At 43.6% G+C, this 57671-nt stretch carries 66 protein-coding genes and 9 pseudogenes (2 of these 75 only partly in view); 64 read left to right on the forward strand and 11 right to left on the reverse strand.

What is annotated here, in order from left to right; all coding sequences use genetic code 11:
- Together JCM10519_RS06860 and JCM10519_RS06865 are read left to right on the forward strand one after the other, a co-directional pair.
- Positions 1–320, forward strand: partial view of a Fic family protein gene (locus JCM10519_RS06860; RefSeq protein WP_054738369.1) — the 3' portion only. 553 nt of this gene lie to the left of the window's left edge; 320 of the gene's 873 nt are visible here — the last part of the coding sequence; its start codon lies beyond the left edge, outside the window; it ends in the stop codon at positions 318–320.
- Positions 321–1230: 910 nt separating this feature from the next.
- Positions 1231–2283 carry a LacI family DNA-binding transcriptional regulator gene (locus tag JCM10519_RS06865; RefSeq protein WP_347843374.1) on the forward strand — a complete coding sequence of 351 codons (1053 nt, stop codon included), beginning with the start codon at positions 1231–1233 and terminating at the stop codon, positions 2281–2283.
- A gap of 71 nt (positions 2284–2354) precedes the next feature.
- Here JCM10519_RS06865 and JCM10519_RS06870 read toward each other — a convergent pair whose 3' ends face one another.
- On the reverse strand, positions 2355–2921 hold the full coding sequence (locus JCM10519_RS06870; protein WP_054738370.1) for a hypothetical protein: 567 nt from the start codon (positions 2919–2921) through the stop codon (positions 2355–2357).
- Positions 2922–3418: 497 nt separating this feature from the next.
- Positions 3419–3856: a cupin domain-containing protein gene (locus tag JCM10519_RS06875; RefSeq protein WP_054738371.1), complete on the reverse strand. Its 438-nt coding sequence runs from the start codon at positions 3854–3856 to the stop codon at positions 3419–3421.
- Positions 3857–4118: 262 nt separating this feature from the next.
- Between JCM10519_RS06875 and JCM10519_RS06880 the strand changes: the two genes are divergently transcribed.
- Together JCM10519_RS06880 and JCM10519_RS06885 are read left to right on the forward strand one after the other, a co-directional pair.
- Entirely contained in the window at positions 4119–5459 is a 1341-nt protein-coding gene (locus JCM10519_RS06880) for a hypothetical protein (RefSeq protein WP_347843375.1), read from the forward strand.
- Between the two features lie 204 nt (positions 5460–5663).
- Positions 5664–6425 carry an MBL fold metallo-hydrolase gene (locus JCM10519_RS06885; RefSeq protein WP_054738372.1) on the forward strand — a complete coding sequence of 254 codons (762 nt, stop codon included), beginning with the start codon at positions 5664–5666 and terminating at the stop codon, positions 6423–6425.
- Between the two features lie 798 nt (positions 6426–7223).
- Here the strand turns inward: JCM10519_RS06885 and JCM10519_RS06890 are convergent.
- Positions 7224–7682 (reverse strand): hypothetical protein, encoded by a 459-nt coding sequence (locus JCM10519_RS06890; protein ID WP_054738373.1) that lies wholly within the window; start codon positions 7680–7682, stop codon positions 7224–7226.
- Between the two features lie 228 nt (positions 7683–7910).
- Here JCM10519_RS06890 and JCM10519_RS27210 point away from each other — a divergent pair, with 228 nt between their 5' ends.
- The 9 genes from JCM10519_RS27210 to JCM10519_RS06925 all read left to right on the forward strand — a co-directional run bounded on the left by JCM10519_RS27210 (position 7911) and on the right by JCM10519_RS06925 (position 12791).
- Positions 7911–8504: an alpha/beta hydrolase gene (locus tag JCM10519_RS27210; RefSeq protein WP_347843376.1), complete on the forward strand. Its 594-nt coding sequence runs from the start codon at positions 7911–7913 to the stop codon at positions 8502–8504.
- Complete coding sequence (locus tag JCM10519_RS27215) at positions 8501–8764, forward strand: hypothetical protein (protein ID WP_347843377.1); 264 nt, start codon at positions 8501–8503, stop codon at positions 8762–8764. The genes JCM10519_RS27210 and JCM10519_RS27215 overlap by 4 nt, the downstream gene beginning before the upstream one ends.
- 134 nt (positions 8765–8898) lie before the next feature.
- A complete protein-coding gene (locus JCM10519_RS06900) occupies positions 8899–9141 on the forward strand; it encodes a hypothetical protein (protein WP_054738374.1) in 243 nt (80 codons plus the stop codon).
- Positions 9142–9284: 143 nt separating this feature from the next.
- Positions 9285–9422: a sigma factor gene (locus tag JCM10519_RS27220; protein WP_347843378.1), complete on the forward strand. Its 138-nt coding sequence runs from the start codon at positions 9285–9287 to the stop codon at positions 9420–9422.
- Positions 9423–9445: 23 nt separating this feature from the next.
- Positions 9446–10054, forward strand: coding sequence for a zf-HC2 domain-containing protein (locus JCM10519_RS27225; RefSeq protein ID WP_347843379.1), 609 nt, complete (start codon positions 9446–9448; stop codon positions 10052–10054).
- Entirely contained in the window at positions 10051–10200 is a 150-nt protein-coding gene (locus JCM10519_RS06910) for a DUF3955 domain-containing protein (RefSeq protein WP_347843380.1), read from the forward strand. The genes JCM10519_RS27225 and JCM10519_RS06910 overlap by 4 nt, the downstream gene beginning before the upstream one ends.
- Positions 10201–10406: 206 nt before the next feature.
- Complete coding sequence (locus JCM10519_RS06915) at positions 10407–10673, forward strand: hypothetical protein (RefSeq protein ID WP_054738376.1); 267 nt, start codon at positions 10407–10409, stop codon at positions 10671–10673.
- Positions 10674–10888: 215 nt separating this feature from the next.
- Positions 10889–11362, forward strand: a complete 474-nt coding sequence (locus tag JCM10519_RS06920) for a cupin domain-containing protein (RefSeq protein WP_054738377.1) — start codon at positions 10889–10891, stop codon at positions 11360–11362.
- 898 nt (positions 11363–12260) lie between these two features.
- Positions 12261–12791, forward strand: a complete 531-nt coding sequence (locus tag JCM10519_RS06925; protein WP_054738378.1) for an HD domain-containing protein — start codon at positions 12261–12263, stop codon at positions 12789–12791.
- Positions 12792–12862: 71 nt separating this feature from the next.
- On the opposite strand, the pseudogene JCM10519_RS27230 reads toward JCM10519_RS06925, so the two are convergent.
- Positions 12863–13326: pseudogene (locus JCM10519_RS27230) on the reverse strand (methylglyoxal synthase).
- Positions 13327–13389: 63 nt separating this feature from the next.
- A complete protein-coding gene (locus JCM10519_RS27235) occupies positions 13390–14133 on the reverse strand; it encodes a BTAD domain-containing putative transcriptional regulator (protein ID WP_347843381.1) in 744 nt (247 codons plus the stop codon).
- A 639-nt stretch (positions 14134–14772) separates the two neighbouring features.
- On the opposite strand from JCM10519_RS27235, the gene srtB reads away from it, so the two are divergent.
- The 17 genes and pseudogenes from srtB to JCM10519_RS07005 all read left to right on the forward strand — a co-directional run bounded on the left by srtB (position 14773) and on the right by JCM10519_RS07005 (position 28907).
- Positions 14773–15504 carry a class B sortase gene (gene srtB, locus JCM10519_RS06940; RefSeq protein WP_347843382.1) on the forward strand — a complete coding sequence of 244 codons (732 nt, stop codon included), beginning with the start codon at positions 14773–14775 and terminating at the stop codon, positions 15502–15504.
- 65 nt (positions 15505–15569) lie between these two features.
- A complete protein-coding gene (gene glmM / locus JCM10519_RS06945) occupies positions 15570–16925 on the forward strand; it encodes a phosphoglucosamine mutase (protein ID WP_054738380.1) in 1356 nt (451 codons plus the stop codon).
- Between the two features lie 158 nt (positions 16926–17083).
- Positions 17084–17968: a hypothetical protein gene (locus JCM10519_RS06950; RefSeq protein ID WP_347843383.1), complete on the forward strand. Its 885-nt coding sequence runs from the start codon at positions 17084–17086 to the stop codon at positions 17966–17968.
- 38 nt (positions 17969–18006) lie between these two features.
- The gene (locus JCM10519_RS27240) at positions 18007–18348 is read left to right on the forward strand and encodes a 5-bromo-4-chloroindolyl phosphate hydrolysis family protein (protein ID WP_347843384.1); all 342 of its coding nucleotides are present in this window, start codon (positions 18007–18009) and stop codon (positions 18346–18348) included.
- Between the two features lie 20 nt (positions 18349–18368).
- Positions 18369–19526, forward strand: coding sequence for a toxic anion resistance protein (locus tag JCM10519_RS06955; protein WP_054738381.1), 1158 nt, complete (start codon positions 18369–18371; stop codon positions 19524–19526).
- A 323-nt stretch (positions 19527–19849) separates the two neighbouring features.
- Positions 19850–21516, forward strand: a pseudogene (gene leuA, locus JCM10519_RS06960) (2-isopropylmalate synthase).
- A 154-nt stretch (positions 21517–21670) separates the two neighbouring features.
- Positions 21671–22771 carry a UDP-galactopyranose mutase gene (gene glf / locus JCM10519_RS06965; RefSeq protein ID WP_054738382.1) on the forward strand — a complete coding sequence of 367 codons (1101 nt, stop codon included), beginning with the start codon at positions 21671–21673 and terminating at the stop codon, positions 22769–22771.
- A 109-nt stretch (positions 22772–22880) separates the two neighbouring features.
- A complete protein-coding gene (locus JCM10519_RS06970) occupies positions 22881–23594 on the forward strand; it encodes a glycosyltransferase family 8 protein (protein ID WP_347843385.1) in 714 nt (237 codons plus the stop codon).
- 34 nt (positions 23595–23628) lie between these two features.
- Positions 23629–23859 (forward strand): hypothetical protein, encoded by a 231-nt coding sequence (locus tag JCM10519_RS27245; RefSeq protein WP_347843386.1) that lies wholly within the window; start codon positions 23629–23631, stop codon positions 23857–23859.
- Between the two features lie 12 nt (positions 23860–23871).
- Positions 23872–24195 carry a glycosyltransferase gene (locus tag JCM10519_RS06975; protein ID WP_054738383.1) on the forward strand — a complete coding sequence of 108 codons (324 nt, stop codon included), beginning with the start codon at positions 23872–23874 and terminating at the stop codon, positions 24193–24195.
- Positions 24165–24506 carry a hypothetical protein gene (locus tag JCM10519_RS06980; protein ID WP_054738384.1) on the forward strand — a complete coding sequence of 114 codons (342 nt, stop codon included), beginning with the start codon at positions 24165–24167 and terminating at the stop codon, positions 24504–24506. Before JCM10519_RS06975 ends, JCM10519_RS06980 begins: the two co-directional genes overlap by 31 nt.
- A gap of 292 nt (positions 24507–24798) precedes the next feature.
- Positions 24799–25032 (forward strand): glycosyltransferase, encoded by a 234-nt coding sequence (locus JCM10519_RS27250; RefSeq protein ID WP_347843387.1) that lies wholly within the window; start codon positions 24799–24801, stop codon positions 25030–25032.
- Positions 24975–25718 carry a glycosyltransferase family 2 protein gene (locus JCM10519_RS06990; RefSeq protein ID WP_347843388.1) on the forward strand — a complete coding sequence of 248 codons (744 nt, stop codon included), beginning with the start codon at positions 24975–24977 and terminating at the stop codon, positions 25716–25718. The genes JCM10519_RS27250 and JCM10519_RS06990 overlap by 58 nt, the downstream gene beginning before the upstream one ends.
- A 21-nt stretch (positions 25719–25739) precedes the next feature.
- Positions 25740–26848, forward strand: a pseudogene (locus JCM10519_RS06995) (DegT/DnrJ/EryC1/StrS family aminotransferase).
- 163 nt (positions 26849–27011) lie between these two features.
- On the forward strand, positions 27012–27389 hold the full coding sequence (locus JCM10519_RS27255; RefSeq protein WP_347843389.1) for a hypothetical protein: 378 nt from the start codon (positions 27012–27014) through the stop codon (positions 27387–27389).
- Between the two features lie 60 nt (positions 27390–27449).
- On the forward strand, positions 27450–27854 hold the full coding sequence (locus JCM10519_RS27260; protein WP_347843486.1) for an ATP-grasp domain-containing protein: 405 nt from the start codon (positions 27450–27452) through the stop codon (positions 27852–27854).
- Positions 27855–27920: 66 nt separating this feature from the next.
- Entirely contained in the window at positions 27921–28907 is a 987-nt protein-coding gene (locus tag JCM10519_RS07005; RefSeq protein ID WP_054738386.1) for a glycosyltransferase, read from the forward strand.
- 81 nt (positions 28908–28988) lie between these two features.
- Here JCM10519_RS07005 and JCM10519_RS07010 read toward each other — a convergent pair whose 3' ends face one another.
- Together JCM10519_RS07010 and JCM10519_RS27265 are read right to left on the reverse strand one after the other, a co-directional pair.
- On the reverse strand, positions 28989–29948 hold the full coding sequence (locus JCM10519_RS07010; RefSeq protein ID WP_347843390.1) for a L,D-transpeptidase family protein: 960 nt from the start codon (positions 29946–29948) through the stop codon (positions 28989–28991).
- Entirely contained in the window at positions 29903–30370 is a 468-nt protein-coding gene (locus JCM10519_RS27265) for a hypothetical protein (RefSeq protein ID WP_347843391.1), read from the reverse strand. The genes JCM10519_RS07010 and JCM10519_RS27265 overlap by 46 nt, the downstream gene beginning before the upstream one ends.
- Before the next feature lie 244 nt (positions 30371–30614).
- Here JCM10519_RS27265 and JCM10519_RS07015 point away from each other — a divergent pair.
- The 10 genes and pseudogenes from JCM10519_RS07015 (at position 30615) to JCM10519_RS27290 (ending at position 37168) form a co-directional block, all read left to right on the forward strand.
- A pseudogene (locus JCM10519_RS07015) lies at positions 30615–31684 on the forward strand (lipopolysaccharide biosynthesis protein).
- Positions 31648–31815, forward strand: coding sequence for a hypothetical protein (locus tag JCM10519_RS27270; RefSeq protein ID WP_347843392.1), 168 nt, complete (start codon positions 31648–31650; stop codon positions 31813–31815). Before JCM10519_RS07015 ends, JCM10519_RS27270 begins: the two are co-directional and overlap by 37 nt.
- 29 nt (positions 31816–31844) lie before the next feature.
- Positions 31845–32087, forward strand: coding sequence for a hypothetical protein (locus JCM10519_RS27275; RefSeq protein ID WP_347843393.1), 243 nt, complete (start codon positions 31845–31847; stop codon positions 32085–32087).
- A gap of 89 nt (positions 32088–32176) precedes the next feature.
- Positions 32177–33001 carry a hypothetical protein gene (locus tag JCM10519_RS07020; RefSeq protein WP_347843394.1) on the forward strand — a complete coding sequence of 275 codons (825 nt, stop codon included), beginning with the start codon at positions 32177–32179 and terminating at the stop codon, positions 32999–33001.
- A gap of 77 nt (positions 33002–33078) precedes the next feature.
- A complete protein-coding gene (locus JCM10519_RS27280; RefSeq protein WP_347843395.1) occupies positions 33079–33420 on the forward strand; it encodes a hypothetical protein in 342 nt (113 codons plus the stop codon).
- Positions 33420–34115 carry a glycosyltransferase gene (locus JCM10519_RS07025; RefSeq protein ID WP_054738464.1) on the forward strand — a complete coding sequence of 232 codons (696 nt, stop codon included), beginning with the start codon at positions 33420–33422 and terminating at the stop codon, positions 34113–34115. Before JCM10519_RS27280 ends, JCM10519_RS07025 begins: the two co-directional genes overlap by 1 nt.
- A gap of 18 nt (positions 34116–34133) precedes the next feature.
- Entirely contained in the window at positions 34134–34505 is a 372-nt protein-coding gene (locus tag JCM10519_RS07030; RefSeq protein WP_054738387.1) for a DUF2304 family protein, read from the forward strand.
- Positions 34486–35991: a DUF2142 domain-containing protein gene (locus tag JCM10519_RS07035; protein WP_347843396.1), complete on the forward strand. Its 1506-nt coding sequence runs from the start codon at positions 34486–34488 to the stop codon at positions 35989–35991. Before JCM10519_RS07030 ends, JCM10519_RS07035 begins: the two co-directional genes overlap by 20 nt.
- Positions 35992–36198: 207 nt before the next feature.
- Positions 36199–36795 carry a glycosyltransferase family A protein gene (locus JCM10519_RS27285; RefSeq protein ID WP_347843397.1) on the forward strand — a complete coding sequence of 199 codons (597 nt, stop codon included), beginning with the start codon at positions 36199–36201 and terminating at the stop codon, positions 36793–36795.
- 61 nt (positions 36796–36856) lie between these two features.
- A complete protein-coding gene (locus JCM10519_RS27290; protein WP_347843398.1) occupies positions 36857–37168 on the forward strand; it encodes a hypothetical protein in 312 nt (103 codons plus the stop codon).
- 267 nt (positions 37169–37435) lie between these two features.
- On the opposite strand, the gene JCM10519_RS27295 is transcribed toward JCM10519_RS27290, so the two are convergent.
- Both JCM10519_RS27295 and JCM10519_RS27300 read right to left on the reverse strand, forming a co-directional pair.
- Entirely contained in the window at positions 37436–37690 is a 255-nt protein-coding gene (locus JCM10519_RS27295) for a hypothetical protein (protein WP_347843399.1), read from the reverse strand.
- Between the two features lie 38 nt (positions 37691–37728).
- Positions 37729–38148 (reverse strand): serine hydrolase domain-containing protein, encoded by a 420-nt coding sequence (locus tag JCM10519_RS27300; RefSeq protein WP_347843400.1) that lies wholly within the window; start codon positions 38146–38148, stop codon positions 37729–37731.
- Between the two features lie 588 nt (positions 38149–38736).
- Here JCM10519_RS27300 and JCM10519_RS07050 point away from each other — a divergent pair.
- The 13 genes and pseudogenes from JCM10519_RS07050 to JCM10519_RS07075 all read left to right on the forward strand — a co-directional run bounded on the left by JCM10519_RS07050 (position 38737) and on the right by JCM10519_RS07075 (position 46860).
- Positions 38737–39618 (forward strand): substrate-binding domain-containing protein, encoded by an 882-nt coding sequence (locus JCM10519_RS07050; protein WP_347843401.1) that lies wholly within the window; start codon positions 38737–38739, stop codon positions 39616–39618.
- The gene (locus tag JCM10519_RS07055) at positions 39608–40597 is read left to right on the forward strand and encodes a HAMP domain-containing protein (protein WP_347843402.1); all 990 of its coding nucleotides are present in this window, start codon (positions 39608–39610) and stop codon (positions 40595–40597) included. The genes JCM10519_RS07050 and JCM10519_RS07055 overlap by 11 nt, the downstream gene beginning before the upstream one ends.
- Entirely contained in the window at positions 40557–41069 is a 513-nt protein-coding gene (locus tag JCM10519_RS27305; RefSeq protein WP_347843403.1) for a histidine kinase, read from the forward strand. Before JCM10519_RS07055 ends, JCM10519_RS27305 begins: the two co-directional genes overlap by 41 nt.
- Positions 41070–41096: 27 nt before the next feature.
- A complete protein-coding gene (locus JCM10519_RS27310) occupies positions 41097–41447 on the forward strand; it encodes a response regulator (protein WP_347843404.1) in 351 nt (116 codons plus the stop codon).
- Positions 41393–41983 carry a hypothetical protein gene (locus JCM10519_RS27315; RefSeq protein WP_347843405.1) on the forward strand — a complete coding sequence of 197 codons (591 nt, stop codon included), beginning with the start codon at positions 41393–41395 and terminating at the stop codon, positions 41981–41983. Before JCM10519_RS27310 ends, JCM10519_RS27315 begins: the two co-directional genes overlap by 55 nt.
- 7 nt (positions 41984–41990) lie before the next feature.
- On the forward strand, positions 41991–42512 hold the full coding sequence (locus JCM10519_RS27320) for a hypothetical protein (RefSeq protein ID WP_347843406.1): 522 nt from the start codon (positions 41991–41993) through the stop codon (positions 42510–42512).
- Positions 42494–42679, forward strand: coding sequence for a helix-turn-helix domain-containing protein (locus JCM10519_RS27325; RefSeq protein ID WP_347843407.1), 186 nt, complete (start codon positions 42494–42496; stop codon positions 42677–42679). The genes JCM10519_RS27320 and JCM10519_RS27325 overlap by 19 nt, the downstream gene beginning before the upstream one ends.
- Positions 42680–42684: 5 nt before the next feature.
- Positions 42685–43011 carry a hypothetical protein gene (locus JCM10519_RS27330; RefSeq protein WP_347843408.1) on the forward strand — a complete coding sequence of 109 codons (327 nt, stop codon included), beginning with the start codon at positions 42685–42687 and terminating at the stop codon, positions 43009–43011.
- Positions 42983–43294 carry a substrate-binding domain-containing protein gene (locus JCM10519_RS27335; RefSeq protein ID WP_347843409.1) on the forward strand — a complete coding sequence of 104 codons (312 nt, stop codon included), beginning with the start codon at positions 42983–42985 and terminating at the stop codon, positions 43292–43294. The genes JCM10519_RS27330 and JCM10519_RS27335 overlap by 29 nt, the downstream gene beginning before the upstream one ends.
- Entirely contained in the window at positions 43272–43607 is a 336-nt protein-coding gene (locus JCM10519_RS27340; protein WP_347843410.1) for a substrate-binding domain-containing protein, read from the forward strand. The genes JCM10519_RS27335 and JCM10519_RS27340 overlap by 23 nt, the downstream gene beginning before the upstream one ends.
- The gene (locus JCM10519_RS27345; protein WP_347843411.1) at positions 43591–43740 is read left to right on the forward strand and encodes a hypothetical protein; all 150 of its coding nucleotides are present in this window, start codon (positions 43591–43593) and stop codon (positions 43738–43740) included. Before JCM10519_RS27340 ends, JCM10519_RS27345 begins: the two co-directional genes overlap by 17 nt.
- A 191-nt stretch (positions 43741–43931) precedes the next feature.
- A pseudogene (locus JCM10519_RS07070) lies at positions 43932–45324 on the forward strand (tryptophanase).
- Between the two features lie 134 nt (positions 45325–45458).
- Positions 45459–46860, forward strand: a pseudogene (locus JCM10519_RS07075) (sodium-dependent transporter).
- Positions 46861–47267: 407 nt separating this feature from the next.
- On the opposite strand, the gene JCM10519_RS07085 reads toward JCM10519_RS07075, so the two are convergent.
- Both JCM10519_RS07085 and JCM10519_RS07090 read right to left on the reverse strand, forming a co-directional pair.
- Positions 47268–47693, reverse strand: coding sequence for a LysR family transcriptional regulator substrate-binding protein (locus tag JCM10519_RS07085; RefSeq protein ID WP_347843412.1), 426 nt, complete (start codon positions 47691–47693; stop codon positions 47268–47270).
- Positions 47694–47709: 16 nt separating this feature from the next.
- Entirely contained in the window at positions 47710–47970 is a 261-nt protein-coding gene (locus JCM10519_RS07090) for a LysR family transcriptional regulator (protein ID WP_054738390.1), read from the reverse strand.
- Positions 47971–48303: 333 nt separating this feature from the next.
- On the opposite strand from JCM10519_RS07090, the gene chvE reads away from it, so the two are divergent.
- The 11 genes and pseudogenes from chvE to JCM10519_RS27360 form a co-directional block, all read left to right on the forward strand.
- The gene (gene chvE, locus JCM10519_RS07095) at positions 48304–49467 is read left to right on the forward strand and encodes a multiple monosaccharide ABC transporter substrate-binding protein (RefSeq protein WP_054738391.1); all 1164 of its coding nucleotides are present in this window, start codon (positions 48304–48306) and stop codon (positions 49465–49467) included.
- 81 nt (positions 49468–49548) lie between these two features.
- Positions 49549–51137 (forward strand): annotated as a pseudogene (mmsA, locus tag JCM10519_RS07100) (multiple monosaccharide ABC transporter ATP-binding protein).
- 3 nt (positions 51138–51140) lie between these two features.
- Positions 51141–52317: pseudogene (mmsB, locus tag JCM10519_RS07105) on the forward strand (multiple monosaccharide ABC transporter permease).
- Between the two features lie 117 nt (positions 52318–52434).
- Positions 52435–52710: a nucleotidyltransferase domain-containing protein gene (locus JCM10519_RS07110; protein ID WP_347843413.1), complete on the forward strand. Its 276-nt coding sequence runs from the start codon at positions 52435–52437 to the stop codon at positions 52708–52710.
- Between the two features lie 259 nt (positions 52711–52969).
- A complete protein-coding gene (locus tag JCM10519_RS07115) occupies positions 52970–53224 on the forward strand; it encodes a hypothetical protein (protein WP_054738392.1) in 255 nt (84 codons plus the stop codon).
- Positions 53225–53598: 374 nt separating this feature from the next.
- Positions 53599–54153: a dTDP-4-dehydrorhamnose 3,5-epimerase gene (rfbC, locus tag JCM10519_RS07120; protein WP_054738393.1), complete on the forward strand. Its 555-nt coding sequence runs from the start codon at positions 53599–53601 to the stop codon at positions 54151–54153.
- 15 nt (positions 54154–54168) lie between these two features.
- Positions 54169–54983 (forward strand): annotated as a pseudogene (locus JCM10519_RS07125) (ABC transporter permease).
- Between the two features lie 92 nt (positions 54984–55075).
- Positions 55076–56422, forward strand: a complete 1347-nt coding sequence (locus JCM10519_RS07130) for a Wzt carbohydrate-binding domain-containing protein (protein WP_054738394.1) — start codon at positions 55076–55078, stop codon at positions 56420–56422.
- Positions 56423–56481: 59 nt separating this feature from the next.
- Positions 56482–56898, forward strand: coding sequence for a class I SAM-dependent methyltransferase (locus tag JCM10519_RS27350; protein ID WP_347843414.1), 417 nt, complete (start codon positions 56482–56484; stop codon positions 56896–56898).
- Positions 56888–57217: a hypothetical protein gene (locus tag JCM10519_RS27355; protein ID WP_347843415.1), complete on the forward strand. Its 330-nt coding sequence runs from the start codon at positions 56888–56890 to the stop codon at positions 57215–57217. The genes JCM10519_RS27350 and JCM10519_RS27355 overlap by 11 nt, the downstream gene beginning before the upstream one ends.
- On the forward strand, positions 57204–57671 hold the 5' portion of the coding sequence (locus JCM10519_RS27360) for a hypothetical protein (protein WP_347843416.1). Its footprint extends 15 nt past the window's final position; the window shows 468 of its 483 coding nt (coding positions 1–468); the start codon lies at positions 57204–57206; the stop codon falls past the right edge of the window. Before JCM10519_RS27355 ends, JCM10519_RS27360 begins: the two co-directional genes overlap by 14 nt.

Here is a 57671-nt window from a genome sequence, read left to right on the forward strand (position 1 = left end):
ATGCTGAGTTTCAGTATCTGGACAAGATAATGAAAGATTCCATGGTACTGGGTGAGGAAGCCTTTATTATTGATAAAATTAAAGCAGCGGGCTTTCGTCCAACTAAAACGCTGGTTCAAGGAATGAAAGATATTAATCAGGCCTTTCAAAAACTTCATTCTGTCAAAGACTTGAAGAATTATTATAATAATATAAAAAGTCTTGACAAAGATAAAGGAGAACTGGTGAGGTCTGTAGCACAGGATTTTGCTGATCAAGAGATACAAAACATAAAGGTTAAAAGTATCAATCGAGCCAAGAACATTTTTCCTGAGCCTTAGAACGTATAAAAGACTGTATAAACTATTTGAAGCTGTTTTACCATTTATGGAGCAATATTTAAAGTAAGTAGACTGTTTTAAGTCTTATATATGGTGCTTATTTTATAATAATAGATAGCGAACCCGCAGTAAAGGCTGGAAGCTTGCCTTCACAGCGTTTCCGCTATCTTAGGTTCAATTAATAAAGGCATTAAATCAGAATTAAGTCTACCACATTTACACAAAACTTTAGAAAGACTCAAAATAAGTATTGAGATACCATAAATGGATGCTATGCTTAAGACACAATTTCTAGAACATTTTTTTTGATCATTCTCATTTCGAGATAAATTTTCCAACTATATGCAATACGAAGTCGCCTGGATGAGAAAACAGAATAACCCATTGTCCTTTGTAATCAGACGGCTTTAGAGGTCCAAAAGTTGTCATAGAAGTAAAATCAGGGGCTTGCATGTCAATGCTAACACTCATAACGATTCCTTGATAAATAATTCATGTAATAATATGATTGTATAAATGATGTGTTTCAGAATTATTATCAATTATAATTATAAACAATCTCTTAGCTTTATTCCCAAATTAAGGAACCATGGTATTCTTTTTCCTGGTACCGGACTCGTAACAGGAGGCAGAACAGGACATATGAAAAGTGTTAAAGTGATATTTGCGAAAACGATTAAGTAATAATAAGGGAAATAAAGGACATTAATAAGGCAGTCATTTTAAATTAACAAAAGTTATTTAGAAAAATAAGGAACATGATTTATACGGATTGGTTGTTTTACATAAAATATGTTATTGAAATCTATATAAGTGAGATGAAGAATAAAATATATTGATTTATCTCCTGAAAAGGAGTATATTAGAGTGACGAAAACGATTAAGCAAAAGGGTGAGGCATATGATTTCTATGAAAGAACTGGCACAGTACTGCGGAGTATCCGTTGCCACAGTAAGCAAAGCACTCAATGACCAGCGCGACATCGGGGAAAGTACAAAAATAAGGATTAAAAATGCTGCAGGAAAGCTGGGGTATTATCCCAATGCAGCCGCAAGGTCCCTAAAGACAAACAGAAGTTACAACATCGGCGTTTTGTTTGTTGACAAGGCAAACAGCGGCTTGACTCACGAATATTTTGCTGCAGTACTGGAAGGCTTTAAGGTTGAAGCGGAGAAACAGGGGTACGATATAACGTTTATCAATAGTCAGATAGGAAAGAAAAAGGTCTCTTATTATGATCATTGCAAATACAGAAATTTGGACGGTGTGGTAATTGCCTGTGTAAATTTTGATAACCCGGAGGTGATCGATCTCTTGGGAGGCGATATTCCTGTGGTTACCATTGACCACATCCACGAAAACTGTTCCTCAATTTTATCCGATAACATTAAGGGGATCCAGTGCCTGATGGAATATATTTATGAAAATGGGCACAGAAGGATTGCGTATATTCATGGGCAGATGAATTCGGCCGTTACAAAGGCAAGGCTTACCAGCTTTTACCGGTTTATGGAGAGCCATAATCTGCATATACCAGACAAATATGTATTGGAAGCAGCTTATCTGGATGTCGGCCGGGCTATGGCATACACCAGAGATCTGCTGGACAGAAGGGATCCGCCCACCTGTATTCTATACCAGGATGATACGGCTTTAATAGGTGGATTAAATGAAATGCGGGTGAGGAATTTAAGGATTCCGGAGGATATTTCCATTGCCGGATATGATGGCAACCGGATCTCACAGCTATTAAATCCTAAGCTGACCACCGTACGTCAGGATACGGCTGCCATTGGCATGAAGGCCGCAAAAAAAATTAATAAACACCATCGAAAAACCCAAGACAACTTTTACAGAACAGATCATTGTGGAAGTAGAGCTGCTAAAGGGGGAATCGGTTGGAAAAGTAAATATTTAACCGAACCAAGTAGGGGCGCTGATTGCGAATATCCGCTTGACTGATACAAATAAAGTGGGGTCCGGGAACCCCACTTTATTTGTATTCTTCCTATTTACTTATCATACAGCACAGCTTAAGATTCCGTCTGATCCTCTGCCTGGATGTCTTGTATTTCCTCCTCTTCAACGCTTTCGCCCTGAGGGGTAAAGGTTCTATGAAGCTCATTGCCAATTTTGTCTTTGGCAGTGATGGTAAAATTATCCTTTTTAAGCTCAAAGGTCACGCGCCCTGTACTCCGGTCTATGGATAGGGGAGAAATAACCTGGTTGTCATCATCACAGCCGGAAATAGAAGAATAATCCACGCCTGACTGACTGTCTTCCAAGCGGAAGGAAAGAACTCCGTCTTCAAATACCTTGTCCTTAATGACTGGAGGAGTATCATCTAAAACATTCACCTGTTCATGTAAAATGGTCTTCATTTTGTTAAAGGATGTAAGCTTTATTTCAAGCCCACCGTTGTTTGTAAGGACTGTGGAATAGGTCTTAAGGCCTGTTTTCGTCAATTCAACAGGAGCACCGTCCAAAGTCACTTCCATGCCCTTTAAAGGAAGCAGGGAATTGATCTTAAGTTCCATGGTTGTGGATATATAATCGCTGCTTTCACCGATCGTAATCTCACCCTTTGGTTTTGAAGTCACCAGAAAAAGATCAGGCCATTTACAATGATGAAAGGAAGCACATAAAACAGAAGGACCGATAGAAAACCGCTTTGCCCTGCATCATTCCTGTTGCCGGAGCGCGTTTTCCTGCGGTTTGATCTGACTTGGTTGTTATATTGATTCATACTGATTCCCTTTCCTCCTGATGTTTTTATGCCTATAAGCATATCAGAAAATGATGAATCTTACAAGATTATCTATTAAATCGTAATAATTTAATTTATTCTTACAGAATGCCCGGTTCATGCGTGTTTGAATGCCATAAATTTATCATCTGCCTGCACATCTGCATATCCAAGGTGATCATAGGTATTATCAGTGATAAAATTCAGCCGGGGACAGGTGCCGGATTACATTGAATCCGGCTGGTAAGAGTATCCTGAAAAAAACATTATAAAAAAAGAAGGGCCGCAGGATTGGGGAAATCCTGCCGGCTGTAAGAAAAAAAATTAAAAAAACTGTTCTGCAAGGTAGGATCAGGAATTTCTTGTCCTCTGGACCGTATTCCATGCATGATTAGGAGGAGCATAGAAAGATGATATTTTTAATGGACTGTTGCCAATATTAATGATGTTATGAAAAATGCCGGCGGGCACTATTATAACATAATTAGGAAATGCAAGATATTGTCCGTACATTGAGAGTTTATCTTCACCCAGCTGAACTAAGCCCAGCCCATCTTCTATTCGTAAAATTTGGTCAAGATCAGGGTGGACCTCAATACCAATACTCCCATGGACAGGAATGCTCATGAGAGTAACCTGTAAATTAGTTCCTGTCCATAAAGTCGAACGGAAATTATCGTTTTGCTGGGCGGCCTTGTTGAGATCAATAATAAAGGGGTTCGGTCCATAATCATATGGAAAGGTTGGTATATTCGCATCATCATAGTTTGAGTTTTCTGAATTAGGCATGCAGTAAGTCACCTTTTATATGTTTTATACTAATATATGTTACATAAATATCACTGCTATCAAAAATCAGGAATTTCTGAAAAAGGAAAATGTGATGATCTGCCTGGATCAACATTATATTCCCCACGGGGACCAGGAAACTGGAAAAATTGGGGGATTCTGGCGGCTGTGAATATCTAATACAGAGTGGTTATCATATTAAAAAAATTTATCATATATTGTAAATAATATATGTAAGCGGAGACATAAGGTGAATTTCACTGTGAACAAGTATCTGCAGAAGTCATACATGCAACAAGCTCCATATAAACAAAGGGAGCTTGATACCAATAGAATAAGTGTACCTGTAGGTTATCAGATAGAAGTCTTTGCTCAAGGATTAAATGCACCAATTGGCATGGTTTTCACAGAAAAGGGTGATATGCTAATTGCTGATTCCGGAATGTCTACAATGAATCCACTGGTTATGCGTATGAGTAATGGAAGTTTGGATGTTATTGCCGATGGCTTTAATGTTCCCATAACTGGAATCAATTATAAAAATGGATACATTTATGTGTCCCATAGAGGAGTTGTAACTGTTCTTAATCCGAATGGTACAAGACAGGATATTATAAGCGGCTTGCCAAGCAATGGGGATTTTAGCAACAACCGGGTTGAGTTTGGTATTGATGAGAAAATATATTTTGGACAGGGAACAACAACGAATTCCGGTGTAGTAGGGCTGGATAATAGCTGGGTTCTTGAGCATCCTCATTTACACGATTATCCTGGTTCCTTTATATTTCTTAACTACCAAAACTTTGAAACTAAAAATGTGTTGATACCGGCTATGGAGACGGCTGTTACTGGAGCTTTTTGCCCCTTTGGGGTTCCAAATATCCAACAATATCAAGTGAAAGAAGGCAGACTTTTAGCTTCCGGCAGTGTATTAAGGGCAAATATGGATGGCTCTGATTTAGAACAGGTTGCATGGGGACTTCGTAATCCATTTTGTATGAAATTTGACAGCTTGAACCGGCTAATCATATCAAACCAGGGAATGGAGGCAAGAGGAAGCAGACCGATTGCAAATGCAATGGATGAATTGCATTTGCTTAATATAGATGCATGGTATGGCTGGCCAGATTACTCAGGAGGCGTTCCTGTTACAATGTCCAGGTTTACTCCAATCAGAGGCAGAAAACCAGAAGCATTACTTCATACCATTCCATCGATACCGCCGGCACCAAGTGCAGTTTTCCCGTCTGGATCCAACATCATGGGATTTGATTTTAACAGGTCATCAGATTTTGGACTGATTGGCGATATTTATATTGCGTGTTTTGGCGGAATCCAATACGAAGAGTCCAGTGATTATATACGTTCAGGGTTAGGACATAGGGTATTGAAAGTTAATGTTGTTAATGGAGATATAGCAACATTTGCAATAAATAAATCAGGATTTCCGGAAGAAAGGGGGTTGAGCAGGCCCACTGATGTTGTTTTTGGACCTGATAATTCAATGTATGTATCAGATTTGGCAATCTCTGATTTAGATATGCAAAATGTATATTTGCCTAACACAGGAGTAATATGGAGGATAAGAAAAATAGAGATGTAGATGTAATTTATAAACTAAAGCAATGAAGAAAGAAGTGTTTGAATGATTATTGAAAAGAAAATCTTTAAGATAAGCTGAGTTCTTCTTCTGGATTATTTTCATATAATGCATTTTCTACGCTTATCATTGATAGTTAGTAAGTTTGGTGATATTCTACTTATAAGAATCTTTTGATTAATTACAAAGTAAAAAGGAATGATAAAAATGAAAAACTGGTTTACAATCGATCAAATTGATGCGGACACTCACATTATCAGCGAATACCGCCATTGGGAGGAAACGCACTGTTACCTGCTTGAAGGTGAAGAACGATGTTTGCTCATTGACACCGGGCTTGGCATCTGTAACATTTCCGAAGAAGTGAAAAAGTTAACAGACAAACCAGTAACTGCCGTGGCAACACATATCCATTGGGATCATATTGGCGGGCACGAATACTACCCGGATTTCTACGCCCATGAGGCGGAATTAGACTGGCTGAACGGCAAATTCCCGCTGACAATGGATACTATCCGGAATATGGTCATAGATCGCTGCGATTTGCCGGAGGGCTATGACGTCAGCGTTTATAAGTTCTTTCAGGGAATGCCTGCACGGGTACTACAAGACGGTGATACCATCGATCTGGGTGGACGTAAGATTACTGTGCTGCATACACCGGGGCACTCTCCAGGACACCTGTGTTTTTGGGAGGCACAACGAGGATACTTATTTACCGGTGACCTTGTCTACAAAGACACGCTGTTTGCGTACTACCCATCTACCGATCCGCAGGCATATCTTGCGTCTCTTGAAAAGATAGCGGCATTGCCCGTGAGAAAAGTATTTCCGGCTCATCACAGCCTGGACATTCAACCGGAGATTCTGAGCCGTATGAGAGATGCTTTCCGCCAGTTGAAAGTTGATGGCAACCTTCATCATGGCAGCGGTACTTTTGATTATGGGGATTGGGCTGTTTGGCTTTGATATCCATTGGTTTTATGTCAACTAAATTGTGTTTGCAATTTCTCTGGAAATTTATATATTTAAAGTGAAACTGTTAAAGTATGGCATTTATCAAAGGAGGAATTTATATTAACAAAAATAATAAAAAGATTAACTAACTTTGACTTATATAAAGCATTTACTGATTTTACTTTAGATTTATATTGGTCGGAAAACAGTATTGGTGCAACAATTTCTTCTAGTGGAAAAGATGTACATGTTTATACTGATGGAACACTTGATTATTATCTTTTAATAGATGGATTGATAAAACTTAATAGCAGGCCAATTTGTATGTCTGGCGATGCAGCTATAATATGGTGATTATCTTGGAATTAATTAATTATATCTGGTCAGTTATAAATTATTCTTTATTAATAATTGTTATTGTTTTAATTATAAAATATATAAAAAATCATAAGAGTTAAAGATTAATCTTACATCTGTTAATTTTTAAACATCCATGGGCAGGGCGAAGACGAGACGCCGTAGGGCGATCCTTGATCTTCACATTCCCTATACTATCCCTGCAATACAAAGGATTAGTTGATTTTTTTCGACACCTTTTCGATTCTTGTTTCAGCCAAGAGAATACAGTTTTGTTTGCTGTACATGCCCTAACGATGTCAGTTTATCCATATACGAGCTTATGCCAGTATTTGAAAGTGGGGGAGCGAATTGCCAAACATGAAGATTGACGATAGCAAGAACCAGTTAGATTTGCTTGAACTTTTAGATAATTAAAAGAGCCATGGAAATAATACCATGGCTCAATAATAGTCACTTATTATATACGTCTTCTATTACATATTCAAATGGAATTGAAATGTCACAAGGAGCAACTGAATAATGGTGGGATTCAATTATCGGAATACCTTTCTTAATTAAAAGATTTTTATTGCTATTCCAATTGGATTTCCACCATGTCCAGAAAAAGTATTTACCCTCTGAACGGGAAGGCGATGGTTCGTCGTCACACCAAAGAGTAATCCATTCACCCTCAGGATGATCATTGGTTTTTAATTTTATGGACATGTTTACATCGACCCATAAAAGAAAACCTTCCGGTACATACGGAGCATCTCCAAGCAAAGTGGTATTTGATGGAGTTTTTGAAACTTTTGGCTCATCTGCGGTTTTAACTGGTGCAGTTTTAAGAACAGATAATTGTTCGGGATGCATTGTGAGGAACGGTGAATCATTGATATCAGTAGTTTCAAATTCATTCGGTTTACTCATAAAATTGCTCCTTTCTGACTGTAAAAAAGTTCCAATTTTATTATATACATTTAGAAAAGATTTCGCAATGTTTTAAATGTTCTAGCTATTTAAATTAGGATTTAACGTATTAGAGCACATTGGAAACTTAATATTGATAGTTGGTAACTTTAGTGATATTCTATTTAAGGAGTTTTTAAATAATAAGCGTAAAGCTGGAATTTGGAAGGAGCCTTGTAAGATGGGGATTTGGATGTAACGGCAAGGCCGTTTCAAAAAAAATATTCGGCCTTGCTGTACTATAATAATAGATTTATAGAAAAACAGGAGGCTTATATGGCTTATTTTATTTATCAAAAACAGAAGATTTACTATCAAGAGATTGGTACAGGTACTCCTTTACTAATGCTGCATGGAAATACAGCATCATCTGTCATGTTTTCCGATATTGCATCTAAGTATGCAAAGGACTATAGAGTCATCTTAATTGATTTTCTGGGTTATGGGAAATCTGATCGTGTCACAGAATTAGCAGAAGACTTATGGTATGATGAAGGAATGCAAGCGATTTGCTTTTTGGAAGAAAAGAAATACCGGAACGTAAAACTTATCGGTACAAGTGGCGGTGCTCTCGCAGCTCTAAATGTTTCGCTGGAACGCCCAGATCTTGTTAGTCACCTCATTGCTGATAGTTTTGAAGGCGAACATGCAAATCCGGATATAACTGAAGCTCTGCGACAGGGGCGTAAGGCATCTAAAGATGATTATGGTGCAAGAATGTTTTATAAAATGATGAATGGCATAGATTGGGAACGTGTCGTAGATGCGGACACACGCGCGTGATTGCTCATGCAAATCATATAAGGAACTTTTTCCATAAGTCGCTATATGAATTAAAACCGAAGGTGCTGTTTACTGGAAGTAAAAAGGATCCATTATTTCCTTGTGGTTTTTATGAAGCTTTATTTAAGAATATGCTTCATAAGATAGAACATGGACAACAGTATTTGTTTGAAAGCGGCGGGCATCCTGCAATGATGTCAAATCAAGAGGAGTTTATTGAAATTAGTAAAAACTTTTTTTTACAAGTAATGGGTAAATAAATCCATCTAAAATTGCATAATGCAAGCTAATAAAATAATTAGCAAAGAAAACTACTAACTATCATTAATTAAGTTAGTAGTTTTTTTATGCACCAATTTAATCATGTAATCTGATATTTGGAGGAGCTAATTTTATGAATTATAAAGACTATATAATTCTATTTTTAATTACATGGATGGCGACTGCCATAGTTTCAGCTTTTATATTTAAAGTCATAAGCGATTGCCCCAAAATGCCTATATTTACAAAATGGAGAGATTTCTTCTATATGGGTATTTTGACTGGATTTATACCTACCTTATTGATTGTGGTCTCATTTGGAGAACTTTCGGAACGTTTGAACAGAGTTGCTAACACCATAAAAATGTTAAATTAGGATTTAACGAATTACCGTGCATTGAAACTTAATGTTGATAGTTATTTGGATATTGGGTAATCTTTAATTACTATATCAAAGAAAAAAATAATTGTAACGAATTCGCTCCTCCGTAGTCTTATGTATGAAAGCGAGGTGAAAAAGTGGCGGACTTCAATGAAATATACAGTCTTTACTTCAAGGATGTCTATAAATATGTTTTGTCAATAAGCAGGGATGAAATGATTGCGGAAGAAATAACACAAGAGACATTTTTTAAGGCTTTAAAAAAATATCGATAAATTTGATGGGAAGTGCAAACTCTATGTGTGGTTATGTCAAATTGCAAAAAAATACATTCTTCACATACAAAAAGAAAGAAAAGTATCATGAAGACTTGACAGAGGCGGAAGATATTCTTGCTGATTCAACGTTTGAGCAGAGCCTGTTATCGAAAGAATCTGTATATAAAATTCACAAAGAGCTTCATTGCTTAGGCGAACCCTATAAGGAGGTTTTTATGCTACGAGTGTTTGGAGATTTATCCTTTTCACAGATAGGGAGCTTATTTGAAAAAAACAGAAAGCTGGGCGAGGGTCACTTACCATCGAGCAAAAATGAAATTAAAGGAGAGGATAGAATGCGAATAACCTGCGAAATAATAAAGGACTTACTCCCATTGTATCACGATAATGTATGCAGTGAGGACAGCCGCAAATTAATTGAAGAGCATTTATCAACCTGTGAAAGGTGCCGTGACGAACTGAAGGAAATTGACTTAGAGATAAAAGCGGTTAAAAATACGGAGGATGTAAAAATTATGAATAATATTGCAAAGAAATGGAAACAGGATAGATTGTCATCTTTTTTTCACAGGCACATTCCTTTTTTTCTATTATTGCCAGTGTGGGGTGCCTGGTGGCATTTAATGTGATCGGCAGTTATGTAACTGCGGAAGGATTTCTGGTGGAACCATTTGCTTTGATTCCGCTATTCTACCTGTTTGGACTGGCTGCACTGTTGTCAGGCTTTGTTCTAGGGATTCTGGCTATAAAAAGGCGCGTGTTAAATGCTAAATAATTGTTTGAAAGATCATGATCATTAAGTATAGCCAATAATATATATGGGTTAAAAAACTACTAACTATCAGTAACTTAGTTAGTAGTTTTTTAGTAATTTAGTCAAGAAAGCTGATATTTAAAGAATTATGTTACATTAAGAACTTAATATTAATAGTTAGCGGTCTTGAGAGTAATATGGTATTAAAAAGTGAAAGAAGGAATAAGATGATCACCATATTCAATCGAAAAGAGTTGATTAGTACTTACGACATGAAAAAGCAAGCAGAAGTTCGTGATTTATTGAGTCAATTTAAAATTCCTTATTCTATCAATGTAATCAATAGAAAAAGCCCATCGCCATTTGATGCAGGTTCCAGAGCAAGAACAGGGACTTTTGGAGAAAATTTGAAATTGGAATATCAATACATTATCTTTGTCAGAAAGGTTGATTATGAAAAGGCAGATGCTGTTATAAGTGGAAAAATCAAATAATGAATTATAAAACTGCCAACTATCAGTATTAAGCTGGTAGTTTTTTATTGTCAGAAACGAGGGTGGAAACGTTGTGGATGATTTTTGAGCCAGTAGAGCAGATGAGACTGGGGAATTAGAATTTTATGGATTACTGTACTTTGAAAACTTAATATTGATAGTTGGTAAGTTTGGTGGTATTCTGTTTGAGAGAATTGATAGAGGGGAGTATACAATTGGATATCAAAAACATAAATAAATTACCGGAACAATATATTTGGAATGATGCTGTGGGCTTGATTACTAATTCGTTGGGAGAGGCTGCAGGAAGTAGAAAAATTTACGTGAATATTGACTATGTTCCGCCCAAAGCATACAGTACAAAATTTCATAGTCACTCACAGCAAGAAGAGTTTTTTATGATTCTTTCTGGTATGGGAACTTTACGGTTAAACGAAGAAGAGAAAAACGTTAGCCAAGGAGATTTCTTTGCAAAGCCGGCTGGGGAAGATATTGCCCATACATTTTATAATTCCGGTGATGAAGTTTTAACCATTTTAGATGTTGGGACAATCGAAAGTGAGGATACTTGCTATTATCCTGATGAGGATATGTACATGCAGAAATCCAATGGTGTAAGAAGAATTTTTAAGGGAACGGATTTAAATTCTTCGTGGCTCCCTGAGCCGAACACTGAGAGGGAAATTTAACCCGGTCTATAAAATTAAATACAATGAAAACTACTAACTATCAGTATTGAGCTGGTAGTTTTTTTTGTACCCAAAATGGAACAGTTTAATCCAGAAAACTGATATTGGCCGAATCTCTTATCCTGGCTTGAGAATAAAGGTTTACTATCTGGATCAGTCTGGCATTTCCGTTGATCATAACGCGCCGAATCGGCGGCGTATTGAATGGTATTGCCCCGAGAAACAGGATTTTAACGGATTACTGAACATTGAAAAATCAATATTGATAGTTAATAGTGTCTTGAATAGAATAGATTAATAAAGGGGAAACAAAAAAAGGAGTAAAAATGATTGACTATGGCGTAAAAAAATAAGTTGGCATGGGAATATAATGCGTATGATTTTTGGCTGAAAAATTTGGGAACTCCTGAGGAATAGGTACAAAAGATCCTTATAAACCCTTAAAAATTAAAAAAAGCTATACAAGCAAATGAATGCATTAACATTTGTGAAATCTATACTGACAATAAGTGTTTATATTGATATTATTAAATTACATTGGCAGTATTAAAAAAATAATAAACATGAAAACGCTCAGACGCCCCTTTTTTGATACCTAAAACGACACTTATCCACAATAATGTGGAAACAATTGTGGATTAATTGTTAATATCTGAAAAATTGACACAAAACTGCAAATTTTTACAGGTCTGGAATACCAGATTTCTGGCTGCATTCTGACTGCCTTTGGATAATAATAGTTCGGGAAATCGGAAAGCCTAAAAATCACGGTTTTATCACGAATCTTAAAAGATCATCTATTAAATCGAAATAATTTGTGTTAATATATTAAAGAGGTTCGGTCCGCCTTTGGCTCACTGAACGGCTATGCCTAAGAAAGAACAAAAGGAGAGTCAGTATGGTCGAGAAAGCTGTTGCATTTGCAACCAAGTCCCATGAAGGGACCTTTCGGAAAGGGACGAAGATTCCCTATATCGTCCATCCTTTGGAGACAGCAGTCATTGTTGCGCTGATGGTAACAGATGAAGAGCTGATCTGCGCCGCGCTTCTTCATGATGTGGTGGAGGATACTGGTGTTACAGAGGAAGAGCTTAAAGAAAAATTCGGACTTCGGGTGGCTGAACTGGTAATGGAAGAAACAGAAGATAAGACGAAGTGCTGGAAGGAACGCAAATGCGCGACACTTGATCATCTGGAAAAGGCTTCCAGAGAGAGCAAGATCCTTGTCCTGGCGGACAAGCTGAGCAATTTAAGGGCGACTGCAAGAGACTATTATTTAGTGGGAGATGACATTTGGCAGCGTTTTAATGAAAAAAACAAGTCAGAGCATGCCTGGTATTACAAAGGGATTGCAAAACGCCTTACAGGCCTTGAGGAATTTCCTGCTTATCAGGAATATGTAAAGTTGTGCGAAAAGGTTTTTGAATAAAATATGGGAAGATACAGAAAAAAGGCAGGGCTAAAAAGCTCTGCCTTCTGTTGTTTAGTATGCAAGGACCCTTACAGGGTTTTTGCCCGGTCCGCAATGTTTTTGTGAAAATTGATGACCTGATGCTCGTAGGTCTCATCCATAAGCGGCGAGGTGATGATGAAATCGGCGGTTGCCTGGTGTTGGCAATGGGGATATCATAAACCTGTGCAATACGTAAAAGTGCTTTCACATCCGGGTCGTGAGGCTGTGCGGTGAGAGGGTCGGAAAAGAAGATGACCAGATCGATCCTTCCTTCCACGATCTTTGCTCCGATCTGCTGGTCCCCTCCCAGTGGGCCGCTGTTATAGCCCTTTACCGGAAGGCCTGTCTGATCAGTGATCATCCGTGCCGTTGTTCCGGTGCCGCAGAGAGTATGTTTTTCCAGAGCCGCCTTGTGCTCCTTGCACCATTCGATCAGTGCGTGCTTTTCGTTGTCATGAGCGATCAGCGCAATACTTTTTTTTCTTTTCCAGTGTGAATGTAATAAAGTCATTTGATAACATCCGTTTCCTCCTGTAAGCAGCTGCTTCCTTTATGTATCCTTAGGCCGTAAGGCTTAGTTTGGTATGATGCTCTGCAATGAATAAGTAATGGAAAGATCTTTTCTTGAATATTCTCTTTTAAAGTTCTGAATGATACGCTTTAAGACTAACTCACCGTTTTCATAGGTTGCCGTAGGTAAAAGCAAAAGGTATTGGCTTACGCTGTAGCGGCAAAAAATATCTCCCCTTCGCAGGGATTTGCGGATAGAATCTCCAAGCTCATCCATTGCCCGTGTCTGGACCGCAGGTTTCAGAAGCTCTCCCTTCAGATTGCTGATGGTCAGAAGACATAGGAAAATAGAGTCACCAGTACGCTGGATTGCTCTTGTCTCCAGCTGATAGATGTCCCGGAACACGGAGGGTTCACAGCAAAAGGCTCCGCTATTCGTACCGCCCTCTGAAAGGATCTCCTGTATGGTGCTTAAATCCATGGTAATTCCATGTTTCTTATCGCTGATAAGCTTATATAGGTCCTTAAAGCGAATGGAGGGAGTGATGGCAAATTCGTTATAGAACATGTCGGTCACATGATGGTAATGCTCCATGGCCATAAGCTGGTTTCCGCTCTGATATAATGCGTAGACCAGGTAATAATGGGCTTCCTCACAATAGGAATCAATGGCAATGGCCTGCTGGCATACATCGATGATCGTGGGATAATCCTTTCTTTTTTTCCAGTAGGAACAAAGTTTTTTTGAATCAGTTTTTGATATAGGGTGTGATAATAGGTGTGAATCGGTACAACCCAGGATTCCCACTCGGATTTTGGCAAAAAGTTCCCCTTGTACAGGGCAAAGGCTTCCAGGCAGAGGGATAAGCGGTCATCCTCGGAAAGACCGGGGGTCTCCAATCGAACACACAGGTCTTCAAACAGGTCGGTATCACAGACCGTTGTAAGATCTCTTGTCCAGCCGTAGGCTTGCGGTTCTGGAACACCAGCTCTTGTGTAGGATATTCCAATGGCTCTAAAAGTTTGCGTACACGGAACATTAAGGTTTTTAAGGCTCCTGCCGGGTTATTGCTGGTTTCATCCTTCCAAAACAGATCAATTAGTTCTTCTACAGGAATATCCCGGCCTCGAAAAGTAATAAGATATTCTAAAAGGCTCCAGGCTTTTTTGCCTGATTATTCTGATCTACGATTGTCCTGTCCCCCATGGATATGGAGAATCCTCCCAGCATATTTACATGAATGATAGCTTCTTGATTTTTCATAAATGTCTCCATATTAACATTTTCTTTTTTTTAGTATATAGAAAAAAAAGTGGAAAAGTCTAGCATTGCTTATAAAAGATTGTGATTTTTGTAAAAATAAGGTATACTTAGGAGGATTAAAAACATGAGAGAAAGCGGGAATGAGCATGAAAAGTAAAAAAAATGGCCTTTGGCGTTCTTATCATGGCAGTTATTTTTCTTGCTGTGGGTGTAGGAATGCTCTATTCTGACTTTAAGACGAGAGATCATGCCAAACAGCAGTATGAAAGTCTCGCGGAGCTTGCAAGGGAGACTACGGCCGGAGAAACAAAGGCCAGCGTCCCGGAAGCAGAAACAAGCTCTGCCTATGTTTCCCCCATTGATTTTGAGAAACTGAAAATTATCAACCCTGATATTGTGGGCTGGATCAGGATCGAGGGTACGGTAATTGACTACCCCATTGTACAAACGGATAACAATGAAACTTATCTGGATACGGATTTTGAAGGCAGGAAAAGCGTGGCTGGTGCCATTTACCTTGATTATGAAAGCGAGCCTGATTTTTCAGGAAGGCATAACATAATATACGGGCATCACATGAAAAACGGATCCATGTTTAAGGACATCATAAAGTATAAGGATGAGGCTTATTTTAAAGAACATCAGGATATTTTTATTTATACGCCGGAGAGGGAATACCATTTAAAGCCCATCACAGCCCTCTATACGGACCCCTCCCCCATCCGCCGGAAGACTGTGTTTGAAACAGAGGAAAGCTTTCAGGCATATGTGGAGGAGATGACAAAGGGCGGCCTGTTTTTGCAGAAGCCGGAAGAACCGGTAAGGCAGCTCTGGTCTTTTGTAACCTGCAGCTATGAGTTTAATGATGCAAGAACCATTCTATACGCCTGTGAAGTGCCTCAGGGTGAAAATTAGAGGGTTATAAGCATACATATTGTTCTGTATGATTTGGCAGACTGATGAAAGGAAGATATTATTATATGGGAAAATATTTTGGAACAGATGGTTTCCGCGGGGAAGCCAATGTAACGCTGACGGTGGAGGATGCCTTTAAAGTAGGCCGTTTTTTAGGCTGGTACTATGGGCAGAAGAATCCGGAAGAAGTATGCAGGATTGTCATTGGAAAAGATACAAGACGCAGCAGCTACATGTTTGAATACTCTCTGGTGGCAGGCCTTACCGCATCCGGAGCCGATGCATATCTGCTTCATGTTACTACTACTCCAAGCGTATCTTATGTTGTGCGCACCGAAGGATTTTCCTGCGGAATCATGATTTCCGCCAGCCACAATCCCTACTATGACAACGGGATCAAGGTAATTAACGAAAAGGGCGAGAAGCTGGAAGAGAGCGTGATCCTGGAAATTGAAAAGTATCTGGATGGGGAGATGGTCGAGCTGCCTTTGGCAAAACGTGATAAGATCGGCCGTACCGTAGACTTTGCCGCAGGAAGAAACCGCTACATCGGTTATTTGATTTCCATAGCTACTAGATCCTTTAAGAACAAAAAGGTGGCTCTGGACTGTGCAAACGGCAGTGCTTCCGCCATTGCCAAGAACGTATTTGACGCCCTGGGAGCTGAGACCCATGTGATCAGCAATGAGCCCAATGGCTTAAACATCAATACAGGCTGCGGCTCTACCCACATCGAACAGCTTAAGAAGTTTGTAAAAGAGGTGGGAGCTGACGTGGGCTTTGCCTATGACGGAGATGCGGACCGGTGCATTGCCGTGGATGAGAACGGAGAAGTGGTGGATGGAGATGCCATCCTGTACATTTGCGGCAAGTATATGAAGGAACAGGGTACCCTTAAGAATAACAAGGTGGTGACCACCATCATGTCTAATTTCGGTCTTTACAAAGCCTTTGAACGGGAAGGCATTGAATATGAGAAAACAGCGGTAGGCGATAAATATGTATATGAAAACATGGTGGCAAATGGAAACTGCCTGGGCGGGGAGCAGTCCGGCCATATTATTTTCAGCAAGCATGCTACTACGGGAGACGGTATCTTAACCTCCTTAAAGGTGATGGAAGTCATTCTGGAAAAGAAGGAGAGCCTTGGGAAGCTGGTTTCCGAGCTTGAAATCTATCCCCAGGTACTTAAAAATGTCCGTGTCCACGATAAGACTGCGGCTCAGGATGATGAGGCGGTAAAGGCTGAAGTGGAAAAGGTGGCGGAAAGCCTTGGAAACAGCGGAAGGATTCTTCTGCGCCAGTCCGGTACAGAGCCGGTGGTACGTGTCATGGTGGAGGCCGCTGATCTGGATACCTGTGAGAAATATGTGGATCAGGTCATAGAGGTAATGAAAGAAAAGGGACATCTGCTTTCCTAGAAGATTGTAAAAGGATAGAAAGCGATCCAAAGTCCGGAGGAGCTTCCGGTTTTGGAAGCTTTCTATTTTTTTTACAGGTATGCGTAATTGTAAATCAGGACAATTCATGATATGATTAAAGTCTGATGCAACAAATTGTTTTTGGGAGACCAGGAAATATGGATAATAAAGAATTTTCAAATTTAGGAGACCAGATCAAGGATTCGGTGCAGAATGCTATTGATTCCATGGATTTTAACCAGCTGAACAGAACCATATCCGATACAGTTAATTCTGCCTTAGAGGAAGCCAGGAGCCAGCTGATGAAGGGGGCGGATTTTGGAAAGAACACATCGTCCGGCAGCTTTAGCAGCAAAAGAACGGTAAGAACGGAATCATACCGGAAGACTGAATGGAGCGGTTCATCGGTCCAAAGGGAAAGTCATGAAGACGGGCCGGGCTACCGGGCGTTTCAGACCAGCCGGGATGTTCAGAAAAGAACCGGTGACGGGCAGGGGGAAGTGGTGCAGATAAATCAGACGGGCCGTGTAGCAGGTATTCTGTATACGGTGTTTGGAAGTATTGGCATCGGCATAATCCTGATTCTGCTTTTCGTTGTCTGGATTGTGGCTCTGGTTGTGAAGCCGGTTATCTGGACAGTTGCAGGTGCAACCGTGTTCTTACTCTTATTAGGCGGCGCCTCCGGTTTCATGCTCCGCACAGGAATCGCCATCCGGGACCGGTTGAAGAGGGCCAGGATTTATGCAAAGCAGTCAGGAAAGCGAATGTATTGCAGCATAGAGGAACTGGCGGTAAGCATTGGAAGATCCCGTGATTTTGTATTGAAGGACGTCCAAAAGATGATCAGGCTTAGAATTTTTAAGCAGGCTTATCTGGATGAACAGAAGACCTGCCTGATCTTAAGTGAATCCACTTACAGGCAGTATCTGGAATGCCAGAAGGCCCTTAAGGAGAGAGAGCTTGAAGATGCCAAAGAAAAAGAAAAGGAAGATGCTCCTTCTGAGGAAATAAAACAGATGATGCCGCCGGCCAGAATTATTTAAGGATATTAAGGGAAGCCAATGACGCCATTCCGGGAGAAGTGATTTCCCAGAAAATCTCCAATCTGGAGCATGTGATCCGCAGGATTTTTGAATCCGTTTCCAGGCATCCGGTACGGATCGGGGAGATGGAGCGCTTTATGGAATATTACCTTCCCACAACAGTAAAGCTGGTAAATGCATACCGTGATTTTGACAGCGTAGGGACCCAGGGAGCCAATATCTCTTCTGCAAAGGCGGAGATAGAGAGAACTCTTGACACGATAAACCAGGCCTTTGAGCGGTTGCTTGATGATCTTTACCAGGATGCCGCCTTAGATGTTTCCACAGATGCGTCGGTGATCCAGACTATGTTAAAAAAAGGATGGTTGGGCGGAAAGTGATTTTACAGGAGGTATGAAGAATGAGTAAGGATATTGAAGAGATGTTAAAGGAAGCGCCGGAACTGACCCTGTCTCCCCTTAGTGCTGGAGGAGTGGAAGAAACCCAACTGGTACAGACTGAAAGTGTTCTTAAAGAGGTGAAGGAAGTGCCGGCAGCCGACTTAACACCGGAAGAAGAAAGACAAGTTACTGACTTTGCGGAAAAGATCGATTTAAGGGATTCCAATCTGATTCTTCAGTATGGAGCCGGAGCCCAGAAAAAGATTGCCGACTTTTCAGAAGCAGCCCTTGATAATGTAAAGTCCAAGGATCTGGGGGAAGTGGGCCAGATCCTGTCAGAGGTGGTAGTAGAGCTTAAGAGCATTGAGGTAGAGGAAGAGGAAAAGGGTCTTTTCGGTCTTTTCAAAAAAAGCGTAAACCGGGTGGAAGGTATTAAGGCCAGGTATGCCAAGGCAGAAACCAATGTAAACCAGATCTGCAAGGTCCTTCAGAATCATCAGATCCAGCTGTTAAAGGACATCGCCCTTCTGGATAAAATGTATGACTTAAACACTACGTATTTCAAAGAACTTACCATGTATATTCTGGCGGGGAAAAAGAAGCTTGCCAAGGTGCAGCAGGAAGAACTGCCGGTCCTTTTGGAGCGGGCGGCAAAAACCGGGCTTCCGGAAGATGCCCAGGCAGCCAATGACTTATCTTCCATGCTGAACCGTTTTGAGAAGAAGCTTCATGACCTGGAGCTTACCCGCATGATATCCATTCAGATGGCTCCTCAGATCCGTCTGGTCCAGAACAATGACACCTTAATGACGGAAAAGATACAGTCCACCCTGGTGAACACCGTTCCTTTGTGGAAGAGCCAGATGGTGCTTGCCATCGGAATCAGCCATTCCGAGCAGGCGGCAAAGGCCCAGCGGGAAGTAACGGATATGACCAACGAGCTTTTAAAGAAGAATGCGGAAGTATTAAAGACTGCTACCATTCAGACCGCAAAGGAATCAGAGCGGGGAATCGTTGACATGGAGACACTTAAGAAAACCAATGAATCCCTTATAACAACTTTGGATGAAGTGGTTCGGATCCAGGCGGAGGGCAGGACAAAACGCCGGGAAGCAGAAGTGGAATTAAGCCGGATGGAAGGCGAGTTGAAATCCAAGCTCTTGCAGCTTAGCAAATAACAATGGTAAAAAGACTTACAACAGAAAATTAATTTTTCTGTTGTAAGTCTTTTTTAGTCGTGCTATAATAACATAACACTTTACCGTGACACATTGTCAGAGCATGGTATGTGATTTTAATGCAAAGGAATGATGAAAGATGGGGTTAGACCTGTAAAAGCCACGTTGTTCATTGTCAAAAGATACAGCGTGATTTATCGACTCCAAAGCCTGCGTTGATTTTTTTATGAGGCAGAACATGGACATTTTGTCCTGTTTCAGGAATTAATCCGGCAATCTGCCGGAAAAAGCAGACGATTAGATGATAATGGAGGAGATAAAATATGTTGAATTATCAAAGATATAAAAGAGTACCGGTAGTCAGCTATCCGGAAAGACAATGGCCGTGCAATGAGATTCAGAAGGCGCCGATCTGGTGCAGTGTTGATTTAAGGGATGGAAACCAGGCTCTTACGGAGCCTATGGTTGTGGAAGAGAAGATCGAGATGTTCGATCTCCTGATCCGATTGGGCTTTAAGGAGATTGAGGTCGGTTTTCCGGCAGCTTCCCAGATTGAATTTGATTTCTTAAGGCAGCTTGTGGAACGAAAACTGATTCCTGATGACGTGGTCATCCAGGTTCTGGTTCAGTGCAGGGAGCATCTGATCAAGAGGACCTTTGAAGCCTTCAGGGAGTTAAGAAGGCGATTGTACACATCTACAATTCCACTTCAACTCTTCAGCGGGATGTGGTTTTCGGCAAGGGAAGAGAAGAGATCAGGGAGATCGCCGTAAAGGGTACGGAATGGGTGAAGCAGTATATGCAGGACTTTGACGGTGAAGTGATTCTTGAATATTCACCGGAAAGCTTTACAGGAACGGAGCTGGATTTTGCTCTGGATATTTGTACAGCTGTCCAGGAAACCTGGGAAGCATCACCGGAAAAGAAAATTATCTTCAACCTTCCTTCTACTGTGGAGATGACCACTCCTAACGTTTATGCAGATCAGATCGAATGGATGAACACTCATTTCAAGAACCGTGACAGCATTATTTTAAGCGTACATCCCCACAATGACCGGGGAACCGGAATTGCAGCCACAGAGCTTGCCCTGTTAGCAGGTGCAGACCGGGTGGAGGGCACGCTTTTAGGAAACGGCGAACGAACCGGTAATGTGGATGTTCTAACAGTCGCATATAACATGTTCTCTCACGGAATCAATCCGGAACTTCATATTGAAAATATCCGTGAGATCGTTGACATCTATGAGCGTTGTACCAAGATGGAAGTGGAGCCAAGACATCCATATGCAGGAAAGCTTGTCTTTACCGCTTTTTCCGGTTCACACCAGGATGCCATCAACAAAGGCATGCAGGCCATGCGGGACAGAAAGAATGTTTACTGGGAGGTTCCTTACCTTCCCATCGATCCGTCAGACATTGGCAGGCAGTATGAGCCTATCGTGCGGATCAACAGCCAGTCCGGCAAGGGCGGCGTAGCCTTTGTCATGGATACCTTCTACGGCTTCAAGCTTCCAAAGGGTATGCATAAGGAGTTTGCAGACGTGATCCAGGCGATTTCCGAAAAGCAGGGTGAGGTTTCTCCTGAGCAGATCATGGATGAGTTTAAAAGCAACTACTCGGAGAAGAAAGAGCCCATCCATTTCCGCAAAGCCCAGATTACGGAAGCAGAAGAGGATACAGCGTTCTCCACGGCTGCAAAGGTCCGCTACACCGATCACGGCATAGAGAAAATCTTTGAAGGCGTTGGAAACGGACCTATTGATGCGGTACAAAAAGGGCTGGAAAAAGAACTTGGTATTGAGATCAGGGTTCTGGACTACTATGAGCATGCTCTTACTTCCGGATCCGGAGCACAGGCGGCCTCCTATATTCACCTCCTTGATGTGAAGACAGGAAAGGCTACCTATGGTGTGGGAATCAGTTCCAACATTACAAGAGCGTCTATCCGCGGAATCTTCAGCGCGGTCAACCGGTTATTCTATTCATAAAATAAAGGGGTCAGCCTTTGATAAAAGGCTGGCCCTGTTTTTATGTCCTGGAGGGACTTTCCATAAAACCCGGGATTTTGCAAGAAGAATTTACTTTTCCCGGTGACTTTAGTATAATGGAGACAGTTTATAACCGAGACAGGAGAATGAAGCTATGAAAAAGTATGATTATGTACTGGTAGGCAGCGGCCTTTATTCCGGTGTATTTGCATATCTGGCCGGCAAAAAAGGAAAAAGATGTCTTGTGGTAGAGAAAAGAAACCACATCGGAGGCAACATTTACTGCGAGGAAATAGAAGGGATCCACGTACACAGCTACGGAGCCCATATTTTCCATACCAGCAACAGGAAGGTCTGGCAGTTCGTAAATGAGCTGGCAGAGTTTAACCGCTATACCAACAGCCCTGTGGCAAATTTCAAGGGTGAGATGTATAACATGCCCTTTAATATGAATACCTTCAGCAAGATGTGGGGCATATCTACCCCGGCAGAGGCAAAGGCCATCATCGAGGAGCAGAAGGCATCCGTTACCGGTGAGCCTGAAAACCTGGAGGAACAGGCCATCAGCCTTGTGGGAACGGATATTTATGAAAAGCTGGTAAAGGGGTATACGGAAAAGCAGTGGGGCAGGGATTGTAAGGAACTTCCGGCTTTTATCATCAAGCGCCTTCCCGTGCGTTTTACCTATGATAATAACTATTTTAATGACTTATACCAGGGTATCCCCATCGGAGGATACAATGTGATCATGGAAAAGCTCCTTGAAGGCTGCGATGTGGAAACAGGCGTTGATTATCTGGAAAACAAGGAGTATTATGACGGGCTGGGAGAAAAGGTCGTGTATACAGGAACCATAGATGGTTACTATGGGTATCAGTATGGCAAGCTGGAATACAGGAGCCTGCGGTTTGAAACAGAGGTCGTGGATACGGATAATTACCAGGGCGTAGCTGTGGTAAATTATACGGACAGGGAAACACCTTACACTAGGATCATTGAGCATAAGCATTTTGAATTCGGGACCCAGCCAAAATCCGTAGTTACCAGGGAATATCCGGTAGACTGGAGCGAGGGCATGGAGCCATATTATCCGGTAAATAATGAAAGAAATCAGGAATTATATTTAAAATATGCCGCACTGGCTGAAAAGGAAGATCAGGTGATTTTCGGCGGACGGTTAGGGGAATATAAATACTACGATATGGACAAGGTCATTGAATCAGCCATGAGCCGGGCGGAAAAGGAATTGGGTTAATCCTGCTTACGGGCCAAGCTGTTTACTTTTTATGGCAGATATAGTACAATACTACGGAACCAGGGCTGGAACTTTAATGCCCTGAAACGTGGGTCAACTGGAGGAATCTATGAACGTTGTATACGCTTCCAACGATAATTATGCCAGGCATCTGGCCGTATCCCTTTATTCCCTTTTGGATCATAACAGGGACATGGGAGACATCCATATATATGTTTTATCCATGAGCCTTTCCGAAGGGACGAAAGAACGTCTTAAGTCCGTGGCAGGCGGGTTTGGACGTGAGCTGACGGTCGTAGAGCTGGGGAATTTAAAGGAGCGCTTTTCTTATGAGGTGGATACGGGCGGCTTTGATTTAAGTATTATGGCCCGGCTGTTCGTAGGAGAGGTTCTCCCGGAGGAAGCAGACCGGGTGCTGTATTTAGACTGTGATACCGTGGTGCTTTCCTCTTTAAGAAGGCTGTGGGAAACGGATTTAAAGTCCTTCCTTTTAGGTGCGGTGATGGAGCCTACCATATACCCTTCTATCAAGGAAGATATTGGTCTTTTGCTGTCGGAGCCTTATTATAATTCCGGCGTCCTTCTCATTGATATGAACCGTTGGAGGGAGGAAAACGCCCAGAAGCTGCTTCTGGATTTTTACTGCTCCAAGGGAGGCAAGCTGTTTGCAGGGGATCAGGACACCATTAACGGAGCACTGAAAGGGAGGATCAAGCCATTGTCTCCCAGGTATAACTTTTTTTACCAATTACCGCTATTACCGGTACAGCCATCTGGTGAGGCTGTCCCCTGTTTATGGAAAGCTTGGGTTAAAAGGGTTTAAAGAGGCAAAGAAACATCCTGCCATCCTGCATTTTATGGGGGATGAAAGACCCTGGAAACAGGGGAATTTAAACCATTACCGCAGGGCTTACGACTATTATCTCTCCCTCACCCCGTGGGCAGGAACGCCTAAGGAAAAGGGAAGCCGGCTTTATATGGCCGCCTATCATCTGATGGATTACGCCACCTTTATATGTCCGCCTGTGAGGGATTTTGTAAGTGCCAGATTTGGAATGCAGGTGATCAATTCCAGAAAGGGTTCTTAAAGAGGAGCAGATATGAATATTAGCTGTATCATTCTCAATTATAATGATGCGGAAACTACCATAAGCCTGGTAAATTCCCTGGTAAATTATGAAATCCTGGATTCCATTGTGATCGTGGACAACTGTTCCACCGATGATTCTGCCTCAAGGCTTCAGGCAATTGAGGCCGGAAAAGTTCATTTTATCTCCTCAGAAAAGAACGGGGGATACGGTTATGGCAATAATCAGGGAATCCGGTATGCCTATGGGAACCTTCACGCTACCCATGTGCTCATAGCAAATCCTGATGTAAAGGTTACGGAGGAATGCATACAGGCCATGAAGCTTCCTTTTTAAAGATAAGCCGGCTGGGAGTTGCGGCGGCAGTCACCATGGATGGGACGGGAAAGGTGGCGCTGTCAAGCTGGCGTCTTAACGGCCTTTTGGGAGATCTTTTGGATACCGGCCTTATTACCAGACGGATTTTTGCACCCTGGCTTAATGACAGGCCGGAATTAAAGGCGGATTCTAAAAAGGAGCGGTACGTTTACGTAGATGCCGTGCCAGGCTCTCTTTTTATGGCGGATATTTATGCCTCATGGAATGCGGTCTTTATGATGAAGAGGTCTTTCTATATTATGAGGAAAAGATTCTCGGATTTCAGCTGAAGAAAAAGGGGTATGGGACAGTACTGCTCCTGAATCAGTCCTATGTACACCTTCATTCCGTGTCCATTAATAAGAATGTGAAATCCATTTTAAAGAAGCAGGCCCTTCTTCATAAGAGCAAGCTTCACTATTATAAAAAAATATCTGGGAATCAACCGGTTCCAGGAATGTCTGGTAAAGGCTTTCCTGGCATTTCTCATGGCAGAAATCTGGTTTCTGACTGAGATCCTGGGATGGTCCTGGTAGGTTTTGCCCCAAAAGCGTGGGCGGGAAGAGGAAAGGGGAAAGGCTCATGGTTTCGGTGCTTCTTGCATCCTATAACGGAGAAAAATATATACGGGAGCAGCTGGACTCCATTTTAGGCCAGACGTTTTCTGATCTGTCCATCGTGATTTCTGATGACCTTTCTACAGATGGGACCCCTTCCATTATCCGGGAATATGAAGAACAATACCCTGGCCGGGTGAGGTGCTTAAAGAACAGGGAAAGGTCCGGCAGCGCCAGAATAATTTTTTTCGTCTGCTGACGTCGGTGTCTGATGAGTATGTGATGCTTTGTGACCAGGATGATGTATGGCTTCCAGATAAGGCGGAAGTCACCTTAAGGGAAATGAAGCGGCTGGAGGCGGCATGGGGAGCAGAGGTTCCTTTGCTGGTCCACGGAGACTTATCGGTTACCGATAAGACGGGCAATATTCTTCACAATTCCATGGCAGAATACCAGAAGATCGCGGTTCATGATAACCGGTTCAGTCATTATCTGGTTGAGAACAACATTACCGGGAATACGGTCATGATCAACAGGGCCTTTTTGCGGTTCTTTGCTGAGATTCCAAAGGAATGCGTCATGCATGACTGGTGGCTGGGGCTTCTGGCAAGCTGCTTTGGAAGAATATCCTATATTGACCGTCCCCTGGTTTTATACCGGCAGCATGGGGAAAACCAGATGGGGTCTAAAAGCGGTAAGGAGCAGTATGCGGAGCGGATCCTTAATCAGGACAGGATCCGGGAAAATTACAGGAAAATGTTTGTGCAGGCACAGATGTTTTTAAAGCTCTATGGAAATGAGATGTCCAGGGAGCAGAGAGAAGTTCTGGAGCATTTTACCGGACTGCCCGGAAAAAACAGAGCGGAAAAGATTTATACTATTTGGAAATACAGATTAAAGAAAAGCACCCATATGCGGACGCTGGGCCAGATGTTTTCCATCTGACCGGGAAATGGAGGATAACGCATGGACAATAAAGAGGATATATTAGTGACGAGGGCTTCCATGCCTTCCTATGAAGAATTTATAGAAGAGATACGGCCGATCTGGGAAACAGCCTGGATGACTAATATGGGGGAATTTCATGAAAAACTAATGGAGCAGTTAAAGGAGTACTTAAAGGTACAGAAGCTTCTTTTGTTTGTCAACGGGCATATGGCTCTCGAAATGGCGCTGCAGGCCATGAATCTGTCCGGCGAGGTGATCACCACCCCGTTTTCTTTTGCTTCCACCACCCATGCCATTGTAAGAAATAACTTAACTCCGGTGTTCTGCGATATCCGCGAAGAGGATTATACCATTGATCCGGATAAGATCGAAGAACTGATTACGGAAAAGACAACCGCCATTTTACCGGTTCATGTTTATGGAAATATCTGCGATGTAGATAAAATTGAAAAAATTGCGAAAAAAACATAATTTAAAGGTAATTTATGATGCTGCTCATGCTTTTGGCGTAGAGGTAAATGGGAGAGGCATCGGGACCTATGGTGACGCTTCCATGTTCAGCTTTCATGCCACAAAGGTGTATAACACCATTGAAGGCGGGGCTGTGACCTTTCAGGACCCGTCTCTGGAGATTTTGTTCAATTATTTGAAAAATTTCGGCATCACCGGAAAGGAAACCGTGGAGTACATCGGCGGCAATGCTAAAATGAATGAGTTTCAGGCAGCTATGGGTATCTGCAACCTTCGCCATGTGAATGATAACATTGAAAAGCGCAGGCTTGTGGCAGAACGGTACCGGGAGCATTTAACGGGGATTCCGGGTATCCGCCTGATAGACCCAAAAGAAGGGATCCGCCAGAATTATGCGTATTTTCCTGTTGCTTTTGACGGCTTTTCCTTAACAAGGAATGAGGTATATGAGCTGCTGGCCTCCCATCACATCTTTGCCAGAAAGTATTTTTATCCTCTGATCACTGACTTTGAATGCTACCGGGAGCAGTTTTTAGATGTACGCCTTCCTGTGGCAAAAAAAGGCGGCGGACAGTGTTTTGACCCTGCCCTTATATGCAGAACTTTCCCTGGATCAGGTTGACCGCATCTGCGCCGTAATTTTAAGTGCCAGATAGAAGAAAGGAAGCATCAATGGAGGAAATTATGAATACAGCTTTGGTGACTGCAATCGGGTCATTTTCGGCAGATATTGTTATAAAAAAAATTTAAAAAAAGGGCGGCTTCCGGGTAGTTGGCTGTGATATTTATCCGGAAGAATGGATAGCAGATTCCGGGAATGTGGCATCCTTTTACCAGGTTCCTCTTGCAACAGACGAGAAAAGATATGTGGACTCCATCCTGAAGATCTGCAGGGAGGAAGAAGTAAAGATGCTGATCGTTCTTACGGATGTGGAGGTAGATGTGTGGAACCGCCACAGGGACGAACTGTCTTTGGCTTCGGTGACATTATGTCTGTCATCGGAGGAAACCCTTCTTCTATGCAGAGATAAAAGGAAGCTTTGCCGTTTTCTTACGGAAAAAGGCATTGGCAATCCCATTCCTACCCTGGAGCTTTCTAAAGCAGATCCGGAGTGCCTTTCCTATCCGGCGGTTATCAAGCCTTTGACGGAAGGAGCAGTCAGGGGCTTCGCTACATTCATTCTCTTGACGAGATGAAAGGATTTTTGGAATGCGGAGACTCTGAAGGCTGATCGTACAGCCTTTTATCAGGGGAACATCGTTACCGTGGATGTGGTAAGGCAGGCGGAAACAGGAGAGAGCACAGCCGTGTGCCGGAAGGAGCTATTGCGGACCCCTAATGGAGCAGGAACCTCGGTCCTTGTGTTTATAGATCCCATTCTGGAAGCCTCGTGCAGGGAAATAGCCAATGCCCTTGGCATCAACGGCTGCGTAAACTTTGAGTTTATTCAGGCAGAGGACGGATCGTATCATATGCTGGAATGCAATCCCCGCTTTTCCGGCGGCGTAGAGTTTTCCTGTCTGGCAGGATATGACTGTGTTACCAATCATTTAAGATGCTTTACAGGAGAGGCCATTGAACCGTCAAAGGAAATCACGGGCATGTATATTGCAAGAAAGTATGAGGAATATATTATGGGAAGTAAAAAGCACTTGCCATAATCGGATGGACGGGGCAGAAAACGCCCCTTTTATCACAAAAGCAGATACAGGAAAGGGCGAAGAGGAATGAGCGGCAGTTCTGAATCAAAAATAATGGCCAGCATTAACTGCGTGACCTTTAACCATAAAGCTTATATCAGGCAGGCCCTGGACAGCTTTCTCATGCAAAAGACAGATTTTGAATTTGAAATTCTGGTTCATGATGACGCGTCTACCGATGGAACCGGGGATATTTTAAGAGAATATGAATCAAAATACCCGGGTAAGGTGAGGCCCCTCATACAGACAGAGAACCAGTACTCTCAGGGAATCGACAATATCAGCGGAGCGTTTAATTTCCCGCGGGCCAGAGGAAAATACATTTTCATGTGCGACGGAGACGATTACTGGACTTCACCGGATAAGATGCAAAAGCAGGTGGATTACATGGAGTCCCATCCGGACTGCACCCTTTGCATACACAGTGCTAAAATCGAACTGGTGGGAAGGGCTCTGACGGAAAGACAGATGCGTCCTTACCGGGGGAATCGGGTGATCACGCCTGAGGAGATCGTGGATAAGCCTTCCGGTTATGCCATGTCCTCCATGGCATTTCCCTCCCGCCTTATAAAGGAGCTTCCGGATTACTATGTGGATTGTCCGGTGGGAGACACTCCCCTGCAGATGATGGCGGCTGCAAAAGGGTATGGCTATTACATGGATGAACCCATGAGCGCCTACCGGGTGGGAGTAGCAGGCTCCTGGACCATGGATGGCAAAAGCGGGAATTACGCCAGCAAACAAAAGATTTACTGGGAACGGATGAAACAGGTGTACGAGGAATTTAACGCTGCAACAGAGGGCAGTTTAAGAGAAGCAGCGGACAGCGCGGCAAAACGGACTTATTATCATACCATGGTCAATACCAGGCAGTTTACGGAGATCATGAATCCGGAATACCGTAAATATTATAAGGAATTGACGCCAAGAACCAGGTTTTTTATTCAGGCCGAATACCGGGCTCCGGGAGCTTACGGGCTGTTAAGGAAGATATTCCTTGGAAAGAAAGGGTAAGAAAGCAAAAAACATGGGCAGGATCCGGTAAATCCGGTTCCTGCCCATGCGTTATATCGTTATAAAGCTGCCTGCTCCAGGTTATCTTGCAATATTGGGATCAGTAGGATCCCAGGTCTGGGTATCAGGTATGATCTGTTCAATGGCCGGTCTCTCATATGGTCCCGGAACCGGTGATTCGTAAATCGTAACGGTGGTTCCAAGAGCGCAATGGTCATATACCCATTTGGCGTCTCCAGAGAGGAGACGGACGCAGCCGGCTGACTGAGCAATGCTCATATAATTATAAGTCATCGGATCCAGCGTCATATTATTGGGTTTGCTGTATAGAATGGAATGAATTAAGAAGCCCTTCCAGATACGGGTTGCGTACTGGGTAAAGATTCCGTGGTTCATATCTCTCCAGCGGTATTTTTCCGGAGTCTGGAATGTTCCAAGAGGGGTATCCGGTCCAGTGGAGGTCAAAAAGGATTTTAACGGAATAATAAAGCCGTTGTTTCCATCTTTGGCGAAGATGGTCATGCAGTTCATGGTCTTGTTGATGCTGATGAGGAACGGTCCCTTTGCACCAATAACAGGCTCTAAGTCAGAGAGCATTCTTCCAGATTCATCGAAATAATATTTGTAGCCGTCAAGATACTGCCAGCCGGTCACCGGATAGGAATCCTGGAAATAGTAGCGCTCATTGCCTGCCCATGCCCAGCCGGTAAAGGATGTACCGTCGCCGTTAAAGTAACGGAGACCGCCGTCAATCTGCCGCATTCCGTCTGGGACAGCGGAAACCAAAGGCTTATCCGTGGAATAGGGGAATTGAGAATTCTTGGCGTAAAAGGCCATTCTCAACCCTGTTATGTAGTGGCCGGTTCCCATGGTTCCTGTGGTGGTCCCGTTCTTGGCCCAGTCCATCGTGGTTCCATCTTCCAGCTGAGCGGTGTAGTAGAGGTCGAACTGGTTATTCACATAACCGGAAAACCGCATCTGTACTGCTTCGATGTTTATGTCATTGGCATATTGGTAGTCTGCTGCCCGTTTAAGACCCATGGAGACCAGCCGGTGCTGGAAGTATAGGTCCGGTAAAGCACGTTTCCTACAATGTTTGTAAGGAAGGTAGATAATCCGTGAAAGCCCTGTCCGTTATTTGTGATCCATGCATCGTTTACAAAAGGCTGTGACCAGTTGCTGTCACCGATCATAACGGTAGTCTGGAGACGCGGGAAATTGGCCTTTAAAGCTTCCTGGGCTGCTCTGGTGGCTTCATCCACCACACCATCCTCGCCGCTGCCTTCCCCTTCTTTTCCAATGTCTATGCCGGCATTTGCCAAAGCGGTTTCTGCTTCTTCCTTCGTTACGCCCCCCTGTGTCTGGGCGTCTGTCTGGGTCTGGGCCTCAGACTCGGACTGCCCTTCGCTCTGACTGATGGGGACACCATTCTTAAATCCCGGTCCATATGCTTCTTCTGCCATGCAAGGGAAGCCTGTCCGGAAACAAGAGCAGCCGTAAGGCAGAGTACCATCAGGCTGCGTGTCAGTTTACGCATAATATATAACCTCCTGAATTCTTATAAATAAAAAGTATATTCCCTTATACTCTAACACAATCAGGTCTAAAATGCTATAGACGATTTACAATTATTGGGGAATATAGTACAATAAGGCGGAAATGTAAATTGGTAAAGCAAGGAGAAAAGCCAGTATGTACCAGGAAAATATGAAAAATAAAGTCCTTTCCGGCCTGTTCTGGAAAGTGATGGAAAACGGGGGCACCCAGGGTATTCAGTTCCTTGTATCGGTTCTGCTGGCCAGGATGCTGACGCCGGCAGAGTCCGGAGAAGTCATGCTCATCATGATATTCATTACCATTGGAAATGTGTTTGTTCAAAGCGGTGTTAATACCTCCCTGATCCAGAAACGGACGGTGGATGAGGTCGATTATTCCTCTGCATTTTATATCAGCTGGGCCATTGCTTTTGTTTTATATGTAATCCTCTTTTTCTCGGCTCCGGCCATAGCGTCCTTTTACGGACAGCCTGTTTTTACTCCTGTGCTCCGGGTCCTTGCTGTGACCCTGTTTTTGGTGCCTTTACCTCTGTGCAGTCTGCAGTGGTCGCCAGGAATATGGAGTTTCGGAAGCTTTGCCTTGCAAGCCTTTTTGCCGCTCTTTGCTCCGGTATCATCGGCGTTTTTCTGGCAGCCAGGGGGCGGGGGCTATGGGCCCTTGCCATGCAGCAGTTTTTTTACAGCTTTTTCTTAATGATCATGCTGACAATTCTGGTAAAATGGAGGCCAAGGCTCCTGTTTTCCGTTAAAAAGGCGGGAGAATTGTTTTCCTATGGCTGGAAAATACTTTGTTCCGGCCTTATTGATACGGTATTTAATAATGTTTACGGGCTAGTCATCGGGAAATTATATAATTCCGCCATGATGGGGCAATACTCAAGAGGAAACCAGTTTCCTGCCCTGATTGCGGGGAATCTTGGGGCGGCTATCCAGTCGGTCATGCTTCCGGCTTTTTCGGCCAGCCAGGAGGACAAGGAGAGGTTGAAACGCATGGTGAGAAGGTCCATAGTCACCAGCTCTTACCTGGTGTTCCCCATGATGGCCGGCTTGATCGCCGTGGCAGAGCCTATGGTAAAGCTGCTTTTGACGGACAGGTATTTACCCTGTGTGCCCATGCTCCGGATGCTGTGCGTAGCTATGGGACCTGGCCCCTTCATGTGGCAAATTTGCAGGCCATTAATGCCATGGGGAAAAGTGAGGTATTCCTCAAACTGGAAATAATAAAGAAGGCGATCGGCATGGCCGCTCTTCTCATCAGCATCCCTTTTGGGATATACACCATGGTGGCTTTAAGGGCAGTGACCGATTTTATCTGCACCTTTATCAATGCGTATCCCAATAAAAGCTTTTAAACTACAGCTTTTTTGAACAGTGGAAGGATGTGCTTCCTTCTCTTCTTCTGTCAGCGGTGATGTGCCTCATTTCATACGGAATGCAGTATGTAATAGAAGGAACCCTTTTAACCCTGATTGTCCAGATTCTTGTGGGAGTCGCTGTTTATGCAGGGCTTTCCTGGCTGTTCCGGCTGGAGGCTTTTTTTGTACCTGTGCCGCATTTCAGGAATCATAAAACAGTAGGCAGGGTGGTTTTAAGTTTACTTTTCAGGCCGGATATTGTAGAATAAAGGGACATTGTGAGGAAGTACCCGGTTGGGATACCATTATGCCAAATACTGTTGGTAATTAAGGGGAAAATAAATGGAACGAAAAAAATGTGGCCTGGAATATGATCGGAAGCCTGGTTTATGCCGGTTCCAGCATGGTCCTTACGGCCCTTGTCAACCATCTCATAGGAACGGAACAGGGAGGAATCTTTGGTTTTGCCTTCAGTACCTTTGGGCAGCAGATGTTTTTGGTAGCCTATTTTGGCATGAGGCCTTTGCAGAGCACGGATACAAGCAAAAGCTATACGTTTTCCGAATACCGTCTGGCCCGGCTGGTTACCTGCTCCATGGCTGTCCTTTTTGGAATGGGTTATATTATTTTTAACACCCTGTCCCCGTCGGCAGGCTATACGGCTCAAAAGGCACTGGTGGTATTTTTGATGGTGCTGTATAAGGTGCTTGACGGGTTTGCAGATGTATATGAATCGGAATTTCAGAGAAATGGACGGCTGTACCTTACAGGACAGGCCATGGCTTTCCGCACCCTGCTTTCCGTGTTCTGCTTTTTAGGAACCCTGGCTGTAACAAAGGAGCTTATATTTTCCTGTGTGGTTGCGGTTTTGTCTCAGGGAGCGGGAATTTTGCTGTTTGATAAAAGAGCGGCAAAGCGTGTGCCTGGAATTGTGTTTACCAGGACACCCGGCAGGCAGTGGCGGCTTTTGCAGGATGGATTTTTGCTGTTTTTGTCCGTTTTTTTTGGACGGGCTCATTTTTGCCATGGCAAAATATGCGGTGGATGCCCGGATGACTGCTACGGACAACGCTGTTTTTGTGGCAATTTTTATGCCGACCTCGGTCATCAATCTGGCGGCCAACTTTGTGATACGTCCCTTTTTGACCAGTATGTCTTATCAGTGGGAGGAAAGGAATTTTAAGGAATTCAAGTCTGGCTTAAAAAAAAGCTTTCCGGTATTATATTCCTTCTTACGGTGATTGCCCTGGCAGGTGCTGGGTGCTTGGCGTTCCAGTGCTTGGAGCAATTTCCAATGTGGAACTTAAACCCTACAAATCCGGGCTTCTATTTATCGTGCTGGGCGGCGGTTTCTTTGCGGTTATGAATCTGTTTTATTATGTGCTTGTCATCATGAAGCAGCAGAAGCGGATCTTTTTCGGCTATGTGCCGGTCAGCGTCCTTTCCTTCTTTCTCTCCTTCTGGCTGGTTGGAACGGGAGGGATCAATGGAGGAGCTTTCTCCTATATGCTGGAAATGCTGATTCTTATGCTTTGCTTTATGGGACAGGCGGTCCGTGTCTTAATTACAGAGGAGAGAGGGAGGCTGGAGCGGAAGAAATGATGGATAAGGTACTGGTAGTGATACCTGCATACAATGAGGCTTTAAATATTGAACGCGTGGTAGGAGAAGTGATCACCAACTATCCTATGTTTGATTATGTGATCATCAATGACGGTTCCACCGATCACACGGCAGATATCTGCAGAAAGCATGGCTGGAAGATCATTGACCTGCCCATGAATCTGGGGCTTGCCGGAGCATTCCAGACCGGTCTTAAGTACGCCCACAGGCGGGGCTACCGGTATGCCATACAGTTTGACGGGGACGGGCAGCACCGTCCGGAATATATCCTTCCCATGAAAGAGAAGATGGATGAAGGGTATGATATTGTTATCGGCTCCAGGTTTGTGACGGGGAAAAAGCCTCATTCCATGCGGATGCTTGGAAGCAGGCTCTTAAGCGGCTCCATCTGGTTTACCACAGGAGTAAAGGTCAGTGATCCTACCTCCGGGATGCGCATGTTTAGCAGGAAGATGATCAAGGAATTTGCTGATGGCTTAAATTACGGCCCGGAACCGGATACGATCTCCTATTTGATCAGCCAGGGGGCAAAGGTCGCGGAAATTCCTGTAATCATGGATGAACGGATTCTGGGTGAGAGCTATTTGAATCCGGTCAATGCGGCCCGGTATATGGGAAAGATGCTGTTTTCCATACTGCTGGTACAGAGCATCCGTATCAGGGACAGGAGATAAAGGAAGGGAGAACGTAACATGACAGTTTTGCTTCGATGCGTACTGATATGCGTTTCCATATTGCTTACATTTTATGTACTTAGAAGAATACGCCATTCCAAGATGAAGATAGAGGATTCTATCTTCTGGGTGTTGTTTGCCTTGCTTCTGGTGGTGTTCAGCTTATTCCCTCCATTGGCTGATTTCATATCCCGGATGGTTGGGACCTATTCCACCGCTAACTTTATCTTTACCTTCATGATTTTCATTCTGCTGGTAAAGGTTTTCTTCCAGTCTGTGAAAATATCCCAGCTGGAGCGGAGAATGACGGAACTGATCCAGATGCTTGCCCTGGACCGGGAAGAGGACAGGGAGAAGGAGGAAGGCCATCGTGAAGCTCATTCTGAATAAAAAGGGATTGCTGCTTACGGCGGGAAGCATTTTCTTTCTTGCCTTTCTTTTTATAAAAACCTATGAGGAAACCATTGTGGGGATTCCATCACCGGAATTTGAGGCAGTCCGCCGCTTTTACTGGTGGCTGATCGTGTTTGGCTGTGGATTTCTGGCTTGCCTGGGAGCGGCCTTGTGGATAATTAAGACTCCAACCTTTTTTTTGTTTCCTGGGACAGTGGTGATTCTGGGCCTGTTTTATATGCTGGTTCTGACTCCCTTTTCAACGCCTGATGAGGCGGCTCATTTTACCAGTGCTTACCGGCTCTCCAGCCAGCTTATGGGAAAACCGGCGGTGGCAGATGATACCTTTCTTTCCCATGCAACAGAGGAGGAGAAAGAGAGGATTAGCCGTGGGGCCAATGTTCTGGTGCGGAGTGGCGATGATGTGGCCGGGCTTTATACCAGTGTGGGGCGTACCACATACAACCTGGTACTTAAGGAGATGTTTTCCCTTGATAAGAGCCAGGGTATGACGGTCCGCTATGAAATACCAGTGAATACCACGCCGGTTGTTTACCTTCCCCAGACCCTTGGGATCTGCCTTGCCAGACTGCTCCATTTGGGATACATTCCTTTGGTATATCTTGGCAGGCTGTTCAATCTTCTGGCTTTTGCAGGTATGACGGCCCTGGCTGTCAGGATCATGCCCTTTAAAAAAGAACTGCTCATGGCGGTATCGTGCCTTCCCATGACCCTTCATCTGGCAGCTTCCTTTTCTTATGATGCGGCTTTTATCGGTCTGTCCATGCTGTTTCTGGCCTGGTGTTTTTATCTGGCCTTTGAGAAGGAGAAGGTGACCGGAAAGGATACGGTTCTTCTGGCCCTTTTGCTGATTCTTCTGGAACCTGGAAAAATCGTTTATCTGCCGGTAGCCGGGATCTGCCTGTTTATTCCCTCTTCCAAATTTAAGTCCAAAAAGGATTACTGGATCTCTGTCATAGGCGTCATAACCGCTGTCATTGTTGCAGTGTTTCTGGTAAACCGTCTGGTCCTTTCTGCGTGGGCGACTACTACAGAAAGCTATGTGGGTTGGAGTGAAGCGGCAGGGTATACGCTTAAAGATGTGTGGGAGCACCCCTATCGTATTTTTCAGGTATATTATGAGACCCTTGTGACTCAGTTTGATTATTACCTGACTACCATGCTGGGAGGATTTCTGGGCAATTTGGATCCTAACCTGACGGTGCCTCCGTTCTGCCTCTCGATCCTGTGGTATGTGCTCTTTGTCAGTGCGATAAGGAGGGAAGGGGAAGAGGCCCCCTTGTCAGGCGGACAGAAGCTTTGGATGGTTTTTCTGGTGTTTTTAAGCACCTGCCTGGTTCTGGCTTCCATGCTTTTAGGCTGGACGCAAGGGAGCTTACCTATATTACAGGCGTACAGGGACGGTATTTTATTCCTCTGCTTCCCCTTGTGCTGCTGGTGTTATTTGACAAACGCCTGGTAATAAACCTGGATTTAAGGAAAAGCGCATGGTATCTGGAATGCTTTGTGAGCATTTATGCCCTGATACGCATCTGTTCCACGGCGTGTCTGCGCTATTGATTCCCGGGAAGGCAATTAACCAAAGTCAAGCCCGCCTGACCTTGGCGGCTGTCCGCAGGGGTGAAGGCTCCGCGGTTGCTTGCGGAGTATTTAACTGGAAGGTAGGAATTTGCAATGGAAGAAAAAAAGGCAGGAAAAGACCGTTGATGTGATCATTCCCGTATATAAGCCGGATGAGAAGCTAAAGCTTTTGCTGAGACGGCTGGGAGAACAGTCATACCCCATCCGGCGGATCATCGTCATGAACACGGAACGGTCTTATTGGAGGGAAGAGGAATATGGCTGGGTTCCCAATCTGGAAGTACATCATGTGACAAAAGAAGAATTTGACCATGGCGGCACCAGGAACCAGGGAGCCGGTTACTCTGAGGCGGATATTATGGTATTTATGACTGATGACGCAGTTCCGGCTGATGGGAATTTAATAGGAGCGCTGGTAAAGGGTCTTGACCAGACTGGTAAGGACGGGGAAAAGGTGGTCATGGCCTATGGAAGGCAGCTGCCGAATCCTGACTGCGCCCTGGCAGAGCAGTATACCCGTTCCTTTAATTACCCGGAGCAAAGCAGGGTAAAAACAGGCAGGGATCTAAAGGAGCTGGGAATCAAGACCTTTTTTTTGCCTCTAACGTCTGCTGCGCCTATGACCGGGCGGCATTTTTGGAGACAGGCGGATTTATCAGGCGGACTATTTTTAATGAGGACATGATTTATGCGGGAAATGCGGTAAGACACCGGGGGCGGGCGGTTGCTACGCAGCCGGGGCAAAAGTGTACCATTCCCACAATTACGGCTGTATAGCCCAGTTTAAGCGGAATTTTGACCTGGCGGTATCCCAGGCGGACCACCCGGAGGTGTTTGAGGGAATCCGCTCGGAAGGTGAGGGAATCCGTCTTGTGAAAAAGACCTGTGCCTGGCTTGTAAAGGAAGGGAAGCCATGGCTTGTTCCCGGAGTGATTGTAAAAAGCGGTTTTAAATACATGGGATATCTTATGGGAAAGCGGTACCGCAGCCTGCCAACGGGGCTGGTCTTAAGCTTTACCATGAACAGGGAATATTGGAAAAAAAAGATAAAACAATGAGAAAAGCAGTCCGGTAAAAAGCCGGCACTCCTGCTGCAAAAAAATTCATGATGAGATAAGAGCACTGTATAGTGGTCATAAATATCCAGTGCTTTTATATACTCCATAAATATGCAAAGAAATAGGCCCAAGATATGCTTTGAGCCTATTTTTGTATTATATGGATATTACGGAATGGGCCAATTTATCATGCGGCAAATGGGGATCCATCATACTCAATCCTCAAATATTGGTTCAATGTGCTCCATAATAAACCCTATCCTGTCCTTAGGGTCCGGCATAAATAGGGAAGCGATAGAAACCACCATTTTTTTTCTTTGTATTGACGTAAATTACATTTCCACCGTCTCCCAAGGCCCCGTAGATATGCTCTTTATCATTAATAATCCACCACAGGTAGCCATAAGACAGCCGGTCCAGCCTGATGTGCTCCTTTGTGCTTGTTTCTATCCACTTTTCCGGTATAATTTGTTTATTTTCCCATATTCCGCCATTTAGGTATAATTGACCTATTTTTGCCATATCCCCAGGTGTCAGGAAAAGTCCCCAGCTTGCCGTGTTTATCCCTTGGGGGTCAACAACCCAGCCACTGGTGTTTTATCATTCATAGCGGCGATATGCTCCTCTTTATTACCCAGCACCACATTGCGGGGAACATTGATTCCCAGTGGCGTGAATAAATATTCCATAGCGAAATCAAGCACCGGCTGACCCGTGGCTTTTACAAGAATGCCAGACAGGATGTGGGTTCCTATGATGGCAGAATACATAAATTTTCCTGTAGGTTTCTCGCCTCCCAATAAGTCAAGGGCGGCTTTTACCCAGTTATCGCTTGCGAAAAACTCCTCGTATGGCTCAGACTCATATTTATATGAGGCCGTCATGGTAAGCAAATTTTTAAGCGTAACGCCCTGTATTGTTTTTTTCACCTGTTTTAACAATGTAATCCGGGAAAAAGTCCAATACCTTCTGATCCACACTTTTGATATGGCCTTTATCAATGGCGATACCAATTAATGCGGAAAAAAACGCTCTTTGTCACCGAATATATATGAAGGGCGTTATGGGCGGTATATCCATTAAAGTAGTTTTCATATAGCTTTATGCCATTTTTTTGTACAACAATGCCTGCGATATTATGATAGTCACTGTTTATCGTCTTTTCAAGCTCTTTCATTTTTTTCTTGATTCATATAATTTCCTCCTTTAGGTTATAAAGGATATCCTTAATATAAAGAATAGGTCCATTAAAAATGATTTGCAAGAACTATTTTTAAATATTTTAAATTATCAGCCATATGCTACAACCTTTCTGTCAGTCCGGTAAAAAAACGGACTGTTTTCCGTTTATTTTTTTCTTAACGATTTAGTATAATGATGATAGTGCCATATGAAAAAGGGGATAACCATGGATAACAGAAAGAAAAGCCTGCTGCTGCTGGTTCTGGGAGGATTGTTCAGTATCGTGTTTCTTACGCTTTTGACCACCTCCTTTTACGGATATGTATTAAAAAAAGATCGGAGTTGAACATGCGGAAAATACCAGGACCTACCGGTATCATTATGTCATGATCATCGATAACCTGGATTCCCAGTTCTGGAATGACGTGTATGAAAGTGTAAGGAAAGAAGCCGCCTTACACGATGCTTATGTAGAGCTTAAGGGAAGGAACCAGTCGTCAAAATATACTGCCGTGGATTTTATGGATATGAGCATAGCGGCAAAGGTAGACGGGATCCTGCTGGAATTTACGGGAGAGGATAAGCTGGAGGAACGGATCAATGAAGCGGCTGCAAAAGGAATTCCTGTGGTCACCATATTAAATGATGCACCTGCCACGGACCGGAAAAGCTACGTTGGAATCAATTCCTATGAGCTGGGACAGGAGTACGGAAATCAGATTTTAAAGATTTTACCCCGGGATTCCCGGAAGGCCAGAGTGATGATGCTCCTTCATGACAATTCCATTGACAGCAACCAGTCCCAGATTTTTAATCAGATCAATAACCGGATGGTCACTTCAAAAGAAACTGCAAACCGTATTAAGGTGGAAGAGATCAAGATCCCATCCGGCCGGGCATTTGAAGCTGAGGAAATAGTGCGCAGCTTATTCCAGAATCCCCAGGGTCCTGCGGACATCATTGTCTGCATGGATGAGGTGGATACGGAGGCAGTGTATCAGGCGGTCATCGATTATAACAGTGTAGGCAAGACCCAGGTCATCGGCTACTATAAATCAAGGGCAGCCTTGGAGGCGGTGAGAAAAGGGACCATGGCCATGACTCTTTACATTGACACCAGGCAAATGGGAAAATTCAGCGTACAGGCCCTTACCGAGTCCATACACGATGGGAGGACCAATTCCTTTTACAGTGTGGACTTACAGTTTGTAACAAAGGAAAATGCGTCAGATTTCCTAAGTAATCAGGGGAGCGGCCATGAAAAATAAATGGGAACACCTTTGGGAAAACCTGCCGATTGCCCGCAAGCTGTTTTTAGAAATTGCGGTGACGGCAGTCACGCTGTTTGCAAGCAATTTATTCATTTACGCCCAGATCAACCAGATGGTAGAACGTATGAATTCTGTATACATAAGCAATGTGAACCTCAATGAGCTGTCGGAGGTTCTTTCCGATGTGCAGAATTTCATGTACAAATATTTGCAGGTAAAGGATTCCGAATCCTTGACCGATTATTACCGGGCAGAACAGGATTACAGGAAGCTGCTAGAGGGGCTTAATGTTACTGTAACTGATAATCAGATTCAGATCCTGGAAAAAAACATCCGCAACATGTCGGACAGCTATCTGGCTGTTACAGATGAGACCGTACAGGCAAAGCGCGGGCAGAATGTGGAAAAATACAAAAGCTCTTACGAATCAGCCCTAAAGCTCTATCGGTTCATCAACCGTGACATTTCCGTCTTAAACAGCCGGCAGTTTAAAAATAATTCTGCCAGCTACCAGACCCTGCAGGCTGCCCTTCAATATCTGGAGGTCATAAGTACTGTGATTTTAATGATCGTGATGGTCATAAGCCTGACAGTCATGATGATGATGACGAAGGATATCGTCACCCCTCTTACCAATCTGGCCCATACGGCAAAGCTGGTGGGACAGGGCAATTTCCACGTAAAGGTACCGTCTATGGGAACAGGGGATGAGCTGGGGATTGTGACCGGAACATTTAATCAGATGGTGGACAGTCTGGACGAGTATGTGAATAAAATTAAAGAGAGCGCGGAAAAAGAGCAGGAGATGAAGGAACGGGAGCTTTTAATGGAAAACCATTTAAAAGAAGCCCAGTTAAAATATCTCCAGTCTCAGATCAACCCCCACTTTCTTTTTAATTCCTTAAACGCAGGGGTTCAGCTGGCCATGATGGAGGATGCAGAGAAGACCTCGGTATTTATGGAAAAAAATGGCTGACTTTTTCCGTTATAATGTGAAAAAGGGTTCAAGGGATGCCACCATACGTGAAGAGGTGGAGGCAGCTGAGAACTACGTTTATATATTAAATGTCCGTTTTGCAGGGGATATCCGCTACCAGTCCAGGATTGATGAGGAGGCAATGGATTTTTCCATTCCAAGCATGATTTTGCAGCCCCTGGTGGAGAATGCGGTGAACCATGGAATCCGGAATATTGAGCGGCCGGGAGAAATTTATCTGACCGTGGAGAACCAGGAGGAGAATATAGAGATCCGCATCAGGACAACGGGGCCGGAATGGAAAAGGAAGCCCTTGACAGGATCTGCGCCGGAGGCCAGGCTGCAGAGGGAGCGGTATCTACCGGGATCGGCATTCACAATGTTATTACCCGGCTGGAGCTTTATTATAATGCCGGCGGTATTTTTCATATGTTCAGCGAGGGGAAAGATAAAGGAACCACTGTGGTATTAAGGATTCCAAAAAGAGGGGGAGATGTACATGTTTCGCATACTGGTAGCTGATGATGAGGGAATCATGCTGGAATCCATCAGTCATATTATAAAGTCCAACTTCGGCAGCGATTGTGAGATCGCCTGTGTCAAGACAGGGAGAGCGGTGGTTGAGCAGGCCGGTTCCTTCCGGCCGGATATTGCATTTGTGGATATCCAGATGCCTGGATTAAACGGGATTCAGGCAATCAGGGAGGTGCGCAAATTCAATTCTTCGGTTGTATTCATTATCATAACAGCCTATGATAAATTTTCTTATGCCCAGGAGGCGGTGAACTTAGGGTCATGGAGTTTATTACGAAGCCGGTCAATAAAAAAAAGATACTGGATGTATGCGTAAAGGCCATGCATCAGGTAGAAGAGGCAAGGCAGAAGCTGAGCGATGACTTAAAGATCAGGGAAAAGCTTGAGATCGTAATTCCCATGATCGAGAGCGGGTTCATCTACAATGTGCTCCAGGATGACCTGGAGCTTTCGGGGAACGGATATATTGAAATGCTGGACATAAAAAATCCTTATGGCTTTATGCTTGTCCTGGAATTCGGGGACAGCATTGAAGAAGGGACCATGACCAATGCCATAGGAGTCAGCGTCAAGGTAAACAAGTATTATTCCATGGTCAGAGAGATCGTAAAGGATTATTTTGACTGTGTTATGGGTCCTGCCATGGGAAACCGGCTGGTGCTCTTCCTTTCCTTTGAACGTGAAAAGGTCCGGTATGAGGAACGGGTGGAAATCATTACAAGGACCCGGAATATGATTCATAAGCTGGAAAGCACCACGGACATTAAATGCAGGGGAGGGATCGGAGCCGTAAAGCCTTTGGAAGGGATCCGGGACTCCTATAAAGAAGCCTTAAAATCTGCGGGAAAGTGACAGCCATGTGGTGCATATCACGGACCTCCCAGCAGTGTCTGATTATGACGGGGAATATCCTCTGGACTTAGAAAACCAGTACCTTCAAAGGGGGATGAAGGCGGACCGGGAAGGCACCCTGGCCTGCGCAGGTGAATTCTTTGACTGGATGCTGGCTCATGACGGAAATGTCAGGTCTAATATTGAAATAAAGATACTGGAGCTGGTCATGAGGCTTGAGAGACGGGCTTTTATGGCAGGGAGTGTCCGCTATGGCTTCCGTTACCGGGAAAACTATTTGGAGGAACTAAAGGAAGCAGCTGATACCGAAGCGCTTAGGCGCTGGTTCTTAAATAAGACAAGGGAGGTATGCGAAAACATCAGCACTTCCAGGGAAAAGCAATATGAAAATGTGGTTTCCAGGGTCAAAAGTTATATTGACGAGAATTACGCCAGGGAGCTTTCCCTTGATGATGTTTCCAGAATGGTTGACATAAGTCTTATTATTTCAGTAAATTATTCAAGCAGGAGGTGGGAGAGAATTTCATAGAATATGTAACCAGAACCAGGATTAAGAATGCCAGGCGTTTTCTGGAGGATTCCAGATACAGTATCAAGGAGGTGTGTATCATGTCCGGCTACAGTGATCCCAATTATTTCAGCCGGATATTCAAAAAGTATGAAGGGATGACGCCAAGCGAGTATAGGGAGAGGTAAGCACTATGAAAATGGGTAGAGGGAGATTGTTACTGGTGATGGTACTCTGCTGTTTACTGGTGGCGGGGTGCAATAATGCCAAGGCAGAGACAGAGACTGAGGTTTCAGTAAAGGCAGGGGAGAGGCCCCTTCAGATCGGCTTAAGCATTGATTCCTTTGTGATCGAGCGGTGGATCAGGGACCGGGATGTTTTTGTATCAGCCGCAAAGGAACTGGGGGCAGAGGTTAATGTGCAAAATGCCAATGGGGATGTGAACGAGCAGATCGAGCAGATCAAGTATTTCATAAAAAAAGCAGATGGATGTGATCGTGGTGGTGGCAGGAGACTGTGAAGCCTTATCCGATGTCATGAAAAAGGCAAAGGAGGCCGGGATTAAGACCTTGAGCTATGACCGGCTGATCCAGAATGCGGACTGTGATATGTACATATCCTTTGATAACAGGGAGGTCGGAATACTTATGGCGGAAAGCCTGGTAAGAGACATACCTGATGGAGGCAAGATATTCATGATCCAGGGCCCTGAATCAGATCATAATGTAGCAATGATCCGGGAGGGCTTTGAATCCGTAATACAGGGAAAAAAATCTGGAGGTGGTTTACAAAAGCAACTGTGAAGGCTGGCTTTCAGAGCATGCCTTTGACTATGCCAAGGAAGCGCTGGAAATGCATCCGGATGTGAAGGGGATCATGTGCGGCAATGATGATCTGGCGACCCAGGTTTTCCGCGCCTTATCTGAGGACAGAATGGCAGGAACAGTCTGTCTGGTAGGCCAGGATGGGGATCTGATGGCCTGTCAGAGGATCGTGGAAGGAACCCAGAATATGACGGCCTTTAAATCCATAGAGGAAGAGGCAAGAATCGCAGCGGAATACGCAGTGAAGCTTGGCAAAGGGGAGCTTTTGGAAGGAATTGAAAAAAAACATTGACGATGGAACCTATGATGTACCAAGCCTGGAGTTAAGGCCCTTGGCAGTGACCCGGGAAAATATGGATTCCGTCATCATTCAGGGAGGATTCCATGGAAAGGAAGACGTATACCTGAATGTGAAACAGCAGTAGAGTTTTTTGCATGAAAAAAGTCCTGAACATTCAGGGCTTTTTTTATTACGGGTATTATCGTTTTGGTTATATATCATAATAAAATTGTTGTGATGCCACTTTTTTTTAGTCATTTTACAAAAGAATCAAATCATATTAAAATAAGATTATATTTAAAATATACATAAAAAAATAAAAGGAGAGAGAAAAACATGGCTGTAAAGTATATTCCAGAACCGTTCAGGATTAAAATGGTGGAGCGAATTAAAATGTTAACTCAAGAGGAGCGCATCGAAAAAAATCAAAGAAGCTAAGTTTAATTTATTTAGCCTAAAGGGCGAAGATGTCTATATTGACCTTTTAACCGATAGCGGAACCAATGCTATGAGTGATGGCCAATGGGCAGGCGTTATGAGAGGCGATGAAGCATACGCCGGTTCAGCCAGTTACTATAAATTATTTGATGCAGGCAAAGACATATTCGGTTATGATTTTATACAACCGGTTCACCAGGGCCGTGCCGGCGAAAAGGTGCTTTTTCCTATTTTCCTTTCCAAAGGTAAATTTGCCATTTCCAATATGTTTTTTGATACAACAAGAGCCCATGTAGAGCTGGCTGGGGCCAGAGCCATTGACTGTGTGGTAGAGGAAGCGAAAAATCCTTCTGTAAGAGCTCCTTTTAAAGGAAATATGGATGTTGTTAAACTTGAGAAACTAATCAATGAACTGGGGGCTGAAAATGTTGGTCTTGTTGTAATGACCATTACGAACAATTCAGCAGGAGGCCAGCCGGTATCCATGGCAAACATGAGAGAGGTATCAGAAATCTGTAAAAAGTATAATATTCCTCTTAATATTGATGCCGCCAGATATGCTGAAAATGCCTTTTTCTTAAAACAGCGGGAAGAAGAATGCAAAAATATGTCCATAAAGGAAATTGTCAGGAAAATATTCAGCTATGGTGATATGTTTACAATGTCCGCAAAAAAGGATACAATTGTAAACATCGGTGGTCTGATTGGAGTAAAGGATGGGAATTCACCAATTATATTAAAAATAAAAGCCAACTGCATTTCATACGAAGGATTCTTTACTTATGGAGGACTTTCCGGACGTGATCTGGAAGCCCTGGCAATTGGGCTTTACGAAGGAATCGACGAAAACTTTTTAAGATACCGCATCGGCCAGATGGAATACCTGGCAGCTAAATTAGATGATGCAGGAATCGCTTACCAATCACCGGTGGGCGGTCATGGAGTCTTTGTGGATGCAGCAGCATTTTTCCCCCACATCCCGTATAATGAATTCCCTGCACAGGTGCTTGCAATTGAGCTTTACAAAGAAGCTGGAATCCGTACCTGTGACATAGGCTCCTTTATGCTGGGCAACGATCCTGATACCGGGGAGCAGCTTCATTCTGAGTTTGAATTCACACGATTTGCGATTCCGCGCCGCGTTTATACACAGGCACATATTGACATTATGGCTGATGCATTAATCGCAATCAAGGAAAGAGCGTCCGAAATCAAGCGGGGATACCGCATCACCTGGGAGCCGCCGATTTTACGTCACTTCCAGGCATCTTTGGAACCCATCGAATATTAAGAATATATCCGACATTAGGGGGTATTTTACTATGCGCGATCAATGGAATAGCAGAACAGGCTTTTTATTTGCAGCAATTGGGGCTGCAGTAGGACTAGGTAATTTATGGAGATTTCCGTTTCAGGCTTATAAAAATGGAGGTGGAGCATTTTTTTCTTCCATACTTTGTAGCGATTGTTACATGTGCCGTTCCTTTAATGATCATGGAATACACCTATGGTCGGAGAATACGAGGCGGTTCCACAAAGGCATTTGCCAGGCTTAAGAAGAAGTTAGAGATTATTGGCTGGGTTCAGGTTATGGTACCCATCGTTGTCATGATGTTCTACAGCACCATCATATCCATATCCGTCGTCTTTATGATCTACTGTATAGGTCATGCTTTCGGCATAGTAAACTGGATGAGCAATCCAGGACCACTGTTAGGCGTTATTACCGGGCAGGCCCAGAATGCTTTCGACTTTTCAAGCGGCATCAGTCTTTATATGTTAGGCGCTGTGGTTGTCGTATGGTTTTGCAACTGGGCCATCGTCCGGCAGGGAATTTCAGGAGGAATTGAAAAAGCCTCAAAGATATTCACTCCCCTGCTTATGATTCTGATGATAGTTTTTATGATTAACTCCATGAGGCTGGAGGGTGCTGCCATCGGGTTAAATGCATTATTTACACCGGATTTTTCTAAAATTTTAAATCCCAGTATATGGGTCGCGGCCTATGCGCAGGTGTTTTTTTCCACCACGCTTGCAGTTGGCGTTATGATTGCTTACGGCTCATATCTGGGAGAAGAGCAGGATATCGTAAACAACTCATTTATTACCGTACTGTCAAACAGCTCTTTTGATATTATTGCAGGGATTACCGTATTTTCAACCCTGGGATTTTTGGTCAATAAGCAGGGAGTTTCTTTTGATTCCTTTGGAACCGGAGCCGGAGTTGCTTTTATCGCATTTCCCATCGCAATTTCAACCATGTCGTCCAATATTGTGGTTCAGGGCATTTTGGGATTTTTATTTTTCTTCTGCTTATTTATTGCCGGTATTTCCTCCAGCATTTCTATGCTTGAGGCATTCAATACCTCAGCCTTGGATAAATTTAAGATTTCACGTAAAAAAATTAACCAACATCATATCCATCGCCGGTTTTATCGGAAGTGCAACCTTTGCTACATACTGCGGCTTTAACTATATTCTGGACCTTGTGGATTCTTACGTGGCAAACTATGTGATCGCCACTCTTGGCCTGGTGGAAGTTGTTGCAATCAGTTATATTTATGGTACAGAGAAACTCAGAGAAGATGCAAACCAATATTCTGACTTCAAGGTCGGTAAATGGTGGGATTACTTACTAAAATACTTTACCCCCATATTGTTGGGAATTACAGTTATTACAAATTTTGTGTCCGGTATTATGAAGATGTTTGGTATGGACTCTGTTACACTGATATCAAATGTTGTGTTTGGCTGGGGAACAGTTGTACTCATGATCGGTGTTGCCATTGTATTCTGTAAACGCCCATGGCAGGCTGCTCTTGAATAACTTATAGATTAATAATTCATTTGACAAGGGGAAATTACTATGAATCCATTTGCATTGACTATGATGATTGTTGGCTGTTCAGTTGTATGGGGGGATTGTTTCTGTGTGTGGGCGTAGCCCTGACTAAAAAACCGGAAGAATAAAAAAGCAAAATAATGGAAAGGGATATTGCAAAACTAACCCAGGTTAGTCAGGCAATATCCCTTTTTCCTTATCCATTTGCTAACTGTCTTTTAAAGAAGCCAATTGAAGAAAAATTTTTATAAAAGGATTTTCATTGGATTTCTGGTACATGGCGACAAAATTCCCGGGATCAAAATCCTTTAAATTAATGGCTTTCACATTCGGTGTTAAATGCTTGATGCAAATACTCGGTAAGAATGCCACACCCAGCCCGGATTCTACCATTAATATCTGGGATTCCAGGCTATTGGCATTAATGAAATTTTTAATGTTAAGGCCGGCGTCATCGTAAATTGTCTTAAAACCTCCAGAGAGCAAGGTCCTGAATCTTCACTTAAAGTAATTAATGTACATTCATTCAGTGAATCTGCTGATATGGTATCAAACTGGGCAAGGGGATGCTTTTTATTTGCAATGATATACATCGTAGAAGGAAAAACCTGCTTTACCATGGTCTCATCCAGTGATACAAAAGCGGGACTAAAGGGAAGCGTAAAGACTATATCTAATTTTCCGGCCTGTAAGTATGTTATAAGGTCACTATAGCTATGCTTGGCAACCAGAACATCAATATCAGGATAAAGGGCCTTAAACTCAGAAACTACCTGCGCTATTATAATATGTTCATAATGGCCAAAGCCAATTTCCAATACCTTGGGATGGAGCTTAGCCGTCTTTTGGGTTTGAAAAATCATCTCGTTGTACAGTTCTATAACCTTTAAAGCTTTGCTGTAAAAAAACTTCCCCGGCAGGTGTAAGCAAAACAGTTCTGTTATTGCGTTTTAATAAAACAACTCCCAGTTCTTCTTCGATGGCTGCAATCTGCCGGCTCATTGCTGTTTGCACCATGTGGTGTTCCTGGGCAGCTTTTGTAAAATTCTTATGTTTTACAACTGAAACAAAATAAGATAATCTTCTGATTTCCATTTAACCACCATATCTTTTCAATGAGAGATAAAATGCCTGTCTGAGATATATATAAGAGAAACGGTTACCAATACAATTTTAACAAGATGCCTAAAAAAATTGCAACCTTAAGTCTTAGTTTCATCCATCCCCGCCGCCACATGCTTTGGCAGCTGTAAGCTGTATATTTGAATGTAAAACAGCAGTAGCATTTTCTTGCCGTGAAAAAGTCCTGACCGTTCAGGGCTTTTTTAACAGGATAAATCTGTGCTATTGGTTCACAAACAAGTCCAGTCCTGTCCGTGATAAGATAAACCTGTCAGCAAAATAAATATTGGAGGAGGAAGAGAAAACATGAAACGAAAATTTTTAGCAGCGGCAATGGCCCTTGCCTTAACGGCAGGAATGCTTTCCGGTTGTTCCAGTTCTGCAGGTTCTGCGCCGGAGAACAAAGAGACCCAGACAACTGCGGCAGCCACCACAGAAGCCGCCAAGGCGGATGAGACCAAGGCAGAGGAAACCAAAGAAGCAAAGGGGAAGGGGACCTTAGTCGGAGTTGCCATGCCCACCAAGGATCTGCAGCGGTGGAACCAGGATGGAACAAATATGAAGAAGGAACTGGAAGACGCCGGATATAAGGTGGATTTACAGTATGCAAGCAATGATGTCCAGACCCAGGTATCCCAGGTGGAAAACATGATTTCTAATGGATGCCAGATTCTTGTCGTTGCCTCTATTGACGGAAGCTCTTTAGGCGAGCCTTTAAGCCAGGCCAAAGCCATGGGAATTCCGGTCATTTCCTACGACCGTCTGATCATGAACTCGGATGCAGTCACCTATTATGCAACCTTTGATAACTATAAAGTCGGCCAAAAGCAGGGAGAGTATTTAGTAGAGGCTCTTGACCTTGAGAATGGGACTGAACCTAAGAATATTGAGCTGTTTACCGGTGATCCGGCTGATAATAACTGTAACTTCTTCTTTGGCGGAGCCATGGATGTCCTTAAAAAGTATATTGACAGCGGCAAGCTTGTTGTAAAATCTGGTCAGACTGCATTTGAGCAGGTAGCAACTGCTAACTGGGATTCTGAAAAATCTCAGAACCGTATGGATACCATTATTGCAGGTAACTATTCTGACGGAACTGTATTGGACGCAGTCCTCTGCTCCAACGACTCCACCGCTCTTGGAGTGGAGAATGCCCTGGCTTCTTCCTATACCGGAAAATATCCAATCATTACCGGGCAGGACTGTGATATCGCCAATGTAAAGAACATGCTTCAGGGTAAACAGGCCATGAGTATCTTTAAGGATACCCGTACCCTTGCGTCCCAGGTGGTAAAAATGGTGGATTCTGTTATGCAGGGCGGAGAAGCAGAGATCAATGATACCAAATCTTATGACAACGGAACCGGAATTATCCCTACCTATCTGTGCGACCCGGTGGTTGTAACGGTTGATAACTATAAAGATATGCTAATTACTTCCGGATATTACACGGAAGACCAGTTAAAGTAATAAAAATTATTTTCTTATGGGGACGGCTTCTTACAGATATGGAGGCCGTCCTTAAGAAATGACGGCAAGGGAGGGATATTCTTGGCAAAAATACTTTTGGAAATGAAGAGCATAACCAAGACATTTCCAGGCGTTAAGGCTCTGGATAATGTAAACCTTCAGGTAGAGGAAGGTGAGATCCACGCCTGGTGGGTGAAAATGGAGCCGGCAAATCTACCCTGATGAACGTGCTCAGCGGCATTTATCCCTATGGCACCTATGAGGGAGATATTATTTATAACGGAGAAATCTGCAAATTTAACCGTATCAGTGACAGTGAACAGAAGGGAATCGTCATCATTCATCAGGAGCTGGCTCTTGTCCCCTATATGACGATTGCTGAAAACATGTATCTGGGCAATGAAAAGGGGAAAAGGTACGCAATCAACTGGAATGAAACCTATGGGGAGGCGGACCGGTACTTAAATACGGTGGGACTTATGGAATCCTCCCATACCTTAATCAAGGATATCAGCGTGGGAAAGCAGCAGCTGGTGGAAATCGCAAAGGCACTTGCAAAGAATGCCAGGCTTTTGATCCTTGATGAGCCTACCGCATCCTTAAATGAAGATGATTCCAAAGCGCTTCTGGAGCTTTTGTTAAAATTTAAATCAGAGGGATTAACCTCTATTATTATTTCTCATAAACTGAATGAAATTGCCTATGTTGCGGATAAGATCACAGTCATCCGCGACGGCTCAACCATAGAAACACTGGACAGGAAAAAGGATGATATTACCGAGGACCGGATCATCAAAGGCATGGTAGGCCGGGAACTGGTGGACCGCTTTCCAAAGCGCGATGGCGTGGAAATCGGTGAAAAGGCCATGGAGGTGGAGCACTGGAATGCCTGCCATCCTCTGTATTCAGACCGGAGAGTGGTAAATGATGTTTCCTTTTATGTGAAGAAAGGAGAGGTCGTGGGAATCTGCGGCCTGATGGGCGCCGGAAGAACAGAGCTTGCCATGAGCATTTTTGGAAAGAGCTACGGCGTCAATATCTCGGGAACGGTCCGAATCAAAGGGAAAGAGGTAACGCTAAACTCAGTAAGAGAGGCTATACGCCATAGGCTTGCCTATGTTACCGAGGACCGGAAGGGCAATGGCCTGATCCTTGGAAATCCCATCAGGATCAATACGACTCTTGCAAATCTGCAGGCTGTCAGCCGCCGCTCCATTATTGACAGGGATAAGGAATTTGCTGTGGCAGAGGATTACCGGGATAAGTTAAAAACCAAGTGTCCCACTGTGGAACAGAATGTAGGAAATTTAAGCGGCGGAAACCAGCAGAAGGTCCTTCTTTCAAAATGGATGTTTGCAGAGCCTGATATTCTGATTTTAGATGAGCCCACCAGAGGAATCGATGTGGGCGCAAAATATGAAATATACTGTATCATCAACCGCCTGGCTGCGGAAGGAAAATCGATCATCATGATATCGTCGGAGCTTCCTGAGGTACTTGGAATGTCCGACCGCATTTATATCATGAATGAAGGCCGTATGGTGGGAGAGGTCAGTGCGGCCGAGGCAACCCAGGAGAAGATCATGGCCTGTATTTTAAAATCAGATAAACACCCTGAGGGTATACCTGAAGGCCCAGAAAAGCGGACAGATCAGAGGAAAGGTGAGTAGAGGATGGAGAATAAGATGAAATTATCGGAAGGATTAAAAAAATATACGATGGTCATCGTTCTGGCCGTAGTAATCATTCTTTTCACGGCCAACACCGGAGGAAAAATGCTTCTGCCCCAGAACGTGAACAACTTAGTTGCTCAAAATGCCTACGTATTTATTCTGGCAACCGGCATGCTTTTTTGCATCCTTACAGGAGGCAACATCGACTTATCCGTAGGTTCTGTGGTCTGTTTTGTAGGAGCATTGGGCGGAACCATGATGATCACCATGGGGATCAATCCTTATCTGTCCATGCTTGCAATGCTGATCATCGGTATGCTGGTAGGTGCATGGCAGGGGTTCTGGATCGCCTATGTGCGGATCCCTCCCTTTATCGTGACCCTGGCAGGCATGCTCATGTTCCGCGGGTTATCCAATGTGGTCCTGCAGGGAATGACCCTGTCTCCCATTCCGGATCAGTTTTTGAATCTGTTTAATACCTATGTACCGGATATATTCGGCATGGAGGGCTTTAACCTGACCTGCTTTTTAGCGGGAATCATCGCCTGCCTGGTTTTTGTGGCCCTGGAACTTATAAACCGCAGAAAAAAAGCTTCAAAAGGGATACCGGGTGGATCCAATTGGGGGCATGGCAATCAAAATGGTTCTCATCAGTTCTGTGGTCCTGTTCTTTATGTATAAGCTGGCAAAATATAAAGGCATTCCCAATGCCCTGATCTGGGTGGCCGTGATCATTGGGATTTACAGTTATATTTCTTCCAAGACCACCACAGGGCGGTATTTTTACGCTGTGGGCGGAAATGAGAAAGCCACCAGACTGTCCGGTATTGACACCAATAAGGTGTATTTCCTCGCTTATTTGAATATGGGACTTCTGGCAGCAGTGGCAGGCATGGTGACCGTGGCCCGTTTAAATTCTGCCAATCCTACAGCAGGAAACAGCTATGAAATGGACGCCATCGGAGCCTGCTTCATCGGAGGCGCTTCCGCATACGGCGGTAGCGGAACCGTACCGGGAGTAATCGTGGGCGCAACCCTTATGGGCGTGCTGAACTTAGGGATGAGCATTATGGGCGTGGACCAGAACCTTCAGAAGGTGGTAAAGGGTGCGGTTCTTATGGCGGCGGTTATTTTTGATGTGGTTAGTAAGAGGAAGTCGTTTATTGTTAAGCAGTAATAAATAAAAAATGTCTTTTCCCGGATGCAGTTTGCATGAAATATTTAATATGTTGTATCCCGGCGTTAGATGGGATATAATATATACAATAAGCAAGCGGCAGAAGGGAGGATTCTGATGAATATGGCAGTAGACAATGCGGCAAAAGAAAAAGCGATGATACGTCTGTATGAGCTTCTGGATTTGCAAAAGGAAGTGGAAAGAACGTTTGGTGATACGGAATATAATGTCTTTGTTTTTGGCAGTTACTTGACAACGGCTTATGAAGAAGGAGAGAGTGACATTGATATTGCAATTTATACAGAAAACTTCGATCTTTATAAAAGACTGTCTCTGTATCTGGAAGAACACTTTGATGAAAAGGGAATAAAGAGCGATATATTTTTTTATTGATCTTACTGTTGAAGCTGCTATTTACTGTGCTCCGTTAAAATCCAGAGTTCAGTTTACAGATTACTTTCCAAAAGAGCTTAAGGCTTTTGAAGTGAGATGCCGGCGGAAGCTGGAAGAAGCTAAGGCGAGGGCTGCAGTATGAAATTCAATGAAGACATTTTAAAAGAGCTTAATCTTGAGCCGGTTACAGAAAAGGAACCAGTCAATGTGATGCAGATTAGCGAAATGCTTCAGTTTTTTTAAAGAATGCGCAGAAAGAATGATCCGGAAAAGCCAATTGTATGACAAAACAGAAAATGCCGATATACAAATGGATTGTATTGATATTGTAACTGCAAAGTTGAATGATTTTACGCAGGTATTTAAGGATCTAGTTATATTTATGAGAAAAGAAGAAGGAATTGTTAAAAATGCTGCTTCTCTACGTTATTGCATAAGCAGCTTTGATACCTTTGAATTCAGGCAGACAAAAGCGGAAAAAAACATTTCTTCAGGAATTATTAATACGCAATGAGATAACTCATGACTACTTTAATCGTGAAATGCATCAGCAGAAATTAATCTGGATTATGCAACATTGCATGGTAGGCGCTCTCGATGTATATAACCATATTAATGGTTATTGTACTGAAAAAAAATTGTTAAACAAATATACGGATAAAAATCCATAAAGAGTATTTTAAAATGCTGCTTTCTTGTACATACGTATAAGAGGCAGCATTTTTTGCTTCCCCCAAAAGACATTTTTCGCATTTTATTATTCCTGGAATCTCCTGCCAATAAGCGGCTTATTTAAATAAAAATCCCCCTATATATAGAAATCTGGTCAAACTTGTGGTAGAATGCTACAAGTAAAAGAATGTTTTTAAAGTTAAAGGAGCATAAATTATGGGAAAGATAAAAGTAACAACATGCGGAATAGAAGGACTTTGTGTCATTGAGCCTGCGGTATTTCACGATTCCAGAGGATATTTCATGGAAACCTATAATCAGAATGATTTTAAGGAAGCCGGACTTGACATGGTTTTTGTACAGGACAACCAGTCCATGTCCGTAAAAGGCGTGCTGCGGGGGCTCCATTTCCAGAAGCAGTTTCCTCAGGGAAAGCTGGTGCGGGTTGTAAGAGGAAAGGTGTTTGATGTGGCAGTGGACCTGCGTTCCGCTTCCGAAACTTATGGAAAATGGTTCGGTGTGGAGCTGTCAGCGGAAAATAAAAAGCAGTTCTACATTCCGGAAGGCTTTGCCCATGGATTTTTAGTTTTGTCTGATGAGGCGGAATTCGCATATAAATGTACCGATTTTTATCACCCAGGCGATGAAGGCGGAATTTTGTGGAGTGATCCGGAAATCGGCATTGACTGGCCGATCGAGGAAGGTATGGAGCTGATCATTTCTGATAAAGATCAAAAGTGGAGCGGAATCCGGGATACCTTCAAATTTTAGTGAGAGGAGAAAACCATGAATTATCTGGTTTCCTTAATAAAAGAAATAATTGCAAAGAGAAAGCTCATTCTGGATCTGTCAAAGGCGGATTTTAAAAAAACGGTTTGTAGGTTCCTATTTTGGGATCGCATGGATGTTTTTGCAGCCTATGGCAACGGTACTGGTATACTTTTTTGTATTCCAGATGGGCTTTAAAAGCGTGCCTCCTGTCCCGGATTATCCTTATGTACTTTGGCTGATTCCGGGCATTGTGCCCTGGTTTTATTTCAGCGAGGTGCTGAACATGGGAACCGGTTGTCTTCAGGAATATAATTATCTGGTAAAAAAAGGTGGTGTTCCGGGTGGAAATCCTTCCGGTCATCAAAATGATTTCCTGCATGATGGTACATGGCATTTTTGCAATCATCATGATCCTGGTATTTTTCTGCTACGGCTATTTACCAAAGGCAAGCTGGGTGCAGATCCTGTATTATTCCTTTGCAAGCTCCATGCTGTCTTTAGCCATTGCGTATTTTACCAGTGCCATTCATGTGTTTTTCAAGGATATGGCTCAGATCATAGGGATCTGCCTGCAGTTTGGGATGTGGATGGTGCCGATTATGTGGGCGCCGGAGATGTTTCCGTCAATTCCCTCCTGGCTGCCGGTTCTGCTTAAGCTAAATCCTTTTTATTATATCGTGGCCGGATACCGGGACAGCATGCTGACCGGAAACTGGCTGACAGAACGGCCCACTCTGGGACTTTATTTCTGGACAGTGACCATTGTCCTGATGCTTATAGGGCTAAAAGTATTTAAAAAGCTCCGCCCGCACTTTTCCGATGTGCTGTAACCTTCACGAAAGCAATGAGCAGTGCGAAATAGAAAGTTTTGCAGGCTGCACTGCGGACCTGTGGGATAATTTTATGTAACATGGAGGATTCAATGTCCGTAAAAAGTAACAACAAAGCAATAACTGTAAACAACGTAACAAAAATCTATAAACTATACGAAAAGCCTGTTGACCGTTTAAAAGAGGCTTTAAGCGTGACTCACAAAAATTACCACAGGGATTTCTATGCCTTAAACGGCATTTCTTTTGATGTGGAAAAAGGACAGACCGTGGGGATCATCGGAACCAATGGATCGGGCAAGTCCACCATACTGAAAATCATTACCGGAGTCCTTACGCCCACCTCAGGCAGTTTAGAGGTAAACGGAGTAATTTCCGCCCTTTTGGAGCTGGGAGCCGGATTTAATATGGATTATACTGGAATCGAAAACATTTACATGAATGGCACCATGATGGGCTTCTCCAAAAAAGAGATGGATGGGAAGCTTCAGGACATCCTGGACTTTGCGGACATCGGGGATTTTGTTTATCAGCCTGTAAAAACCTACTCAAGCGGTATGTTCGTCCGTCTGGCATTTGCGCTGGCAATCAACGTGGAGCCTGAAATCCTTATTGTTGACGAGGCATTATCCGTTGGAGACGTATTCTTTCAGGCCAAATGCTACCGCCGCATGGAAGAAATCCGCCGGAATGGGACCACCATTTTAATGGTCACTCACGATATGGGAGCGATTATCAAATATTGCGACCGTGTGGTAGTATTAAACAAGGGCAATTTTATTGCCGAGGGAGAGCCAGGAAAGATGGTGGATCTCTATAAAAAGATCCTGGCGAATCAGATGGACGACCTTGGAGAAGAACTGGAAGAGATACGAAGCGGTATATTAAGCGATTTTTCCGGGGAACAGGCATCTGTTCTGGCACAGTCTAAAAACTCCCGCCAGGAAGGGCTTATGAAGGAAAAGCTGACAATCAATCCAAGCCGTACCGAATACGGCGACAAGAGAGCGGAGATCGTGGATTTCGGGCTTCTGGACGAAAGAGGAAATGTGACCAATCTCCTTCTTAAAGGGGAATACTTTACCATAAAGGAGCGGATCCATTTTCATACCCAAATCGAGACACCGATCTTCACCTATACCATTAAAGATAAACGGGGCGCCGATTTAACCGGCACCAATACCATGTACGAGGCCTCTGATGTGCAGGCCGTGGGAAAAGGCGATGAATATGAGGTGGAATTTAACCAGAAAATGACCCTTCAGGGAGGGGAGTATCTTCTTTCCATGAGCTGCACGGGATTTGAAAATGGAGAGCATGTGGTTTACCACCGCCTGTATGACATTGCAAACATTACGGTCATTTCCAATAAAAATACGGTAGGTATTTATGATATGGAACCGGAAGTAAGCTTAAAGCTTTACCGGGCAGGAGAGTGAGGAGGAAACGTCCATGAATGATATCAGCCCTGAACTTAAGAAGCTGTTTTTAAAATATAATGGAGATACAAAAAAAGCTGCTGCAGGAAAATCCAAACCTGGATTACCTGTATGCTTTATCCGATATACGTGAGAACCTGCTGGAGTGGTATGAATTTGATGAGGCGGGTTCCCTGCTGCAGATAGGGTCCGACTACGGTGCCCTGACCGGCTTGTACAGCAGGCGGGTCAGACAGGTGACTGTCCTTGACCCTGACCGCAATAATCTGTCGGTCAACCGGCTGCGAAACGAAAAACAGGAAAACATCCGGTATATAACCGGGGAATTAGACTCCTTTGAAGAGGAAGGCTTTGATTATGTGGTGATGGTAGGGTCCTTAAGGCCGCCCTATGACAAGCATATAGAAAAGGCAAAATCCCTTTTAAAGCCGGAAGGAAAGCTGATTTTTTTCCATATGCAACCGCTTGGGACTTAAATATCAGGCCGGTGCGGCTGCTGACAGGGACCGTCTTTCAAGGACAGAGGTCTTAGAACTTTTGTGCGGAGAAGACGGACAGCAGGGAAAGGCAGAATTTTATTATCCCATGCCGGATTACCGCCTGCCGGTCACCATGTATTCCGATGAATATCTGCCGGGCAAGGGAGATCTGACTCATGCCATTCTTGCCTATGATTATCCCAAATATCTGAGGTTTGATTTGGGAAAGATGTTTGACGAGGTATGCGAAGGAAAACAGTTTGAGACATTTGCCAATTCATTTTTAACCATTTGGAGCCGTTATGAAGAAAATTAATTTTGTGAAATACAACAAGACCCGCAGGGAGGCGTTCCAGATCCGCACCAGTCTGGTGGAAGAGGATGGCTGTCCTTTTGTAGAAAAGACAGCCTTAAGGCCTGAGGGCGTTGCACATATAAAATCCCTTGGGGAAAAATATAAAAGCCTTGCTTCCCAAAGCCAGGGGCTTAAGGTCACCGGGGTTTCCATAAGTCCGGATGAAAAGACTGCCCGTTTCGATTTCCTTAAGGGACAGACCCTTTCCGAGCTATTGGGAAGGGAGATCAGCAATGGGAAGATTCCAGTATCCCAAATGGAAGACGCACTTTCCCTGATCCTTGGCGTGAAAGAAAACTGCATCATTCCCTTTACCATTACGGCTGAATTTGAAGAGGTGTTCGGTAAGCTTGCTGAGGCGGATGGAATCATAAAAAAGACTGGGCGTTTAAAACCTCCAATATTGACTGTCTTT

It is taken from the genome of Clostridium sp. NkU-1 (assembly GCA_001312405.1).

Coding starts and splice junctions, on each gene's coding strand:
- JCM10519_RS27315 (WP_347843405.1), top strand. CDS start 41,393: ATGGAGTTTATTACGAAGCCGGTCAATAAAAAAAAGATACTGGATGTA.
- JCM10519_RS27330 (WP_347843408.1), top strand. CDS start 42,685: ATGAAAATGGGTAGAGGGAGATTGTTACTGGTGATGGTACTCTGCTGT.
- JCM10519_RS07010 (WP_347843390.1), bottom strand. CDS start 29,948: ATGGGTCTTAAACGGGCAGCAGACTACCAATATGCCAATGACATAAAC.
- JCM10519_RS06980 (WP_054738384.1), top strand. CDS start 24,165: ATGCATACAGGCCATGAAGCTTCCTTTTTAAAGATAAGCCGGCTGGGA.
- JCM10519_RS27225 (WP_347843379.1), top strand. CDS start 9,446: ATGTGTGGTTATGTCAAATTGCAAAAAAATACATTCTTCACATACAAA.
- JCM10519_RS07130 (WP_054738394.1), top strand. CDS start 55,076: ATGTCCGTAAAAAGTAACAACAAAGCAATAACTGTAAACAACGTAACA.
- chvE (WP_054738391.1), top strand. CDS start 48,304: ATGAAACGAAAATTTTTAGCAGCGGCAATGGCCCTTGCCTTAACGGCA.
- JCM10519_RS07025 (WP_054738464.1), top strand. CDS start 33,420: ATGGATAAGGTACTGGTAGTGATACCTGCATACAATGAGGCTTTAAAT.
- JCM10519_RS06890 (WP_054738373.1), bottom strand. CDS start 7,682: ATGAGTAAACCGAATGAATTTGAAACTACTGATATCAATGATTCACCG.
- JCM10519_RS06900 (WP_054738374.1), top strand. CDS start 8,899: ATGAATTATAAAGACTATATAATTCTATTTTTAATTACATGGATGGCG.
- JCM10519_RS06875 (WP_054738371.1), bottom strand. CDS start 3,856: ATGCCTAATTCAGAAAACTCAAACTATGATGATGCGAATATACCAACC.
- JCM10519_RS27245 (WP_347843386.1), top strand. CDS start 23,629: ATGGGGGATGAAAGACCCTGGAAACAGGGGAATTTAAACCATTACCGC.
- JCM10519_RS27305 (WP_347843403.1), top strand. CDS start 40,557: ATGCAGAGAAGACCTCGGTATTTATGGAAAAAAATGGCTGACTTTTTC.
- glmM (WP_054738380.1), top strand. CDS start 15,570: ATGGGAAAATATTTTGGAACAGATGGTTTCCGCGGGGAAGCCAATGTA.
- JCM10519_RS07055 (WP_347843402.1), top strand. CDS start 39,608: ATGAAAAATAAATGGGAACACCTTTGGGAAAACCTGCCGATTGCCCGC.
- JCM10519_RS06955 (WP_054738381.1), top strand. CDS start 18,369: ATGAGTAAGGATATTGAAGAGATGTTAAAGGAAGCGCCGGAACTGACC.
- JCM10519_RS27265 (WP_347843391.1), bottom strand. CDS start 30,370: ATGGCAGAAGAAGCATATGGACCGGGATTTAAGAATGGTGTCCCCATC.
- JCM10519_RS27310 (WP_347843404.1), top strand. CDS start 41,097: ATGTTTCGCATACTGGTAGCTGATGATGAGGGAATCATGCTGGAATCC.
- JCM10519_RS06925 (WP_054738378.1), top strand. CDS start 12,261: ATGGTCGAGAAAGCTGTTGCATTTGCAACCAAGTCCCATGAAGGGACC.
- JCM10519_RS06970 (WP_347843385.1), top strand. CDS start 22,881: ATGAACGTTGTATACGCTTCCAACGATAATTATGCCAGGCATCTGGCC.
- JCM10519_RS06950 (WP_347843383.1), top strand. CDS start 17,084: ATGGATAATAAAGAATTTTCAAATTTAGGAGACCAGATCAAGGATTCG.
- JCM10519_RS27270 (WP_347843392.1), top strand. CDS start 31,648: ATGGGGAAAAGTGAGGTATTCCTCAAACTGGAAATAATAAAGAAGGCG.
- JCM10519_RS06975 (WP_054738383.1), top strand. CDS start 23,872: ATGAATATTAGCTGTATCATTCTCAATTATAATGATGCGGAAACTACC.
- JCM10519_RS07110 (WP_347843413.1), top strand. CDS start 52,435: ATGAATATGGCAGTAGACAATGCGGCAAAAGAAAAAGCGATGATACGT.
- JCM10519_RS27250 (WP_347843387.1), top strand. CDS start 24,799: ATGGTTTCGGTGCTTCTTGCATCCTATAACGGAGAAAAATATATACGG.
- JCM10519_RS07050 (WP_347843401.1), top strand. CDS start 38,737: ATGATCATCGATAACCTGGATTCCCAGTTCTGGAATGACGTGTATGAA.
- srtB (WP_347843382.1), top strand. CDS start 14,773: ATGGCAGTTATTTTTCTTGCTGTGGGTGTAGGAATGCTCTATTCTGAC.
- JCM10519_RS06915 (WP_054738376.1), top strand. CDS start 10,407: ATGATCACCATATTCAATCGAAAAGAGTTGATTAGTACTTACGACATG.
- JCM10519_RS27350 (WP_347843414.1), top strand. CDS start 56,482: ATGGAGATACAAAAAAAGCTGCTGCAGGAAAATCCAAACCTGGATTAC.
- JCM10519_RS07005 (WP_054738386.1), top strand. CDS start 27,921: ATGAGCGGCAGTTCTGAATCAAAAATAATGGCCAGCATTAACTGCGTG.
- JCM10519_RS07115 (WP_054738392.1), top strand. CDS start 52,970: ATGATCCGGAAAAGCCAATTGTATGACAAAACAGAAAATGCCGATATA.
- JCM10519_RS06885 (WP_054738372.1), top strand. CDS start 5,664: ATGAAAAACTGGTTTACAATCGATCAAATTGATGCGGACACTCACATT.
- JCM10519_RS07090 (WP_054738390.1), bottom strand. CDS start 47,970: ATGGAAATCAGAAGATTATCTTATTTTGTTTCAGTTGTAAAACATAAG.
- JCM10519_RS07030 (WP_054738387.1), top strand. CDS start 34,134: ATGACAGTTTTGCTTCGATGCGTACTGATATGCGTTTCCATATTGCTT.
- rfbC (WP_054738393.1), top strand. CDS start 53,599: ATGGGAAAGATAAAAGTAACAACATGCGGAATAGAAGGACTTTGTGTC.
- JCM10519_RS27295 (WP_347843399.1), bottom strand. CDS start 37,690: ATGGCAAAAATAGGTCAATTATACCTAAATGGCGGAATATGGGAAAAT.
- glf (WP_054738382.1), top strand. CDS start 21,671: ATGAAAAAGTATGATTATGTACTGGTAGGCAGCGGCCTTTATTCCGGT.
- JCM10519_RS06865 (WP_347843374.1), top strand. CDS start 1,231: ATGAAAGAACTGGCACAGTACTGCGGAGTATCCGTTGCCACAGTAAGC.